Source organism: Acidovorax sp. FJL06 (genome assembly GCF_003852545.1).
In the GTDB taxonomy this organism is placed as follows: Bacteria; Pseudomonadota; Gammaproteobacteria; order Burkholderiales; family Burkholderiaceae_C; genus Acidovorax.
Map to the genome: position 1 here is coordinate 33,675 of NZ_QAJR01000044.1, position 50,359 is coordinate 84,033.

Sequence of the window (50,359 nt, forward strand, 5' to 3'; positions counted from 1 at the left end):
CTCGCGCTGCGCTTCGACAGGCTCAGCGTGAACGGACTTATATTTTTAAACGCATACCGGTATGGGCCTGATGGCAAAAAGCCCCTGACGGGGCTTGCTGCAATAGATGCTGGTGGGGCGGGGCGAGGCCTGTGATGTGCCATGGCCCCGTGCCGTCTCAGTGCAGCATCAAGGCGCCTGCCGTCTTGCTCTTGCCCGCACGCGCCGGCGGGTTGCACAGGCCGCAGGTGAAGTGGCGGTTCTCGTACAGCTCGGTCACGAACTGGCCGCTGCATTGTGAGCACTTGGTGCGGGTCAGCATGCCGGCGTCCACAAACTTCACCAGGCGCCAGGCGCGGGTGAAGGACAGCAGGGGCTCGATCTCGGCCGTGGTGACCTGCTCGGTGTACAGGCGGTAGGCCTTGGTCAGCAGTTCCACCGAATCCAGGTCCACGCCCTTGGACAGGTACTCGTAGATGTTCAGGAACAGCGAGCTGTGGATGTTCTCCTGCCAGGTCAGGAACCAGTCGGTCGAGAAGGGCAGCTGTCCCTTGGACGGCGACTTGCCCGCGATCTCCTTGTACAGGCGGATCAGGCGCTCGTACGACAGCGTGGTTTCCGACTCCAGCACCTGCATGCGGGCGCCCATCTGGATCAGCATCGCCGCGCGCTCGATCTGCTTGGATTCATTGAGAACGCTCTTGACGGGGGCTTTGGCGGGTGCGGTGGTCGAGGACATGGCGGGCTTTCGGCGTAGAGGGGCTGCGGGCGGTGGCGTGGGTCAGAGCACTTCCGACACGCGGCTGGCCATCAGGATGTTGGCGTGCAGCGTGTTGGTGGCTTCGTTGCCCACCTTCTTGGCCGTGTGGTTGGTCAAGAGACTCCACACCAGGTTGTCGTCCACACGGAAGCTGCAAAGAAGCGTGTTGCGGGAGGCCAGTTTCATCACTTGCGCTGCGGACAGCGAAGCGAGAATATCGGCAGACTCTTCGTTCATGCCCAAGCGGAACACGGCTTCGGCCTTGTCCTGGCGAATCAGGGTCTGGGCCAGCATCAGGTAAGTGAGGTTGGCTTCGCGGATTTCGGCGAGGAGTTGTTCGTTGGTCATGGCGGCTTCCTTTGTTCCAGTTCCCGGACCCTGCGTGGCCTGCTGGTTGCAGGTTTTGCGTGATCCGTTGAAATGGATTGTGAAACCGCCCCAATCAGAAATTAAGTCGGGGTTTGGCTGTGCAGCGTGTCTGGTTCTGCGGTGGGCGGTGTAGGAATTTGCCCTACACGCCGATCAGGCACTGGCGGGCTTTTCACGGGGCCGCGCGTGCTGCGCCGGTCGGCGCGGACCTTCGACTTCTGCTCATGGTTTTGATAGCGCCTGCAAAACCCTCTTTTTTGCGCTTTTGCAACCCGCGCGCTCCAGTTGCGGCGTTTTTCAGCGCTGGAGTGACGGTGCTCAGCCCTTTTCGACGGGGCGGGTGGGGTCGGAGCACCATTCGCTCCAGCTGCCGGCAAACAGCGCCGTGGGGCCGAGGCCCGCGACTTCCATGGCCAGCAGGTTGGGTACGGCGCTCACGCCGCTGCCGCACTGGTGCACCACGGTGGTGGGGTCGCGGCCCGCAAGCAGGGCGCCGAACTCGGCGTGCAGCGTGGCGGCAGGCTTGAAGCGGCCGTCGCTGCCGATGTTCTCGGTGAAGGGGCGGTTGAGCGCGCCGGGGATGTGGCCTGCCACAGGGTCGAGCGGCTCCACCTCGCCGCGGTAGCGCGCGCCTGCGCGGGCGTCGATCACGTTCTGTGCCGGGCTGCCCAGGGCCGCCAGCACGTCGCGGGCCGTGGCGAGCCGGCGCAGCGGCGGCTTGAGCGCGAAGTTGGACTGGAAGTGTGCGGGCTCCTCGCCGCTGGCCACCGCGCCGCCGGCCGCCTGCCAGGCCTGCAGGCCACCGTCGAGCACGGCCACCGCATCGTGGCCCGCCCACTTGAGCATCCACCACAGGCGTCCGCAGTAGTTGGCGCCCTGGCGGTCGTACACCACGGCCTGCATGTGGTTGGCAAAGCCCACGCTGGACAGCCACATCGCAAAGCGCTCGCGGCTGGGCAGCGGGTGGCGGCCGCCGGAGGCGGGCTTGTCGGCCTCCTGCGCGGTGACCGTGCCGCCCGCGCCGGGTGCGCCATGCTTGGCGCTCAGGTGGTTGTTGAGATCGGCGTACACGGCGCCGGGGATATGGGCTTCGCCATACTGCTGGGCGCCGGCCGAGGCCTGCGTCAAATCAAAGCTGCAATCGAACACCATCAGCGGCGCGCCGCTGCCGATCTGGGCCTGCAATTCAGTGGCAGAGATGAGGGTGGTGTAGGTCATGGTGTGTGCGGTGCGGTGCGGAGGGGAGATGGGCTCCATTGTGTCCAGTTGGGTGCTGCCGCGTGTGCAGGCAGCCACGCCGTATCAATGTTCTTCTGCGGGGGCTCCCGGTGCCGCGCGGGCGCGCAGGATGGTGGCCACAATGCCGCTGCCCACGATGAGGGCCATGCCGGTCCAGCCGATGGGGGGGATCTTGTCGCCAAACAGCAGCACGCTGTAGAGGCCGGCAAACACGATGCCCGAATACTGCAGGTTGGCCACCACCAGCGTGCCGCGCTGGGTCTTGGCGCTGGCATAGGCCTTGGTCATGCACAGCTGGCCGCCGGCGGCCAGAACGCCGATGGGCAGCAGCCACAGCGCCTGCCAGCCCGGCCAGGGCGAAGTGCCCGTGAACAGCAGGGCAGCACCGCCCGCCACCGCCGAGCCCACCGCGAAATAGAACACGGTGCGTGACTCCGGCTCGCCGATGCGCGACAGCGCCACCACCTGCATGTAGGCAAACGCGGCTGTCAGGCCGGACATCAGCCCGATCAGACCGGCAAAGGCCTGGTTCTGGTCCAGGCTGGGGCGCAGCATCAGCACCACGCCCACAAAGCCGACCAGCACGGTCAGTACCAGCGGGCCCTGCAGGGCCGGGCGGGGGGTGGCTGGCGAAGGGCGCCAGGCCAGCAGCGTGCCACCGATGAGGAAGGCAGCGATCCACACGCTGCTCATGTAGTTGAGCGTCATGGCCGTGGCCAGGGGCAGGTGGGCAATGGCAAAGAACCAGGCCCCAAGCGAGGTCACGCCCACCAGGCTGCGCCAGGCGTGCATGCCGGGGTATTGCGTAGCCAGCGTCACCTTTTGCGAGCGCGCCAGCAGCCACAGGATGGCCATGCCGATGAGGCCCCGGTAACACACCAGCTCGGCCGAGTTGAAGAAGTCCGATGCGATCTTCACGCACACGCCCATGCTGGCAAACAGGAACGCGGCCAACACCATCCAGAGGGCTTGCATCGGGTTGTGGTCTCTTGAAGTGCACCGGGGGGCGCAGAAATGAAAATAGCTGCCGGCGCTTATTTTTTAAGCACTGGCAGCTATTGTAATGAGAGCAGGCCACAGCGGGCCTGCAGATAGGCGGTGTTTTCCGGCCGTATTCAGCGTTTTGGCGCGTTCAGGTCGATGGTGTCCGACCCCATGGCTTCGCGGTACCACTCGTGGAAATGCTGCATGCCATCCTCCATGGGGCTCTGGTAGGGGCCGACCTCGTTGTCGCCACGCGCCAGCAGGGCCTTGCGGCCGGCGTCCATGCGCTCGCCGATCTCGTCGTCCTCGATGCAGGTCTCCATGTAGGCGGCCTTCTGCGCCTCGACGAATTCGCGCTCGAAGGCGGCGATCTCCTCGGGGTAGTAGAACTCCACCATGTTCAGCGTCTTGGTGGGGCTGATGGGGTGCAGTGTGGACACGGTGAGCACATGCGGGTACCACTCCACCATGATGTGCGGGTACAGCGTGAGCCAGATGGCGCCGTGTTTGGGCGGCTTGCCTTCCCGGTAGGAGAGCAGGGCCTCGTGCCAGCGCTCGTACACGGGGCTGCCGGCCTTGCCCAGGCGGTTGGCCACGCCCACGGTCTGCACCGAGTAGTTCTTGCCGAACTCCCAGCGCAGGTCGTCGCAGGTCACGAAGCTGCCCAGGCCGGGGTGGAAGGGGCCGACGTGGTAGTCCTCGAGGTAGACCTCGATGAAGGTCTTCCAGTTGTAGTTGCACTCGTGCAATTCCACATGGTCGAGCACGTAGCCGCCAAAGTCCAGGTCGGCGCGCGGGCCCATTTGGGCGAGGTCGGCGGCCACGTCGTAGCCGTTGTCTTCAAACAGGAGGCCGTTCCACTCGCGCAGTGGGTAGTTGTTGAGTTGAAGGCAGGGGTCGTGCGCGAAATGCGGTGCGCCCAGCAACTCGCCCTGGGGGCTGTAGGTCCAGCGGTGCAGGGGGCACACGATGTTGCCGCCCGCATGGCCCTTGCCCTGGCCCGACAGCGAGCCCTTGCCCTTGAGCATGACGGCCTGGCGGTGGCGGCAGATGTTGGAGACCAGCTCGATGCCGCCCTCGGCGTTGCGCACGAGCGCGCGGCCCTCGCCCTCCTGGGGCAGTGCATGGTAGTCGCCGGGGTTCGGCACGCTCAATTGATGCCCCACATAACGGGGCCCGCGCTGGAAGATGGTGTCCAGCTCGCGCTGGAACAGCGCGGGGTCAAAGTAGCTTGAAACTGGTAGTTGGCTTGCGGCCTGCTGCAGTTGAAGACTTAAATCAGACATGGGTGACCTGACCTAAAGACTCCCCACAGGGAGAAAGTGCGGGAGGAGCGCCACGGCGCATCCAGAAAAAAGAAACCGGCTAGGGTGGGTAGCCGGCTCGACGGGAATGGGATTATAGGCGGTGGGGTTATTCCCGCATCCCCCCTACGTGTATTGAAACACCCGTTCTAGATGCAGGTCAAAACAGGTGCTGGGCGGGCTGGTGCCGGTGGCGGCTGCCGGGCGGGTTCTGGGGCGTCGCATCCATTCAGCGGCCTGCGGTCTTTGTGCCGTGATGGTGCGCCTAAAATGGCCGGTTTTCCCACCTGCGCTCTGCCGCTTCCTCCATGCCCAAGGCTCCTGCCCCCCCTGCGCCGCCCGCCGAACCCGCCAGCTATGAGGCGGCGCTGGAAGAGCTGGAGCAGCTTGTGGCCTGCATCGAGTCGGGCCAGCTGCCGCTGGACCAGATGCTGGCCGGTTACCAGCGTGGCGCTGCGCTGCTCGCGTTTTGCCGCCAGCGACTGGAAGCCGTGCAGGACCAGATCAAGGTGCTGGACGATGGCCAGCTCCAACCATGGACCCAGGAATGAGTGCAGTGCCCGCGCCATCAGCCGCAGTGATGAACAGCCTTTCCCCGTTTGACGTGGCCCCCTGGAGCCAGAACCACCTGGCCCGCACAGAGCAGGCCCTGTCTGCGTGGGTGGGCCATGGCGCCCCCGCCGGGCTGGGCGATGCCATGCGGTATGCCGTGCTCGATGGCGGCAAGCGCCTGCGGCCACTGCTGGTGCTGGCTGCCTACGAGGCCGTGTGCAGCGGCACGCCTGCGGCGGCAGCATCGGATGAGGCGGCATTGCGGGCCGCCTGTGCCGTGGAACTGATCCACGCGTATTCGCTGGTGCACGACGACATGCCCTGCATGGACAACGACGTGCTGCGCCGGGGCAAGCCCACGGTGCATGTGCAGTTCGGCGAAGCCCAGGCCCTGTTGGCCGGTGATGCCCTGCAGGCCTTTGCCTTCGAGCTGCTCACCCCCGACGACAGTGCCCTGCCTGCCACCATGCAGGCCACGCTGTGCCGCTTGCTGGCGCGCGCGGCCGGCTCGGCCGGCATGGCGGGCGGCCAGGCCATTGACCTGGCGAGCGTGGGCGTGGCGCTGACGGAAGACCAACTGCGCCAGATGCACCGGCTCAAGACCGGCGCGCTGCTGCAGGGCAGCGTGCTCATGGGGGCTGTGTGCGGCCATGCGGCGCCGGCGGCCTACCAGGCACTGTCGGACTACGGTGCGGCCATGGGCCTGGCGTTCCAGGTGGTGGATGACATCCTGGACGTGGTGGCCGATTCGGCCACGCTGGGCAAGACCGCTGGCAAGGATGCCGCGGCCGACAAACCCACCTATGTGTCCCTGCTGGGGCTCGCGCGGGCCCAGGCGCATGCCCAGGAGCTGCTGCACGAGGCGCACGCCGCCTTGGCCGCGAGCGGCCTGCCGGACACCCGTGCCTTGGCGGCGCTGGCCGACATGGTGGTGCGCCGCTCTTACTAGAATTTGAACAAAATTGGCCTCTGGCGCCCGTCCATAAAGCGCTAGCAGCTATTAAAAAAATAGCAAATGTCCACGACCTCTTTTCCCCTGCTGCAGACCATCAACGACCCGGCAGACCTGCGCCAGCTCGCACGGGCAGACCTCAAGGCGCTGGCTGCCGAGCTGCGCGAGTTCGTGCTGCAAAGCGTCTCGCAGACCGGCGGCCACCTCAGCTCCAACCTGGGCACGGTGGAGCTGACCGTGGCGCTGCACCATGTCTTCCACACCCCCGAAGACCGCCTGGTGTGGGACGTGGGCCACCAGACCTACCCGCACAAGATCCTGACCGGCCGGCGCGAGCGCATGCACACGCTGCGGCAGATGGGTGGCATCTCGGGCTTTCCGCAGCGGGCCGAAAGCATCTACGACACCTTCGGCACGGCGCACTCCAGCACCAGCATCTCGGCCGCTTTGGGCATGGCCCTGGCTGCCAAGCGCAAGGGCGAGAGCCGCCACGCGGTCGCCATCATCGGCGACGGTGCCATGACGGCTGGCATGGCCTTCGAGGCGCTGAACAACGCGGGCGTGGCCGACTGCAACCTGCTGGTGGTGCTCAACGACAACGACATGTCGATCAGCCCGCCCGTGGGTGCGCTCAACCGCTACCTGGCGCAGCTCATGAGCGGCCAGTTCTACGCCGCCGCCAAGAACGTGGGCAAGACCGTGCTCAAGCCCGTGCCGCCCCTGCTGGAGCTGGCCAAGCGCTTCGAGCAGCAGGCCAAGGGCATGGTGGTGCCCGCCACGCTGTTCGAAAAATTCGGCTTCAACTACATCGGCCCCATCGATGGGCACGACCTGGATTCGCTGATCCCCACGCTCGAAAACATCAAGAGCCTCAAGGGCCCGCAGTTTTTGCATGTGGTCACCAAGAAGGGCCAGGGCTACAAGCTGGCCGAGGCCGACCCCATCGCCTACCACGGCCCCGGCAAATTCGACCCCAGCGTGGGCCTGACCAAACCCGCCACGCCACCCAAGCAGACTTTCACCCAGGTGTTCGGCCAGTGGCTGTGCGACATGGCCGCGCAGGACATGCGCCTGGTGGGCATCACGCCCGCCATGCGCGAGGGCTCGGGCATGGTCGAGTTTGAAAAGCGCTTCCCCGACCGTTACTACGATGTGGGCATCGCCGAGCAGCACGCCGTGACCTTTGCCGCTGGCATGGCCTGCGAGGGCGTGAAGCCCGTGGTGGCGATCTATTCCACCTTCCTGCAGCGCGGCTACGACCAGCTGATCCACGACGTGGCCCTGCAGAACCTGCCCGTGGTGTTTGCTCTGGACCGCGCTGGCCTGGTGGGCGCCGATGGCGCCACGCACGCGGGCGCCTACGACATCCCGTTCGTGCGCTGCATTCCCAACATGGGCATGGCCTGCCCGGCGGACGAGCGCGAGTGCCGGCAACTGCTCACCACGGCCTTCGAGCAGAACCACCCCGTGGCCGTGCGCTACCCGCGCGGCAGCGGCGCAGGCGTGGCGCCGCTGGCGGGTCTGGAAGGCCTGCCGTTCGGCAAGGGCGAGATCCGCCGCGAGCGCCAGGGCACCGATGCCAAGGCGCCGCGCATCGCCATCCTGTCGTTTGGCACCCTGCTGTACCCCGCGCTGGAGGCGGCCGAGTCGCTCGACGCCACCGTGGTCAACATGCGCTGGGCCAAGCCGATTGACGAGGCCCTGCTGCGCGACGTGGCCGAGCGCCACGATGCGCTGGTCACGCTCGAAGAAGGCGCGATCCAGGGCGGCGCGGGCAGCGCCGTGACCGAGGCGCTCAACGCCATGGGCATCGTGCGCCCCGTGTTGCAGCTGGGCCTGCCCGATGTGTTCATCGAACACGGCGACCCGGCCAAGCTGCTGTCGCTGCAGGGGCTGGATGCAGCGGGCATTCGCGCCTCGATTGCCGCCCGTTTTCTGGCCCACGGTATCGCCTGACGGCGGCTGCTGAACGGGGCCGGCCTGGCGGCCAGAGCGGGGCCACATGGTGGCCACCGGGCTGCCAAGCTGCGTGCCGCAGCGCGTGCGTTTCCGTGCGGCCTGCGGATGCTTGCAGAAGCCTGAAGGTGCATGGCTGGAAGGGACTTTCGCGGGAAAACCCGCAAAAGTCCCCCAGGGCATGTTTCTACAATGAGCCTCGGCTGAAACAAGTCCTTGGCTTGCCGTGCACAACGCGTGCAGCCCAAGTTTTGCAATCAATGAATATCGGAGAGAACCTCATGGATCGTCGTTCAATCATCAAGCACGCTGGCATTGCCGGTGTGCTGGCTGCGGGCGCTGCGCCTGCTGTCCACGCCCAGGCCGCCATTCGCTGGCGTCTGGCGTCCAGCTTCCCCAAGTCGCTGGACACCATCTATGGTGGCGCTGATGTGTTCTCCAAGGCCGTCAAGGCCATGTCCGGCGGCAAGTTTGAAATCTCCGTGCATGCGGGTGGTGAGCTGATGCCTCCCTTTGGCGTGCTCGATGGCGTGCAACAAGGCACCGTGGAGATGTGCCACACCGTGCCTTACTACTTCTACGGCAAGAACCCCGCGTTCGCCCTGGGTTCGGCTGTGCCCTTCGGCTTCAATGCCCGCCAGATGAACGCCTGGATGCTGCACGGCAATGGCCGCAAGCTGATGAACGAGTTCTACTCGAACTACAACGCCATCAGCTTCGCCGGCGGCAACACCGGCACGCAGATGGGCGGCTGGTTCCGCAAGGAGATCAAGTCTCCCGCCGACTTCAAGGGCATGAAGATGCGCCTGGGCGGCGGCCTGGTGGGCGAAGTGATGCAGAAGCTGGGCGCTGTGCCCCAGAGCATCCCTGGCGGCGAAATCTACCAAGCCCTCGAAAAGGGTACGCTGGACGCCGCCGAGTGGGTGGGGCCGTACGACGACCAGAAGCTGGGCTTCAACAAGGTGGCTCCGTTCTACTACTACCCCGGCTGGTGGGAAGGTGGTCCGGAAGTGGACTTCTTCATCAACCAGAAGGCGTTCGACGGCCTGTCCTCCGAGAACAAGGCCATCATCGAAGCGGCAACCAATGTGGCCCACATCGACATGCTGGCCAAGTACGACGCGCTGAACCCCACGGCCCTCAAGCAACTGGTGGCCGCCAAGACCAAGGTGCTGCCGTTCTCGCAAGCCGTGATGGACGCTTCGTTCAAGGCCTCGATGGAAGTCTTCGCAGAGAATGACGCCAAGAGCCCCGAGTGGAAGAAGATCTACGCCGACATGCGCTCCTTCCAGCGCGACCAGATCCTGTGGTTCCGCTTCGCCGAAGCGCGCTACGACACCTTCATGTCTGCGCAAAAGGTCTAAGGTTCGGGCCGGGCAAGGCGGCGCAGGCTGCCTTGTTCTTGGACCCACCCTATGCCAACCCGCCTGGTTCGCCAGGCGGGTTTTTTTGCGTCCGTGGTTTCCGTGGGGCGGGTGTTGCCGGGCCCGGGGCGCGGCCATGTGGTGCGCCGTGCGCGGCAGGGGGTTGTGGGCCGTGGCGCGCCGCCATGGGTGGCACCCGGCGGGGTGGGTGGCATAGCCTGGTGCCGGAGCGTGCAGGAACATCCCTGGCGAGTGCGGGCCTACCGTGTGCATCTGCCGGCCTGCGCACACACCTCAGCGCACAGCCTTGTGCTATGTGCCCATGAAAAAGGCCCCTGCAGATCCTGTCTGCAGGGGCCTTTGGGCGCGGATTCCGGGGGCCGGTGGTCAGCCCCGGTCAGCCCCGGGAAGAGGCGTGGCGCACGCCACGCACTTGTTACTTCTTTTCGTTGGCCATCGAGTCCTGCAGGGCCTTCAGCGGGTCGTCGGCCGCAGCGGGTGCGGAGGATGCCTCGCCGGCGGGCGCGGATGCCGCGCCTTCCATGCCGGCCGTGGGGTCGATGGCTTCTGGGGCACCTGCCGCATCGGGCATGGTGGCTTCCATTTCCATGCGGACCTTGTCCAGGTCGTAGACCTCTTCCTTGTCGAGGCCGCTGGAGACGATGCCTGGGAACGCAATGATCAGGCCCACCATCAGCAGCTGAATGACCAGGAAGGGGATGGCTCCCCAGTAGATCTGGGGCGTGGTCACCGGGGCAATCATCTTCTTGGTGACCTTGTCCATGTACTCCTTCACAGGGGCCACGCTGCGCAGGTAGAACAGCGCGAAGCCGAACGGTGGGTGCATGAACGAGGTCTGCATGTTCACGGCCAGCAGCACGCCGAACCAGATCAGGTCAATGCCCAGCTTGTGGGCCACGGGGGCCAGCAGGGGCACCACGATGAAGGACAGCTCGAAGAAGTCCAGGAAGAACGCCAGGAAGAACACCATGATGTTCACGACGATCAGGAAGCCCAGTTGGCCACCGGGCAGGCCGGTCAGCAGGTGCTCCACCCACAGCGGGCCGTCCACACCCTGGAAGGTCAGGCCGAACATGGTGGCGCCCACCAGGATGAACACCACGAAACACGACAGCTTGGTGGTGGTGGTCACGGCCTGCTTGAGCAGCGACAGCGACAGCCGGCCGCGGATGATGGCCATGATGCCGGCACCCAGAGCGCCCATGGCACCGCCTTCGGTGGGGGTTGCCACGCCCAGGAAGATGGTGCCCAGCACCAGGAAGATCAGCAGCAGCGGCGGGATCAGCACAAAGGTCACGCGCTCGGCCACGCGGGAGAGCAGGCCCAGGCGGGTGATCTTGTTGATGCTGGCGGCCACGAAGGCCAGGGCCACGCCGAAGCACATGGACACCACGATGGTTTCGTCGAGGGCGACCTTCTCCACCACCTCGCCCGACCACCAGCTGTGCAGGGTGGGCATGTTCTTGGCCACGTAGACCGAGGCGGCCACGCAGATGCCGGTCAGGACCAGCAGCGAGGGCACACCGCTCTTGCCGTTGTCTCCCCGGAGCGTGCGGGCTTCGGGCGGGAGGGCGGGCACCCACTGGGGCTTGAAGATCGCCAGCAGGATGATGTACAGCGCATAGAAGCCGGTGAGCATCAGGCCGGGCAGGAAGGCGCCCTTGTACATGTCGCCCACGCTGCGGCCCATCTGGTCGGCAATGATGATGAGCACCAGCGAAGGGGGGATGATCTGCGCCAGCGTGCCGGAGGCGGCAATCACCCCCGCTGCCAGCCGCCGGTCATAGCCGTAGCGCAGCATGATGGGCAGCGAGATCAGGCCCATCGAGATCACGGAAGCGGCCACCACGCCCGTGGTGGCTGCCAGCAGCGCGCCCACGAAGATCACGGCCAGCGCCAGACCGCCACGGATGGGGCCGAAGAGCTGACCGATGGTGTCCAGCAGGTCTTCCGCCATCCCGCTTCGCTCCAATATGAGCCCCATCAGCGTGAAGAACGGAATGGCCAGCAGGGTGTCGTTCTGCATGATGCCGAAAATGCGCAGCGGCACGGCTTGCAGCAGGGCTTCGGGCAGCACGCCCAGCTCAATGCCCACGAAGGCGAAGAACAGTCCGCAGGCGCCCAGGCTGAAGGCGACCGGAAAGCCCACCAGCAAGAAGCAGATGAGCCCCACAAACATGATGGGGGCGAGGTTGTGTGTCAGAAATTCCATGGTGTGTGCTCCGCTCAGACGGCCTCGGTCTTGTTCTTGCCGTTGCCCTTGGCGGCTTCAGCCAGGTTGCGGATGGATTCGGCCAGTTCTTCCTCGGCCGTCTTCTCCACTTTCTTGACCGTGGGGTCTTCGATCAGGCCTTGCAGGAAGCCCAGGCGCTTGATCAGCTCGGAGATACCCTGCAGCCACAAGAGCGCAAAGCCCAGCGGCATCATCATGTACACGGGCCAGCGGATCAGGCCGCCAGCGTTGTTCGACATTTCTCCCGACGCCAGGGCGCGCGTGAAGAAGGGAACGCCGTACCAGAGCACGGCCAGGCACATGGGCGTGAGGAAGGCGATGAGGCCGAACACGTCGATCCAGATCTGGGTGCGCTTGGAAAAGCGGCTGGAGACCACGTCCACCTTCACGTGCTCGCCCTGCAGCAGCGTGTAGCCCGCAGCCAGCAGGAACGAAGCGGCAAACAGGTACCACTGCACTTCCAGAAAGGCGTTGGAGCTGATGTTGAACGCTTTGCGTACCACGGCGTTCACGCCGCTGATGACCGTGGAGGCCAGGATCAGCCAGACCACGTACTTGCCGACCTGGGTGTTAAGCCAGTCGATCCCCCTCGATAACTTCAATAGAGCCTGCATGGTGTCTCCAATAAAAAGGCTGTGCGCGCGATATGCCGGTCCGCCCACGGGTGGGCGCAGCGGATCGACAAACTTTTACAACGGCGCGATTCTACGGAGCACTGTAGGTCCAGGCTGACAGCTGCGTGACGGTGTTATCCCTCAGCGCATCCTCATTCTTTAGCTATCAAAAATAGAGCAATTAGGGTTTCTGCCTAGATGTCGAAGCGCGCTTTTTCCGTGCAAATTGCCACCAGGGCAGCACGGTGCTCATGGCCAGCACCTCGCCGCAGTGCAGGGGGGCGTAGCCGGGCAGGGCCTGCATGTGGGCCTGCCACTCGGGGGTTTGCAGCAGGGCGCGCAGGGCCTGCGTGGCGGGCTGGTCCAGGCTGGCCTTGAGGCAGGCCAGGTGGTAGCGCTCATGCACCAGCGGCACAAAATCCAGCCCGCGCGCACGCGCTGCCACCTCGATGCCCATGCCCACGTCCGCCGTGCCCGCTGCCACGGCTTGCGCGATGGCGGTGTGCGAAGGCTCGTTGAGCTGGTAGCCCTGGATGGCCTGGGCATCCAGGCCCGCCTGTGCCAGCAGGTCGTCGAGCAGCACGCGCGTGCCCGTGCCTAGCGGCCGGTTGATGAAACGGGCGCCGGTGCGGGCCACGTCCTCCAGGCTGTGCAGCCCCAACGGGTTGCCCGGCGCCACGATGAGGCCCTGCGTGCGCTGGGCAAAGCCGATAACCTTGTGCAGCCCGGGCTGCAGCAGGGGCTGGTAGGTGCGCGCGGTGAGCGACGCCGCGGCCGCGCCCTCCACCGTGTGAAAGCCCGCCAGCGTGCAGCGCCCTTCGTTGAGCGCGCGGATCGCGTCCACGCTGCCGGTGAAGCGGATGTCCAGGTGCAGCGCGCCCGCGTCGGCCTGCGTGGCCGCATGGGCACGCAGCGCCACCAGTGCGTCGTCGTGGCTGGCGTACAGGGTGAGCACATGGGCATGGGGGTCGAAGGCCACGGCAAATGCGCGCTCCAGGTCGGCGTGCAGCGCCGCGATCTGTGGCGCCAGCCGCGCCTGGGCCTGGCGCTCGGCCCACAGCAGCTTGGTCCCGAACTCGCTGAGCTGTGCCGACTGGCCCTTGCCCCAGATGATCAGTTCGCCACCCAACTGGTCTTCCCAGCGCTTGAGGGCGCCCCAGACATGGCGGTACGACAGGTCCAGCGCGCGTGCCGCGCCCGAGATGGAGCCGCGTTCGGCCACGGCCTGCAGCAGCTCGGGCAGCGGATTGCGGATGAGCGCGGTGCCAGCATCCCGGCTCAATGTGTAGTGAAGTTGGACCCTATGCACGGACGTTCATATCGCTGGATATTGGATGGGTGCCTACGATAGCCCAAACTGATCACCGGCCATGTCCACCCTTTCCGAAAGCGCGGGCACAGCGCTGCAACTCACCCTCTCGTCCGACCCCGTCCTCTGGACCATCGTGGGCCGCTCCCTGTCCGTCAGTGCCACGGCCTGCCTGCTGGCCTGCGGCATCGGCCTGGTGCTGGGGGCCTGGCTGGGCGTGGCCCGCTTCGTGGGGCGCGGGGCGGCGCTGGCGGTGCTCAACACCTTGCTGGCCGTGCCCTCGGTGGTGGTGGGGCTGGTGGTGTACCTGGTGCTTTCGCGCAGCGGGCCGCTGGGGTCGCTGGGCTGGCTGTTCAGCTTCAAGGCCATGGTGCTGGCGCAGGCCATCCTGGTGCTGCCGGTGGTCACCGCGCTCACGCGCCAGGTGGTGGAAGACGCCGAGCGCGCACATGGCGAGCAGTTGCGCTCCATGGGCGCGGGCCCGCTGCTGCGCAGCCTGCTGCTGGCCTGGGATGAGCGCTATGCGCTGCTCACGGTGCTGCTGGCCTCGTTTGGCCGCGCCATCTCCGAGGTGGGCGCGGTGATGATCGTGGGCGGCAACATCGACGGCTTCACGCGCGTGATGACCACGGCCATCGCGCTGGAGACCAGCAAGGGCGACCTGCCCCTGGCGCTGGCGCTGGGCATCATCCTGCTGGCCGTGGTGCTGGCGCTCAATGTGCTGATCGCCCTGGTGCGCCGCTGGCGCGAGCGCGTGGATGGCTCGGCCTCCAGCACGCCCGTGGGGGTGGCGGCATGAGCATCGAAGTGCCTTCGGAAACCCCCTGGGTCGATCTGCGCCAGGTAACGGTGCGCTACGGCCGCGTGCAGGCGCTGGAGCAGGTCACGCTGCGCATCACCCCGGGCGAACGCGTGGCGCTGGTGGGGGCCAACGGCAGTGGCAAAAGCACGCTGCTGCGGGTGCTCAACGGCCTGGCCGGCGCCAGTGGCGGTGGCCTGCACTGCGACGCCACGCTGCGCCAGGCCATGCTGTTCCAGCGCCCGCACATGCTGCGCACCAGCGCACAGAACAACGTGGCGCTGGGCCTGTGGCTGCGTGGCACGCGCTGGCGCGATGCGCGGCTGCAGGCGCTGACGGCGTTGCAGCGCGTGGGCCTGCAGGACATTGCCGCGCAGAACGCGCGCACGCTGTCGGGCGGCCAGCAGCAGCGGGTGGCGCTGGCCCGTGCCTGGGCGCTGCGGCCTGATGTGCTGCTGCTCGACGAACCCACCGCCAGCCTGGACCCCCACGCCAAGCGCGAGGTCGAGGCCCTGATGGCCGACTTTGCCGCCAGCCATGGTGCAGCCGGCCCGGCCCACCCCGTGACCATGGTGTTCAGCAGCCACAACCTGGGCCAGGTCAAGCGCCTGGCCAGCCGCGTGGTCTACATGGAGCATGGCCGCCTGGTGGCCGACCTGCCCGTGCACGACTTCTTCAACGGCCCCCTGCCCGAGGCCGCCCGCTTGTTTGTCAAAGGAGAACTGGGATGATGGCGATGACAGAGAATTTCAATCTTTTTAAGCCCCTTGCGCGCGTCCAGTGTGCGCTGATAGCTACTATTTTTGTAGCGTCTGGTGCAGTGTCCGCTCAAAACATCACCATGGCGTCTACCACATCCACCGAGCAGTCGGGCCTGTTTGGCCACCTGATGCCCGAGTTCAAGAAGGCCAGTGGCCTGGATGTGAAGGTGGTGGCCCTGGGCACGGGCCAGGCGCTCGACATGGCGCGCCGGGGCGACGCCGACGTGCTGTTCGTGCACGACCAGGCGGCCGAAGAAAAGTTTGTGGCCGACGGCTGGGGCGTGAAGCGCTACCCGGTGATGTACAACGACTTCATCCTGATCGGTCCCAAGGACGACCCCGCCGGTGTGCGCGGCACCGGCGGCAAGGACATCGTGCAGGCGCTGCAGAAGCTCGCGTCCGGCAACGGCAGCTTTGTCTCGCGTGGCGACAAGAGCGGCACCCACGCGGCCGAGCTGCGCTACTGGGCGCTGGCGGGTGCCGATGCCGCAAAACCCTCAAAAGGCAGCGGCTACAAGGAATGCGGCTGCGGCATGGGCCCTGCTCTCAACATCGCTGCGTCGAGCAACGCCTATGTGCTGGCCGACCGGGGCACCTGGCTCAACTTCAAGAACCGCGCCGACCTGGCCGTGCTGGTGGAGGGTGACACCAGGCTCTTCAACCAGTACGGCGTGATGGTGGTCAACCCCGCCAAGCACCCGCACGCGAAGGCGCAGGACGCGCAGAAGTTTGTGGACTGGGTGGTTTCGCTCGCCGGCCAGCAAGCCATTGCGGGGTACAAGATCGGCGGCGAGCAGCTGTTCTTCCCTAACGCACTGCGATGACCTGTTTGGGGGCGGGACGCTCACCAGGCCAGGTTAATCGTCATCTCGGTGGTGAGAGCTGCGCCAGATCGCCCGCACCAGCCACAGGCCGCACACCACCGCGCCGAAGAACCCCAGGAAGCCAAACGCGGGCAGGCCGAACAGCGTAGGCCCGCCTTTCACGGTCATCACGATGGACGAGCCGATGATGAGCGCCGCAATCACCAGCGCCATCGCCAGCCGGTTGGCCGAGCGGTCGATCTGGTCGCCCACGCGCTTGAGGTGGGCCAGCTCGATGCCCACCTGCAGGCGCCCGCGCCGCGCATTGCGCAGCAGCCGCGAGAGGTCGTCCGGCAGCTGTTCCAGCGTGCTCAGCGCCCGCCGCACGGTGGACCACGCGCGCCCGGCCAATGCCTCGGGGCGGTAGCGGTGGCGCACCACCTGCTGGAGCACGGGCAGGGTTTCGGTGGCCATGTGAAAGCCCGGGTCCAGGTTGCGGCCCATGCCTTCGAGCGAGATGAAAGCCTTGATCAGCAGCGCCAGGTCGGGCGGCAAGCCCAGGCGGTGCTCGCGCAGGATGGCGCTCACATCGGCCAGCATCTGGCCCAGGCTCAGCTGCGCCAGCGGCACACCGTGGTACTGGTCCACAAAGGCCTCGACCTCGGTTTCGAGCTGGCCCAGGTTCAGGCCCGGTCCGTCACCCGTCCAGTCCAGCAGCACATCGGCCACCGCCTGGGGCTGGTGCTCCACCAGGCCCAGCAGCTGCAGCAGTTCGTCGCGCCGGCGCTGCGACAGCCGCCCCACCATGCCGAAGTCGATGAAGGCAATGCGGTTGCCAGGCAGGTAGAACACGTTGCCTGGGTGCGGGTCGGCGTGGAACACGCCGTCTTCCACAATCATCTTGAGCACCGCCTGCGCGCCCCGCCGCGCCAGCACCCGGCGGTCAAAGCCCGCCTCGGGTGTCAGCGCCGCCAGCGCGCCGCCGGGCGTGCCGTCGATGAAGTCCTGCACGTTGATGCGTTCGCGGGTGTGGGCCCAGTGCACGCGCGGGATCACGATGTGGGGCAAGGCGGCCATGTTGGCGGCAATGCGCTCGGCCTGGCGGCATTCGCCCGCCAGGTCCAGTTCGCGGCGCAGCGAGCGCGCGAATTCGTGCACCAGCTGCTGGGGCCGGTAGGGCTTGAGCGCGGGCAGTTCGGCCTCGGCCAGTGCCGCCAGGCGCTGCAGCAGGCGCAGGTCGGCGTGGATGGTGTCGGCAATGCCGGGGCGGCGGATCTTGACGATCACCTCGGTGCCGCCATGCAGGCGGGCGCGGTGCACCTGGGCGATGGAGGCGGCCGCCAGCGGGGTGGTGTCGAACCACGCAAACACCTCTTCGGGCTCGGCGCCCAGGTCTTCGCGCAGTTGGGGGCGCAGGGCGTCCAGCGGCACGGCGGGCACCTGGCTGTGCAGCTTCTCGAACTCGGCAATCCACTCGGGGCCGAACAGGTCGGCCCGGCCCGCAAGGATCTGCCCGAACTTCACAAACGCCGGGCCCAGTTCTTCGAGCGCCAGCCGCACCTGCACGGGGGGCTCCACGCGGGCCAGGTCGGCGGCGTGTGTCCAGTTCAGCGCCTGGCCTGCGCGCTCCAGCCGGTCGGCCAAGCCCAGGCGGCGCACCGTGTCGCCAAAGCCGTGGCGCACCATCACGCCCAGGATTTCCTTCAGGCGCCCCAGGTCGCGGGCGGTGTCCAGCGTTTCGATGAGCATGGGGCAATGATAGGTTCAGAAGCCCAGGGCAGGCTTGTTCACCATCAGGTAGAACACCACGGCCATGGCCACAAAGGCCGGGTAGCCCAGGGCCTCCCACCAGCGCGCATAGCGCCAGTACTGCAGGGGCAGCGCGCCGTGGCCGTGAGTTGCTGCCTGCGCGGCCATGTCGCGCATGCGCAGCTGCAACCAGACCACGGGCAGCCAGCAGGCGCCAGCCACTGCGTACAGCGCCAGGGACGCGGCAAGCCACGGCGTGCTCCAGGGCAGGCCGGCCATCGCCGCCATGGCCAGCCCCGTGGCGGGCTGGATGAACACTGTGGGGGTGGTGAACCACCAGTCCGCCCGCACCACCAGGCGCGTGACCACGGCCTGCGCCTGCAGGTTGCCGCTGCGGTTGGTGAAGAACATGTAGAACGCCGAGCCCAGCCCGGTGCCCACCAGCAGCACGCTGGAGACGATGTGCAGCCATTTGAGGGTGAGGTACAGGCTCATGGCGACTTTGCGCGTTCGTCTTGCAGCAGCACCAGCAGGATGGCGGCAATGGGCAGGTTCTTGGTCAGCGGGCCCAGCGGGTGCAGCCACCAGGACGGGTCGATGGCGCTGGCCAGCAGGGTCATGATCCCCATCAGCACCAGGGCTGCCAGGTAGGCCGCCCGACCGGGCCGCCAAGCCATCCAGACGCCCAGGGCCGCATCGGCGGCGGCACCGGCGAGGATGAGGAAGGGAGCCAGCCCTGCAATGCGGCTCCACGCAGGGGGCAGACTGACCAGCAGCGCGCGGCTTTGCCCGTTCAGTTCCACCACGCTCACCAGGGCCGTGGCCAGCCACACGAAGACGAGGCTCCAGCGCAGCAACGCATGGGCGGCGGGCGTCATGCCTCCTCCACGATGTCCGTCACCATGCCCCACTTTGCAAACTCCGGCGCAAAGGCTTCCAGCGGCAGCAGCCCGGTGCTGGTGTGGGCGCCCAGGGGCAGGGCCTGCCCGGCGGCCAGTTGCCGGGCCAGCAGGATGGCGGCCATGCAGGGGATTTCAGGGCCGTGGTCGTGGTCGGCCGCAATGTGCCACGCACGCCGGCGGGGCAGGCCCTGGGCGTTGGTGCCGGCCACCCGCACCACCATGCCGCCGAGCGGGGTGCCCAGGGCGTCGAGCACGCTGCCAGTGCGGTGCAGCAGCCCGGCCAGCTTCTCGGGGTGGGGCAGCAGGCCCCAGTGGCGCAGGGCCGCCAGGGCGGCAAAGCTGCGCTGGGCCAGGCCCACCTCCAGCGCGGCGCGGAACAGAACGCTGCCCTGCACCCGGTAGTGGGCCGGGAAAATCTCCAGGTCCGGGATGTCGCACACCGCCCCCAGGCGCGGCCGCAGGCGGTGGAACTGCACCGGCGTGGGCGCGGCCCAGCCTCGCCGGGACTGCCAGCGGCCGCCTTCCCATACAGGGATTGGCAGCCCGCAATAGCTCAGCACGGCCGCCAGCGTGGCCTCGCCGCGCGGCGCGCGCTGTGCGGGGGCGATGCAGATGTCGATGCTGTCGATGTGTTGCCAGCCCGCGCACAGGTGGTCGATGACGGCCGACGACAGTGCGGGCACGGTGCTGGCCCCGGTGACGGCAGTGTGCCCGGCCGCTGCAAAGGGGGCCTGCAGGGCCGCAGGAAAGTCGCACACAAACCGGCGCCCATCCGCCAGGTCGATGTAGTGCGCGCCCGCCTTGGCCGCCGCCTGGGCCACGCCATGGGCCTGGGCCTGGAAGGGGCCTGCCGTGTGGATCACCAGGCCCACGCCCAGCGCACGCAGCCGGTCGGCCAGGCCGGGCGCCTGGTGGTCCAGCGCCACGCCTTGCGCGCCGTGGCCCAGCGTGTGTGCCAGGGCCTGGGCGCGGGTGGCATCGCGGCCCGCGACCAGCAGCGCGATGCCGTGGTGGGTGGCCGGGTCGCCCGCCAGTGCGCGGCAGATGCGTGCGCCGAAGTTGCCATAGCCGCCCAGGACCAGGGTTTTGAGGGCAGCCATCGCTCAGGCCCCGCGCTGCTTGGTGTGCAAGCCTTCAAGGCGTCGCGCGTGCGTACCGGCCCGTGATCGTCTGCATTGTTTTGTCCACGCCATGGCCACCCTGTCCTCCCCTGTTGCGCTGTGTATCTGCGGGCCATCATACGGTCGATGCGCCCCGGCCTCGGGCGGGGTCAGTTCACGATGGCAACGCCCTTGACCTGGGCAAACACCGCCCGGCCTGGTGCTAGCGCCAGCGCCTGGGCCGACCGCTGGGTGACCCGCGCGAGCAGCCGCGTGGGGCCCGCATCCAGCGCCACCATCCACTGGCCTGGGCTGTCTTCCGCCAGGGCTGCCACAGTGGCGGGCAGGACGTTGAGGATGCTGCTGCCTTCGGGCGCGGCCAGGGCCAGGCTCACGTCGCGGGCCTGCACCCGCAGGCGCAGCGCCTCGCCCGGGGTGCGGGCCGTGGGGCTGACCAGCAGCAACTGCCCGCCCAGGAAGGCCACGGTGGTGATGTGATCGTGCGCATCGTGCTGCAGCACGGTGCCGTCAATCACCGTGGCGGCGGCATCGCCTTGGGCCAGGGGCAGGTCCAGGCGGGTGATCAGCTCATCGGTGCGGCCCTGGGCCAGCACCGTGCCTTCGCGCATCAGCACCATGTGCCCCGCCAGCCGCGCGACCTCGTCGATGGCGTGGCTCACGTACAGCACGGGGATGTCGAGCGTGCGGTGCAGCGTCTCCAGGTAGGGCAAAACTTCGGCTTTGCGCTGGGCATCCAGCGCGGCCAGGGGTTCGTCCATGAGCAGCAGGCGCGGACTGGTGGCCAGCGCCCGCGCGATGGCCACGCGCTGGCGTTCGCCCCCCGACAGGGCCTGGGGCTTGCGCGCCATCAGGGGGCCGATGCCCAGCAGTTCCACGGCCTGCTCCAGAGCCACCTGGCGGCGCGCGGGCGGCGTGCGCTTCAGGCCGTAGGTGATGTTGCCGCACACGTCCAGGTGGTCGAACAGGCTGGCTTCCTGGAACACGTAGCCCAGGGCGCGCTCGTGGGTGGCGCGCCAGAGGTTCTGGGCGTCGTCCTGCCAGACCTCGCCATTCACCACCACGCGGCCGGGCTGGGCGCGGGCCAGGCCGGGGTTCGGACGATTGCGGGTCAAGCCCGCATCTGGGTAGTTGCGGGTCAAGCCCGCAATGGCGCGCAGGCAGGTGGTCTTGCCGCAGCCCGAGGGGCCGAACAGCGCTGTCACGCCATGCCCGGGCAGGTGCAGGTCCACGTCCAGCGTGAAGCCCGGGCGCACCAGGTGCAGGCGGGCGTCGATGTGTGAAGGGGCGTGCATCGTTTCCATCCGACCCTCACGACACCAGGGACCCACGGCGCCGCGTGAGGTTCAGGCCCAGCAGCACCAGGAACGAGAACACCACCATGCCCCCGGCCAGCCAGTGTGCCTGGGCGTATTCCAGTGCTTCCACATGGTCGTAGATCTGCACCGACACCACGCGCGTCACGCCGGGGATGTTGCCGCCCAGCATGAGCACCACGCCGAACTCACCCACGGTGTGCGCAAAGCTCAGGATGGCGGCGGTGATGAAGCCTGGCCGGGCCAGCGGCAGCGCCACCGTGAAGAAGCGGTCCAGCGGCCCCGCGCCCAGCGTGGCGGCGGCCTCCAGCGGGCGTGTGCCGATGTTTTCAAACGCGTGCTGCAGCGGCTGCACCGCAAACGGCAGCGAGTAAATGAGCGAGCCCAGCACCAGCCCCCAGAAGGTGAAGGGCAGGGTGCCCAGCCCCAGGCTTTGTGTGAATTGCCCGATGGGGCCATGGGGCCCCAGGGTCACGAGCAGGTAAAAACCGATCACCGTGGGCGGCAGCACCAGGGGCAGTGCCACCACGGCCGACACCGGCCCGCGCCAGCGCGACGGCGTGTGTGCCAGCCACCAGGCCAGCGGCGTGCACAAGACCAGCAGCAGCACCATGGTGGTGCCCGCCAGCCGCAGCGTGAGGCCGATGGCTGCCAAATCGGCGCTGGAAAAAGGCATGGATGATTGAATGGCTCTTGTATGCAATCGAAGGCGCGGAAGGCGCGTCCAGGCGGCTGATAAAACTCAGCGCAGCGATCCTGGCTAGGCGCTCCGTCGCAGACAGTACTGAAAGTACGGCAAGACGGGGCAACAACGCCAGGAGAGTTTTAGCAGTCGCCCATCAGAAACTATAGCCGTAGGACTTGATGATGCCCTTGGCCTTGTCGCCCTTGAGGTACTGCATCAGCGCCGTGGCCGCCGCATTGCCCTTGCCCGACTCCAGCAGGGCGGCATCCTGGCGGATGGGTTCGTGCAGGTCGGCGGGCACCTGCCAGGCCGAGCCGCCCGTGAGCTTGCCGTCGGCCATCACCTGCGACAGCGCCACAAAGCCCAGTTGCGCGTTGCCGGTGGCCACGAACTGGTGGGTTTGGGCAATGTTTTCGCCCTGCACAAAGCGCGGCTGCAGCCGCGCGGTCACGCCCAGCTTGTCCATGGTTTGCATGGCGGCCTGGCCATAGGGCGCGAGCTTGGGGTTGGCCAGGGCCAGGTGCTTGAAGTCGCCGGTCTTGAGCACGGCGCCCTGGGCGTCCACGTAGCCGGGCTGGGCGCTCCACAGCACCAGCGTGCCGATGGCGTAGGTGAAGCGCGCATTGGCCACGGCCTTGCCTTCCTTCTCCAGCTTGGCGGGCGTGGTGTCGTCGGCCGACAGCAGGATCTGGAATGGCGCGCCGTGGGTGATCTGCGCGTAGAACTTGCCCGTGGCGCCGAACGAGAGTTCGGCCTTGTGACCCGTGTCCGCCTCGAAGGCCGCAGCGATCTTCTGCATGGGGGCCGTGAAGTTGGCGGCCACGGCCACGGAAACGGTGTCGGCATGCGCCGTGTGCAGGCTGGCCAGGGCCAGGCCGGTCAAGACAACGAGAGAACGGAGCGCGGGGACAGAGTGGCGGAGCATGGCGGTGGACGCGATGGAGTCGCTATTCATTGTTGGAATAGCGAGTATAGGCAGCCCTGGGGCCGGACGGAGATCACGCAGGGTTTTTGGGGTTTCGCCAGCCGGGCTTCAAGTCGGCCCCGCTCCGGCGTGCCGCTGCCGGGTCAGCCAGGCCACGGCCCGGCGGGCCAGCGGGGCCACCAGCATCACGGCCGGGAATGCCAGCAGCCACCCGCTGAGCCAGGCACTCATCCACGGGCCCGCAAAGCCCTGGTGGGGCGGCAGCGTGCGGTAGGTGGCAATGCCCGATACCAGCAGCGACATCGCGCCCGACAGGATCAGGCTGAACAACACGGGGCCATAGCGGGCGGGGATCATGCGGCGGCCTCCTCATGGGGTGGGTGTGCGGCCGCAGCACCCAGGCGCAGCAAGGTCTGCGCAAAATGCCGGCCAAACATCCGGGCCGTCTTTACATCCCCCGGGACAAACGCATCGGCAGGCGCGCCGTGGCCCGCTTGCGCCATCAGGCCCGACCAGGAGCCCAGCCGGTTGGCGGCCTCGTCATACGGCACCCCGGCATGCTGCTCGGGCAGGATGGGGTTGCCCACCCACACCATGCCGTGTTGCATCGCAAACACAAACATCGACAGCAGCGTGGACTGCTTGTCGCCCGCAGGCAGTGATGACACGGTGAAGCCCGCTGCGAGCCGGTTCTTGAGCTGCTGCGTTTTCCACAGGCGGCCGGTGGCGTCCATGAAGGCCTTGAACGGCCCGGACACCCCGCCCAGGTAGGTGGGCGAGCCGAGGATGGCGCCGTCGTAGCGCAGCAGGGCGTCGGGCGTGCCGGCCAGGTCTTCGGCCCGGACCAGCGCGGCCTGGATGCCGGGCACGCCCTGGGTGCCCTGGCAGACCTGCAGCGCGATGTGGGCAGTGTGGCCGTGGGCGCTGTGATAAACGATGGCGATGTGTTGCATGGTGTGGTTTCCGTTGGGGTGATTTCTGGGGAAAGGCGTGGGAGAGGTCATCGTGAAATCAGTGCGATGGCCAGCGCGGACAGGTACAGGCCGAAGCCAAAAACGGTGTGGTTGGCCAGGCTGCGCAGGCAGTTCTTGATCGGTGTGGCTGTGCGCGATGCGGCAAAGCCCGCGCCCATGGCCGGTTGCATCACCAAAAGCGGCGCGGCCACAGTGCCAACGCCCAGGGCCAATGCAGGCAGCAGCGTGGGGCTGCGCACCCAGTCCGCGCCCTCGATGCCCAGCAGCACCGTGGCAAAACCCACGCCCACGGCGTAGTGCGTGAGCCAGCCCCAGGCCCGCTCACCCGGGATGGGGCGGGCCTGGGCGATGGCCGCGTGGGCGAACTGGCCGCGCAGGAGATGGCCCACCCAGCGACCGATGAACGCGAAGTTGAGCGTGGGCACGCCCAGGCGCTGGAGCAGCACCAGCCAGGCGTCCATGACGGCGGTGGCGCCCACGCCGATCAGCAGGGCGAGGGAGAGGTCTTGCCATTGAAAAGCCATAAAAAAACTCCTTGGATGGTTGACGTGAAAACGGGTTGAATTCACGGTTAAATTGACTATAGAAGTTCAAGTAAACTTGAAGTCAAGGGTTTGCGAAAGGAGTTTGGGATGGACATTGCAGAAGTTGCCAAACGCTCGGGCCTGCGGGCATCGACGCTGCGCTACTACGAAGAAAAGGGGCTGGTGCACTCGGTGGCTCCTCCGGGCGAGCGCCGCCGGTTTGCGCCTGGCGTGCTGGACCAGCTGGCGCTGATTGCGCTGGGGCAGTCGGCGGGGTTCTCGCTGGACGAGATTCGCTCCATGTTCCTGCCTGGCGGCGAGCCCAGCATCGACCGGCAACTGCTCTCGGCCAAGGCCGACGAGCTGGATGCCATGGTCAAGCGCCTCAAGGCCATGAGCAGCGGCCTGCGCCATGCGGCGGCCTGCCCGGCCGAAAGCCATGCGCAATGCCCGTCCTTCCAGCGGCTGCTGAAGGCGGCGGCGGACGGCGCGCTGGCGCGCCAGCAGAAGCGGGCGAAGCCGGTCACAGGGCTGCACCGCAAGGCGGGCTGAAGGCCCTGCGTGGCGGTGCCACCCTGTGAGGCATCATCAGCCCATGCCTGCTTCTCTCTCCCTCACGGACGCGCTGGGCCATGCCCTGACCGACAAACGCATCGACATCCTGCGCCAGATTGGCGCCTGCGGCTCCATCTCGCAGGCCGCCCGCGCCGTGGGCGTGAGCTACAAGGCCGCATGGCAGGCGGTGGACACGCTCACCAACCTGGCGGGCACGCCGCTGGTGGCCCGCGCGGTGGGCGGGGCCGGGGGCGGTGGCGCGCAGCTGACCGAGGCGGGGCGCCAGTTGCTGGCGGCGGCCGATGCGATGGCGCAGGCGCGGGGGGCTGTGCTGTCGCGCTGGCAGGCCACGCCGCATGCGGGCCCGGCGCTGGCGCGGCTGGCGGTGCGCACCAGCATGCGCAACCAGTTGCCCTGCGTGGTCGATCGGCTCACGGTGCAGGGGCAGATCGTGGGGGTGCACCTGCGGCTGGAGGGCGATGGTGCGGTGGCACTGGCCTCGCGCATCACCCGCGAGAGCGCCGAGCTGCTGGGCCTGCAGCCGGGGCTGGCCGTGCAGGCGCTGTGCAAGGCCACGGCGGTGCGGGTGGAGCGTGGCGGGCGCGCCGCATCTGCGGCCCCCGTGGCAACGTCTGCAGGCACCCATCGGCTGCCCGCCCGGGCCACCCGCGTGGTGCGCGGCGCATCGGGCGATGAGGTGTCGGCCGAGCTGGCGGCCGGCCTGCACATGGTGGGTTTTGCTGCACCCCAGAGCGGGCTGCGCGCGGGCAGTGCCGTGGTGCTGGTGCTGGAAGAAAACGCGGTGGTGTTGGCGTTGGCGGAACTTTGATTCCCGCAGTGCACAGCTGCTTCTTTATTGATAGCTGGTAGCGCTTTATGGCAGGGCGCTAGAGGCCTTTTTGGCTCAAATTCTCGCAGCCCTGCGCTCCTGTTCACAATCCCTTGGGCGTGCCCAGCTTGCGGTACACCGTGGCGCGGCTGATGCCCAGCGCGCGTGCAGCCTCGGCCACATTGCCCCGGGCGTCTTGCACGGCCTGGCGGATCAGGGCGGTCTCGGCCTCGCGCAGCGGTGCGGGCACCGGCGGTGGTGCGGGAACCAGGGGCGCGGCCTCGGTGGGGCTGGAGCCGCTGGGGTTGAGGGGGCTGAAGGAGCTGTGGACGCTGTTGCTGCTGCGGCGGGTGTGCGCGGGCCACTGGGCCAGGGCCTGCAGGCGCAGGCCCGACCACAGGGGCAGGTCCAGCGGCTGCGCGGGGGGGCGCCGGGCCGCGTCGAACAGCATGGTCCAGGGCATGGCCAGCAGGTCGCTGCAGTGGGTGGACGCACCGGGCGCCCGCAGGGGCTGGGGCACCAGTTGGCGGGCCATGCTGTTGGCGCCCACCACGCAGCCGTCGGCATCGAGCGCGAGCAGGCCGTCGCCTTCGCCGCCCAGCGTGCTGCCGGGCCAGTTCATGCGCAGCAGCAGGGCGTGGGGGCGCTGCAGCAGCAGGGCGTCTTCCATGGCGCGGGCCGAGCGCGCCACCAGGTGGCGCAGCTCGGGCCGCTCGGGCACGTCGATGCCGGTCAAGTCCAGCATGCCCACGCACTGGCCCTGGGGGTCGAACAGCGGTGCGCCCGCGCAGCTGTAGCTGCCGTTGTCGTCCAGAAAATGCTCGCCCCGGTGCAGCCACACGGGCTGCAGCTCGGCCAGCGCCGCGCCGATGGCCGTGGTGCCCACGGCGGCTTCCGAGAGGTCGATGCCCACGCGGCCGATGCTGCTGGCACGCGGGTCGCTGGGGTCGCAATGGCCTTGCACATCGACCACGGTGCCCCGGGCGTCCGTCAGGATGGCGAAGTAGCGCATGCCCGCAATCGCGCGCGTGAGCTGCTCCAGCACCGGGCGGGCCGCGCGCAGCAGGGCGTGGTTCTGCTCCAGGCTGTGGCGCAGCGCCGGGGCGCTGACGGCCTCGAACACCACACGCTGCGTGGGGTCCATGCCCTGGGCCAGGCAGCGCTGCCACGACCGTGCAATCCAGGGCTCCACTTCCGCACGCAGGGGCGCCGCGCCATCCGCCAGCAAGGTCTGGCGGGCCTGCGCAATCAGCGCGTGGCGGTGGGCAGGGGAGGTGGGGGCGGAGGACAGCATGGTGATCCGAATCCTTGAGCTGCGCATGATGCGCCGGTGTGCGCTGCAACATGTTTCATTTTGAGAATATCCAGCGAGGGGCCCCCTCAATCTAGGGTTGTCCCTAGGGAATGTGGCGGGGGCGGGGCACAAGATGCGCTGGCTTATCCAGCCAAAAACCCTTCCAGGAGACAGCCAGATGCAAGTCCAGTTCACGGTCAACGGGCGCGCTGCCAGTGTTGACGTCCCCCCCAACACCCTGCTCGTCCATGCGCTGCGAGAGCACCTGGCGCTCACCGGCACCCATGTGGGTTGCGACACCAGCCAGTGCGGCGCCTGCACCGTGCACGTCAACGGCCGCGCCGTCAAATCCTGCGCCATGCTGGCCGTGCAGGCCCAGGGGGCCGAGGTGACCACCATCGAAGGCATGGCCGCCGCCGACGGCACCATGCACCCCATGCAGGCAGCGTTCAAGGAATGCCACGGCCTGCAGTGCGGCTTCTGCACGCCCGGCATGGTGATGAGCGCGGTGGACCTGTGCAAGAACCACCCCGGCGCGAGCGAAGGCGAGATCCGCGAGCTGCTCGAAGGCAATATCTGCCGCTGCACCGGCTACCAGAACATCGTGCGCGCGGTGCAGGTCGGCCAAAAGGCCATGGCTTCCGCTTAAACACAAAGGAGAAGAACCATGGGTGCATCCGACTTTTCCAAGCTGCCGCACATCGGCGAATCGCTCAAGCGCAAGGAGGACTACCGCTTCCTCACCGGGGCGGGCCAGTACACCGATGACGTGGTGCTGGCCGCGCAAAGCCATGCGGTGTTTGTGCGTTCGCCGCACGCGCATGCCGCCATCAACAGTATCAACACCAGCGCTGCCAAGGCCGCGCCCGGTGTGCTGGGTGTGTTTGTGGGCGCCGACGTGGCCGCCGACAACATCAACGGCTTGCCCTGTGGTTGGCTCATCACCAGCACCAATGGCGAGCCCATGAAGGAGCCGCCGCACCCCATCCTGGCGCAGGGCAAGGTGCGCTACGTGGGTGACCATGTGGCCATGGTCGTGGCCCAGACGCTGCAGCAGGCGCGCGACGCGGCCGAGCTGGTGGAGGTGGACTACGACGTGCTGCCCGCCGTGGTCAATGTGGCCGATGCCGCTGCGGGCGCGGTGGCGGGGGCGGCGCTGCACGACATCGCACCCGACAACCACTGCTTCAAATGGGCCATTGGCGACAAGGGCGCGGTGGACGCCGCGTTTGCGGGCGCCGCCCATGTCACCCAGCTGGACCTGATCAACAACCGGCTCATCCCCAACGCCATGGAGCCACGCGCCGCCATCGGCAGCTACAGCCGTGCCAATGACGAGTACACGCTGTACGTGAGCAACCAGAACCCCCACGTCGAGCGCCTGCTGATGACGGCCTTTGTGATGGGTCTGCCCGAGCACAAGGTGCGCGTGATTGCGCCCGATGTGGGCGGCGGCTTCGGCTCCAAGATCTATCTGTACGCCGAGGACGTGTGCCTGACCTGGGCCGCCAAGAAGCTCAACCGCAACATCAAGTGGGTGGCCGACCGCAGCGAGTCCTTCCTGTCGGACGCGCATGGCCGCGACCACATCAGCCATGCCGAGATGGCCCTGGACAAGGACGGCAAGTTCTTGGCCATGCGTGTGCACACGCACGCCAACCTGGGCGCGTACCTGAGCACCTTTGCGAGTGCCGTGCCCACCATCCTGTATGCCACGCTGCTGGCGGGCCAGTACACCACGCCGCAGGTCTATGTGGAGGTGGATTCGTGGTTCACCAACACCGCGCCGGTGGATGCCTACCGGGGCGCGGGCCGGCCCGAGGCCACCTACCTGCTGGAGCGTCTGGTCACCCGCTGCGCGTGGGAGCTGGGCCTGGGTCAGGACGAGATCCGCAAGCGCAACTTCATCACCACTTTCCCCTACCAGACGCCGGTGGCGCTGCAGTACGACATTGGCGACTACCACGCGTGCATGACGCAGGCGCAGCAGCTGGCCGACGTGGCCGGGTTTGCGGCGCGCAAGGCGGCCAGCGAGGCCAAGGGCTTCAAGCGCGGCCTGGGCTATTCGTCGTACATCGAGGCCTGCGGCATTGCGCCGTCCAACATCGCGGGCGCCCTGGGCGCACGCGCCGGGTTGTTTGAATGCGGCGAGGTGCGTGTGCACCCCACCGGCAGCGTGACGGTGTTCACCGGCTCGCACAGCCACGGCCAAGGGCATGAGACGACCTTTGCACAGGTGGTGGCCGCGCGCCTGGGCATCCCCGTGGAGAACGTGGACATCGTGCACGGCGACACGGGCCGCGTGCCGTTTGGCATGGGCACCTATGGCTCGCGCTCCATCAGCGTGGGCGGTGCGGCCATCATGAAGGCGCTGGACAAGATCGAGGCCAAGGCCAAGAAGATCGCGGCGCACTTGATGGAGGCCAGTGACGCCGACATCGACTTCAGCGGCGGCGAGTTCACCGTGCGCGGCACGGACAAGAAGATCCCCTTCGGCCAGGTGGCGCTCACGGCCTATGTGCCGCACAACTACCCGCTGGACAAGCTGGAGCCGGGGCTCAACGAAACGGCCTTCTACGACCCGACCAACTTTACCTTCCCTGCTGGCACCTACATCTGCGAAGTGGAAATCGACCCCGCAACCGGCAGCACACGCGTGGACAAGTTCACGGCCGTGGACGACTTCGGCACCATCATCAACCCCATGATCGTGGAAGGCCAGGTGCATGGTGGCCTGGTGCAGGGCATCGGCCAGGCGCTGATGGAAAACTGCGTGTACGACCGCGAGACGGGCCAGCTGCTCACCGGCAGCTTCATGGACTACGCCATGCCGCGCGCTGACGACTTCCCCGAGTTCAAGCTCGGCCATGTCTGCACCCCCTGCACGCACAACCCCCTGGGCACCAAGGGCTGCGGCGAGGCCGGGGCCATCGGCTCGCCACCGGCCGTCATCAACGCCGTGCTCGACGCCCTGCGCCCGCTGGGCGTGAAGGACTTCGACATGCCCGCATCGCCGCACCGCGTGTGGGAAGCCATCCAAAGCGCCAAGGCATAAGGAGATCGACCATGTACGCATTCACCTTTGAAGCGCCTTCTTCCACCGCTGCTGCGGCGCAGCTCATCGCCCAGGGCGGAAAACTGCTGGCCGGTGGGCAAAGCCTGCTGCCGTCCATGCGCCTGCGCCTGGCCAACCCCGAGAAGATCGTGGACCTGAACGGCGTGGCCGAACTGGCGGGCATCCGCCGCGAGGGCAACGCCCTCGTCATTGGCGCCATGACACGCCACGCCGATGTGGCGGCGAGCAGCGATGTCAAAGCTGCCATCCCCGCGCTGGCCGACCTCGCCGCCCACATCGGCGACCGCCAGGTGCGCGCACGCGGCACGCTGGGGGGCTCGGTGGCCAACAACGACCCGGCGGCCTGCTACCCCAGTGCCGTGCTCGGGCTCTCCGCCACGGTCATCACCAACCAGCGCGAGATCAAGGCCGACGACTTCTTTGTGGGCATGTACACCACGGCGCTGGAGGAGGGCGAGATCATCACCGCCATCCGCTTCCCGATCCCGAAGCGCGCGGCGTACCTGAAGTTCAAGCAGCCCGCGTCGCGCTTCTCGCTGGTGGGCGTGTTTGTGGCGCAGACGGACAGCGGCGTGCGCGTGGCCATCACCGGCGCGGCCACCAGCGTGTTCCGCCACGCGGGGCTGGAGGCGGCGCTCAACCAGAGCTTCACGCCGGCATCGGCTGCGGCCGTGAAGATCGACGCGAGCGATCTGAACAGCGACATCCATGCGAGTGCGGCGTACCGCGCCAACCTCATCAGCGTGCAAGCCCAACGGGCCGTGGAGCGCATGCTGGGTTAAGCAAAAAATGGCTGCTGGCGATTTGTAGATAAGCGCTAGCAGCTATCAAAAAAGAAGCAATGAGTTTGCCAACCACCGTCGATGCCCTGGTGCAGGCGCTGCAAAGCGTGGGCTACTTTGCCGACCGGCGCCTGGCCACCGCCGTGTTCCTGGCGCTCAAGCTGCAGCGCCCGTTGCTGCTCGAGGGCGAGCCCGGCGTGGGCAAGACCGCGCTGGCCAAAGCCCTCTCGGAAGTGCTTGCGCGCAGCCTGATCCGTCTGCAGTGCTACGACGGCCTGGAGCAGCGCGAGGCGCTGTACGAGTGGAACTACGCGGCCCAGCTGCTGCATATGCGTGCCGCCGAAGGCAAAGGCAGTGCCGACATGGCGCAGGTGGAGCGCGAGGTCTACCAGGACCGCTACCTCATCCGCCGCCCCTTGCTGCAAGCGCTGCAGGCGCCCGCGCCCGGCGCCGTGCTGTTGATCGACGAGGTGGACCGGGCGGATGAGCCCTTCGAAGCCTTCCTGCTCGAATACCTGGGCGAGTACCAGGTCAGCATCCCCGAGATCGGCACCGTGCGCGCCACGGCAACGCCGGTCACCCTGCTCACCAGCAACCGCACGCGGGATCTGCACGACGCCGTCAAGCGCCGTTGCCTGTACCACTGGCTGGACTACCCCGATCGAGAACGCGAGTTGGCCATCGTGCGCGCCCAGGTGCCGGGCGCCAGCGCGGCGCTGGCCCAGCAGGTGGCCGAGTTTGTGGGCCGGCTGCGCAGCCAGCCGTTTGCCAACGCCTTTCAGCGCGCGCCCGGCATCGCCGAAAGCGTGGAATGGGCCAAGGCGCTGGTGGCGCTCGACACCCTCGTGGTGGACCCGGAGGTGGTGTCCGACACGGCCGGCATTTTGTTCAAGCAGCGCGAGGATGTGGCGGCGCTCACACGCGACATGGCGGCGCAGCTGCTGCAGCCCGCAGAAGCCTGAGACGGTGTGAAGGCGCAGCCATGGCCCAAGGCGCAACCATCTCCCAGCTCGGCGATGCCCGCACGGGCAAGCTCGCCGACAACCTGAGCGGCTTTGGCCGCACCTTGCGCCGCGCCGGTGTGCGCGTGGACGCTGCCCGCATGGCGCTGGCCCAGCAGGCCGTGATGCTGGTGGGGCTGCAGCGCGAGGACTTTTGCGCCGCGCTGGAGGCCGTGCTCGTCAGCCGCGAGCAGGACCGGCTGGTGTTCCGCGAGCTGTTCGACGCCTACTTTCGCAACCCCAACGTGGCCCAGAAGCTGCTGGCACAGATGCTGCCCAGCGCCGAGTCCAAGGCCGAGCCCGCCAAGCGCCGCCCGCGCGTGAGCGAGGCGCTGGCCCCGGTGCGCGCCGCGCGCAACGCGCCGCCGCCGCGCGAAGAAGACAAGGTGGACTTCGATGCCGCCATGACGGCCAGTGACCTGCAGCGCCTGCGGCAGGCCGACTTCAACCAGCTCTCCGCCAGCGAAACCCTGCTGGTCGAACGCCTGGCCCGCGAGATTCCCTTGCCCCTGCCGCACTACGCGGCCCGCCGCACCCGGCCGGGTGCAAGGGGCAACCGCCCGCACTGGCCGGGCGCCATGCACCTGGCTGCGCGCAGCGGCGGCGAGGTGCTGCGCGTGCCCCTGCTGCAGCGGCGCGAGCAACCCCTGCCGCTGCTGGTGCTGGTGGACGTGTCGGGCTCCATGGAGCGCTATGCGCGCCTGCTGCTGGCCTTCTTGCACGCAGCCACGGCGCCGCGCCACACCGGTGTCGCCGTGCGCCGCGACGTGTTTGTGTTTGGCACGGGCCTGACCGACCTCACGCCCGCCTTCCGCCTGGCCGACACCGACGCCATGCTGCAGGCGGCCACCCAGGCCATCACCGACTTTGCAGGGGGCACGCGCATGGGCGACAGCCTGGCCCAGCTGCGCCTGCACCATGCCCGGCGCCTGGTGGGGCGGCGCACGCTGGTGCTGCTGATCAGCGACGGGCTGGACACGGGCGCGCCCGAGGTGCTGGCGCAGGAGCTGGCCTGGCTGCGCCGCCACTGTGGCCGCCTGCTGTGGCTCAACCCCCTGCTGCGCTTTGGGGGCTACGCCCCCACGGCGCGGGGTGCCGCCGAGCTGCACCGCCAAGCCCACGGCATGCTGGCCGTGCACAACCTGAGCCACCTGAAAGACCTGGCCGCCAGCCTGGCGAGCCTGCTGCGGCAATGACGGAGCGGCCCTGCGGGCGTGCCCAGCGCCGCACAGCGCAGCGGACCGATTGAACTCCCACGACATCCACACCATCTGATCTGAATACCGAGAGGACCCACCATGGAAATGCAAGCCAGCCGCACCCTTGCCGTTAGCCAGCAGCAAGCCTGGGAGGCGCTGAACGACCCCGAAGTCCTCAAGCTGTGCATCCCCGGCTGCGACAAGGTCGAGGCCACGGGTGACAACCAGTACGCCGTGGCCATGGCGCTCAAGATCGGGCCCGTGTCGGCCAAGTTCGCGGGCAAGATCACGCTGTCGGACATCGTGCCGCCCGAGAGCTACAACATCGCCTTTGATGGTTCGGGCGGCGTGGCGGGCTTTGGCAAGGGCAATGCCCAGGTCAAATTGGTGCCTGTGCCCATCGACGGGGCGGGACAGGCCAGCTGCGAGCTGCATTACACCGTGCACGCGTCGGTCGGCGGCAAGATTGCCCAGCTGGGCCAGCGCCTGGTTGATGGTGCAGCCAAGACCATGGCCGAGGACTTTTTCAAGCGTTTTGACAACGAGATGCAGCGCTGCTACCCGCGCCCCGAGGTGCCGCAGGCCAACGCTGCCGCCGGCGCTTCCACCGGTGGGGCCGTTGTCGAAGAGCCGGGTGGCGGCGGCGCCTCGGCTTCGGGCGGGGGCGTGCCTGTCTGGGTGTGGGCGGCCAGTGTGGTGGCGCTGATGCTGGTGGCCTGGTGGTTCAATCGGGCGTGAGAACAGTGGGTACGGCGATTGCAATCGGTGCAATCGGTGCAATCGGTGCAATCGGTCAATAGAGGATGTCGGCCATGGAAAATCTGGATGTTGTGGTGCTGCGCACCCTGCAGGGCTGGCGGGCCGCCGGGCGCCGAGCGCTGCTGGCCACGGTGGTGCGCACCTGGGGCTCGTCGCCCCGGCCCGTGGGCTCCATCATGGCGCTGTGTGAGGACGGCGCGGTGGTTGGATCTGTGTCTGGGGGGTGTATCGAGGATGACTTGATCGACCGCCACACCCGCGCCTATGCGCAGGCCGGTGCTGCCACCGGCGGTGCGGAACACCGCATCCCCAGCGGGCCGCCCGCTTTTGTCAAATACGGCATCAGCGCCGACGAGGCCCACCGCTTTGGCCTGCCCTGTGGCGGCACGCTGGAGTTGCTGCTCGAATACGACCCCGACCCAGTGCTGCTGGCCGAGTTGATCACCCTGTTGGCGGCGGGCCGCCTGGTGCAGCGCAGCGTGCGCCTGGCCGATGGCGCGGTGACGCTGGCCCCCACCCAGGCCCCCCAGGACCTGGCGGTGGATGCACTGCAGCTCACCAACACCTTCGGGCCCGAGTACCGCATGCTGCTCATCGGCGCGGGGCAGCTCACCGAATACCTCGCCACCATGGCCTTGTTCAACGGTTTTGCGGTGACGGTGTGCGATCCGCGCGAAGAATACCGGGGCAGCTGGAGCGTGGCAGGCGCCACCGTGGTGAGCGACATGCCCGACGACGTGGTGCTGGCCTTCAAGCCCGACCGCCGCAGCTGCGTGGTGGCGCTCACGCACGACCCCAAGCTCGACGACCTGGCCTTGTTGGAGGCGCTCAATACCGAGGCGTTCTATGTGGGCGGTATCGGCTCGCGCCGCAACAACGAGGCCCGCCGCGCACGCATGATCGAGCACTTCGACCAGACCCCGGAGAGCCTGGCGCGCCTGCGCGGGCCCATTGGCATCTACATCGGCAGCAAGACGCCACCCGAGATCGCGGTGAGCGTGATGGCCGAGATCCTGGCCGTGAAGAACGGCGTGACCCTGCCGCGCGATGTGGAGGTGGCCCAGGCCAAGAACGAGCGGGAGCTGGCGCACAACGACCCGGGCGCGAGGGTGTGCGGCGTGGGCTGACGCGGCGTGGCGCGAGTCATGCCGCACAGGTGGCGGCGGGGGCGTCCTGCAGAACCACCCGGTTGCGGCCGGCCTTCTTGGCCTCGTACAGCGCCTTGTCGGCGGTTTCTATCATGCGCTGCGCTGTCATGGGCTCGCCTTGGTGGATGGCTGCAATGCCGGCACTGATGCTCACATGCGGGCCGGTGGAGCACTGGCTGTGCGGGATGGACAACCGCGCCACCGCGCCTTGCGTGGCCGTGGCGATGTGCAGGGCGCCCTGGCTGTCCGTCTCCGGCAGCACCAGCGCGAATTCCTCGCCGCCATAGCGGGCTGCGAGGTCGGAGGGGCGCTTGCCGCTGGCCCGCAGCACCTTGGCGATGGTCTTCAGGCATTCGTCGCCCAGTTGGTGCCCGTATTCGTCGTTGTAGGCCTTGAAATGGTCCACGTCCATCAGCACCAGGGCCAGCGGGCGGTGGTGCCGCGTGGCCAGGGCCAGTTGCTCTGCCAGGTGCAGGTCGAAGGCGCGGCGGTTGGCCAGCTCGGTCAGGCCGTCCTGCATCGAAAAGCGCCACAGGGTGGCGTTGGCCGCTTCCAGCGCAGCGGTCACCTGCCGCAGCCGCGCGTGGTGCCGGGCGCTTTCGCTGAGCAGCACGATGAGCAGGAAGCCCGCCGCCAGCAGGCCGTAGATGCGCCCCATGTACCACCCCAGGTCATAGCGCCCCGTGTTGAGCAAGGCGGCCAGGGCGATGTCCAGCAGCCAGGCGCACAGCACCACCTGCAGCCAGACATCGAGCAGGGCATGGGGCTTGCGGCGCCACAGCAGTGCCAGGGCGGCCAGGCTGAGAAGCCAGATGCCGGCCAGCACCAGCTTTCCGGTGGCCGTGGTGCGGTTGCCATCCAGGAACACCGGCAGGTGCGCGTGCCCCGCCGTGGCGAACCCGGTCCACAGGCCCACCACCAGCAGCACCACCAGCACCGTGGCCACGATGCCCCGGTGGGCGTGGCCGCGTTCCACCCATTGCAGGCCGGGCGGCGCGTGGTGCTTGAGGTGGGCGTAGGCCATCACGGCCAGCGGAAAGCCTGCATGCCACAGCATGTACAGCGCCGAAGAGGTTTGGGGCCCTGACCCCAGCAGCCCGGTGGGGGCGAACAGGCCCGGAAAAATCAGCGCATAGGCCGCCGTGGCCGTGGCAGTGAACAGGTAGGCGCCGCCCAGCACCAGCAGCCCCCGGGAGCCCAGCGCGCGGTACTGCCCGAACAGCAGCACCGCCGTGATCAGGTCAAAGATCACCAGGGCGGTCACGTAGATGGGAATGAAGGCCGGGAAGGGCGCCAGCGCCACGGCTGCAAAGGGCACGGCAGCGATGAACAGCACCACCGACACCAGGATGGTGGCTCCGGCGGCAACACGTTCCCGGTGCCCTGCCGGTTCATTGGCAAGGGTGGCCTGGGCCGGCCGGTGGAGCGGATTGCTGTGCATGGTGCATCCCCCCGTGGGTCGGGATGGATGCCGAAATTTTATGCTTTTGTTACGTCGATATTTATTTGCTTACAAATTGCGTGCCCCCGCAGCGGGCGGTGGTGCGGCCCCCTGAATGGGGCTCAGGCACCGATCACGACCGGCCCGCCCTTGGCAATGCCGCGCTGGTAGGCCGGGCGGGTCTCCATGCGCTGCTTGTAGGCCTGCAGGTGCGGGCTGCCACGGGTGTCGTTGGCGCGGGACAGCAGGGCCTCCACGGCAAAACTCATCTGGAAATCGGCCATGGTGAGGTGCTCGCCCGCAAACCAGCGGTGGGTGGCCAGGTGCGCTTCGATGAAGGCCAGCGCGCTGTCCACGTTGGGGTCGATGAGCTTCTTCTGCACCGTGCCACACAGCTGGCGCGCAATGGGCTTCACGAAGAAGGGCATGGGCTGGGTGGGGATGGTCATGAACACCAGTTTCATCACCAGCCAGTTCATGAGCGAGCCTTCGGCATAGTGCATCCAGAAGCGGCACTGGCGGTGCTCGGGTGTGCGCAGCGCGGGCTGCAGGTGGGCCAGGTCGCCGCTGGCCTGGGCACCATAGGTTTCCACCAGGTATTCGATGATCGCGCCGGACTCGGCAATCACTTCGCTGCCATCGGTAATCACGGGCGATTTGCCCAAGGGGTGGATCTTTTTCAGCGCAGGCGGTGCCAGTTTGGTGGCTTTGTCGCGCTGGTAGATTTTGAGTTCGTAGGGCACCCCCAGTTCTTCCAGGAGCCAGAGGATGCGCTGCGAGCGCGAGGTTTCGAGGTGGTGGACGGTGAGCATGGGGGGATGTTAGGGCCTGTACGCCCTGCCGTCCGCAGGGAGTGGGTGGTACCTGAAAAGCAAAAAGCCCTCTCGCGAGGGCTTTTGTGCAAGGTGCCGGCTGCAGCAGCCGGCCCATGGCGATCTGGCGATCAGCCGCCCTTCTTGGAGCGCTTGCCAGGGTTCTTCTTGCTGCGGGTTGCCACACCGCGCTCCAGGCTCACGCGCTGGCCGCGGCCGGGGGTGGCCAGGGTGTAGCCGGGCACGGGCGTAGGGCGGGGGGTGCGCTTGCGGTCTGCTTCGGTGACGATCTTGTTGCCCATGGTAGGTCTCTGAGTTGGTGGAAAAAAGGGGGATTTTAGGCTACTGCCGGGCCCCAGGGTTTTTTGCGGGCTGCTACGCGATCCCGAAGGCGTCCCGCAGGGCCGCGCAGAAGTCGGCGCTGCCGCTGATCGTCAGCGTGAGGGTGGTGCGGGGCGGTGCAGGGTGGCCGGGTGTGGCGCGAAGGTGCCCGCCAGCCGTGTCCAGCGCCAGCACCAGCGGTGTGCTGACTTCCTGCACGCCCTGCAGGTCGTACTGCCATTCGCCCCCGTCTTCCGAAGGGCCGCAGGCATCCGGCCAATGCTGGTGGGCCCAGGCCAGCACCTGGGTGATTTCGGCGTGCAGGGCGGCAAGCTGCGCGGGCAAGGCGCTTGCCATGGCATCAAAGGTGCCCGTGCCGTCAGCGTCTTCGCTGTAGTCAAAGTCCAGGTAGTTCAGGCGCATGGTCGGGTGGATGGATGAAGGCAAGGAAAGAAGAGAAAGACGCAAAAGAAGAAAGAAGGTTGCAGCCGTCATGCCCAGGTGCGGCCCAGCGCCTGGGCGGCTTCGCCCAAGCGGGGCACCAGCTGCAGCGCCTGGGCCAGGGGCATGCGGGCCGCCGGCGCCTGCAGGGCCACGGCGCTGCGCACCTGGCGCCGCCCGCCGGCCAGCACGGGCACGGCCACGCAGACCAGGCCATCCACAAACTCCTCGGCGTCGGTGGCGTAGCCCTGGCGCAGGATCTGCTCCAGCTCGGCCTCCAGCGCGGCGCGGTCGGTCAGGGTGGTGGCCGTGTGGCGGGTGAGGGGCAGGCCGTCCAGGATGGCCGCCCGGCGCGCGGCCGACAGGTGGGCCAGAAACAGCTTGCCGCTGGCCGAGCAGTGGATGGGCACCCGGGTGCCCGGCCGCAGCTCCATGCGCAGCGGAAACGCTGACTCCACGCGGTCCAAATAGATCACCTCGGCGCCACTGAGCGCGGTGAGGTTGCAGCTCTCGCCAAGGTCGGCCACCAACTGGCGCAGCACGGCGTGGCGCACGCCATGCTGGGTGCCTGCGCTGAGCGTGCTCTCGGCCAGGTGCAGCAGGCGGGGGGCGGGGGTATAGCGGCGCCCATCGGGCTCGCGCGCCAGCAATCCACCGCTTTCGAGCTGGCCCAGCATGCGGTGCACGCTGGGCTTGGGCCAGGCGGTGGCTTCGATGGCGTCGGCCAGGCTGAACGGCCGGCCATGGGCGCACATGGTTTCCAGCAGTTCAAACAGGCGCAGGCTGGGTGAGGTATTGGTCATGAATCTCGGAATTCGAGACGAATCCATAAAACATTTCGGGATTATTGAGCATTGTGGCTAAGCTGCAAACCAACATTTCACGGGGGGGCCATGGCGGCGACTTTTCAGAACGCGGTACTCACAGGCGCTTGCGGTGGCCTGGGCCAGGCCCTGGCGCGGGAGTTGATCGGCCAGGGGGCGAGCGTGGCGCTGGTGGGCCTGCACCGGCCCACGCTGGACGCGCTGGCCGCACTGGCACCCGGGCGGTGCGCGGTCTATACGCCCGACGTGGCCGACAGTGCCGCCATGCAGGCCATGGCGGCAGACTGGACCGCCCGCGCGGGCATGCCCGACCTCGTGATCGCGAACGCCGGTGTGGCCGGTGGCTATGACACGGCGCAGGCGAGCGACCTGGCCGTGCTGCGCCGCATGCTGGAGATCAACCTGCTGGGCGCGGCCACCACCTTCCAGCCGTTTGTGAAAGCGATGCGCGCACAGCGGCGCGGTGCCCTGGTGGGCGTGGCCAGCATTGCGGGCTGGCGCGGCATGCCGGGCAACGGTGCCTACTGCGCGAGCAAGGGCGGGTTGATCCGCTACCTGGAGAGCCTGCGCGCCGAGCTGCGTGGTGAACCCATGGTGGTCAGCACGGTCAGCCCCGGCTATCTGCGCACTGCGCTCACGGCGGGCAACCGTTTTGCCATGCCGGGCCTCATGGAACCCGAGGCGGCCGCCCGGGCCCTGCTGGCGGGGGTTGCGCGGGGGCGCACCCACATCGTGCTGCCGGCGCGCATTGGCTGGCTGGCCCGCTTGCTCAACCTGTTGCCCGACGCCCTGCACGACCGCCTGCTGCTGGGCCAGCCGCGCAAGCCGCGCGTGGGCGAGGCGGGGGCCACGGCCATCCCGGGCCTGCCGCTGCCCGCAGAGACACCGATCAAAAAGTGAAGTGAAAGCAAGAACACATGACAACGGAGACACCGCCCACCGTGGCCGACACCCGCACCCAGATCGCCCTGATTGGCGCAGGCCCGAGCGGCCTGGCCGCTGCCCGCAACCTGCAGAAGCTGGGGCTGCCTTTCCAGGGCTTTGAAGCCCACACCGACGTGGGGGGGCTGTGGAACATCGACAACCCGCGCAGCACGGTCTACGAGTCGGCGCATCTGATCTCCAGCAAGCACACCACGGAGTTCACCGAATTCCCCATGCGCCCCGAGGTGGCCGATTACCCCAGCCACCGTGAAATGCGGCAGTATTTTTGCGATTTTTCCGAGCACTTCGGCCTGCGCAAGCACTTCTGGTTTGGCACCCGTGTGCTGAAGGTTGAGCCGGTGGGCGAGGGCGCCGCGCCACTGTGGCGCATCACCTGGAGCCAGCACGGTGGCCCCGCGCAGACGGCGGAGTTCAAGGGCCTGGTGATCGCCAACGGCACGCTGGCCGAGCCCAACATGCCCCGCTTCGAGGGCCGGTTCGATGGCGAGCTGCTGCACACCAGCGCTTACAAAAGCGCCGACCTGTTCAAGAACAAACGGGTGCTGGTGGTGGGCGCGGGCAATTCGGGCTGCGACATTGCGGTGGACGCGGTGCACTATGCGCGCAGCGTGGATCTGTCGGTGCGGCGCGGCTACTACTTCGTGCCCAAGTACGTGTTCGGCAAGCCGGCCGACACGCTGGGCGGCAAGCGCCCGCTGCCGCCCTGGCTCAAGCAGAAGATCGACAGCGTGGTGCTGCAGTGGTTCACGGGCGACCCGGCGCGGTTTGGCCTTCCCAAGCCCGATTACAAGATGTACGAGTCGCACCCGGTGGTGAACTCGCTGGTGCTGCACCACCTGGGCCATGGCGACATCCATGTGAAGCCCGACATCGCGCGCTTTGACGGCCACACGGTGCACTTCAAGGACGGCCGTGCGCAGGACTATGACCTGGTGCTCTGCGCCACGGGCTACAAGCTGCACTACCCCTTCATCGACCACAGCCTGCTCAACTGGCAGGGCATGGCGCCGCAGCTGTACCTCAACATCCTCTCGCCGCGTTTCGACAACCTGGCCGTGATGGGCATGATCGAGGCCAGCGGCATCGGCTGGCAGGGCCGCTACGAGCAGGCCGAGCTGGTGGCCCGCTTCTTCAAGGCCCTGGCCGAGGGCTCGCCGCGTGCCGAGGCCCTGCGCCAGGCCAAGGCGGGCCCGCAGCCCGACCTGTCGGGCGGCTTCAAGTACCTCAAGCTCGAACGCATGGCGTATTACGTCCACAAAGACACCTACCGCAACGCGGTGCGGGCAGCGGCCGCTGCCCTCGCCTGAAAGGATCGCCATGCTGCCCGTGGACGAAATACGGCTCAACTTCAACCCTGCATCCCTGGTGGTGCTCAACGTGGTGCTGGGCTTTCTGATGTTCGGCATTGCGCTCGACACGCGCGTGGCCGACTTCAAACGCGTGTTGCGCATGCCGGGCGCCATGGCGGTGGGCGTTGCGGCGCAGTTCATCGTGCTGCCTGCGGTGACCTTTGTGCTCACGCTGCTGCTCCGCCCGGGCCCCAGCATTGCGCTGGGCATGATCCTGGTGGCGTGCTGCCCGCCGGGCAATGTGAGCAACATCCTCACGCACCGGGCCGGGGGCAATGTGGCGCTGTCGGTGTCGATGACGGCGATCTCCAACGCGCTGGCCATCGTGCTCATGCCGCTCAACTTTGCGTTCTGGGGCGGAATGCACCCCACGGCGGCACCGCTCTTGCGCAGCATTGCGCTCGACCCGCTGGAGATGGCGGGGCACATCGTGGCCATCATCGGCATCCCCTTCGTGCTGGGCATCCTGTGCGCCGAAAAGCTGCCCCGTTTCACCCGGCGGGTGAACAAGCCCGTGCGCATCCTCAGCTTTGTCTGCCTCATTGGTTTCATCGTGGGGGCGGTGGCGGGCAACTGGCGCTACTTCCTCGATTACGTGGGCCTGGTGCTGCTGGCCGTGGCGCTGCACGATGCACTGGCCTTCGGCACGGGCTACGCCTGTGCGCGCCTGAGTGGCCTGCCCGACTACGACCGGCGCGCCGTGAGCATCGAGGTGGGCATCCGCAACGCGGGGCTCGGGCTGGTGCTGATCTTCAGCTTCTTCGGCGGCCTGGGCGGCATGGCCGTGGTGGCGGGCGTGTGGGGCTTCTGGGACATCATCGCGGGCCTGGCGCTGGCGGGCTGGTGGGGGCGGCGCCCGCCCGTGGTGCCGCACGCTGCGGCGGCCGCAGCGCAGGAGGGCGGCGCATGACGGCACGCATTCTGGTGACCGGGGCCGATGGATTTTTGGGCCGCAGCGTGGTGGCGGCCCTGGCGCGCGAAGGCGCAGGCCAAGGTGTACAGGCCATCGTCGCCGCCGATGTGCGCGAGGTGCCGCCCGAGCGCCGCCTGCCCGGCGTGGCCTATGTGGTGCAGGACGTGCGCGACCCGGCGCTGGCCCAGACCCTGTCCGCACATGCCATCGACAGCGTGGTGCACCTGGCCTCCATCGTCACGCCCGGCAAGGGCTCCAGCCGCGAGTTTGAATATTCCGTGGATGTGCTGGGCAGCCAGAACGTGCTTGATGCCTGCGTGGCCACGGGTGTGCAGCACCTGGTGGTCAGCTCCAGCGGCGCGGCCTATGGCTACCACGCCGACAACCCCGCGTGGCTGCGCGAAACGGATGCGTTGCGTGGCAACGAAGTGTTCGCCTATGCCCACCACAAGCGGCTGGTCGAGGAAATGCTGGCGCGCTACCGCACAGAGCACCCGGCGCTTGCGCAGACCGTGCTGCGCATCGGCACCATCCTGGGCGAGCGGGTGGACAACCAGATCACCGCACTGTTCGAGAAGCCGCGCCTGCTGGCCATCCGCGGCAGCGCCAGCCCCTTTGTGTTCATTTGGGACGAGGACGTGACCGGCGCCATCCTGCACGCGCTGCGCACCCGCAGGGCGGGCTGCTTCAACCTCGCGGGTGACGGCGCGCTGCCCCTGCGTGAGATCGCCCAGCGGCTGGGCAAGCCAGTGCTGGAGCTGCCGGCCGGGCTGCTGCGCGCGGCATTGGCCGTGGGCTCCACGCTGGGGGTGAGCCGCTATGGCCCCGAGCAGCTCGACTTTCTGCGCTACCGCCCGGTGCTGCTCAACACCGCGCTCAAGGAGGGGCTGGGCTATGTGCCTGGCAAGACCAGCGCCCAGGCCTTCGAGGCCTTCGTGGCCGCCCGCGCCCGGCAGGGGCGGCCCGTGGCTGCGGCGGCGCCGGCGGTGGCTGCATGAGCGCGCATGTGGCGCTGAGCCGGGGCGATCTGTTGCGCGCCTTGGCCGTGGTGGTCATCTGGGGGCTGAATTTTGTGGTGATGAAGCTCGGGTTGCAGGGCCTGAGTCCCATGCTGCTGGGCGCGCTGCGTTTCACGGCGGCGTCGCTGCCTTTTGTGCTGTTTGTGCCGCGCCCTGCCATGCCCTGGCGGTTTGTGCTGGGCTACGGGCTGGCGCAGGGGCTGGGGCAGTTTGGGTTTCTGTTCCTCGGGCTGCAGCTGGGCATGACGGCGGGCATGGCGTCGGTGGTCATGCAGACGCAGGCGTTTTTCACGCTGCTGCTGGCGGCCCCTTTGCTGGGCGAGCGTGCCAAGCCCTGGCAATGGTGGGGGCTCACGCTGGCGTTCGGGGGGCTCATGACCATTGGCCTGGCGCATGGCGAGGGGCCAGGGCAGATGACGCTGGCCGGGTTTGTGCTCACGCTCGGGGCGGCCTTCATGTGGGCGGTGTCCAACCTGGTGGCGCGCCGCGCAGCACAGGCCGGGGCCTACGCGCCGTTCCCCTTCATCGTGTGGAGCAGCCTGGTGCCCATCGTGCCGTTCTTTGCCCTGGCGGTGTGGAGCGAAGGGCTGGACGGCGTGGGGGCGCAGCTGCAGGCCGTCAACGGCACGGCGCTGCTGGCTGTGGGCTACCTGGCCTTTCTGGCCACCTTGCTGGCCTACACGCTGTGGACGCAGCTGCTGCAGCGCCATGCGGCCGGGCGGGTCACGCCGTTTTCGCTGCTGGTGCCGGTGGTGGGGCTGTGGGCGGCCTATGCCTTTTTGGGCGAGACCCCCTTGCCGCTGCAGTGGGCGGGGGCAGCGGCTGTGTTGTGCGGGCTGGTGGTGAACCAGGCCGGGGGCTGGTGGTGGGCGCGGCGTGCCGCAGGTTCCTAGAATCCCTGCTTTCGCTATCGAGGAGGCCAGGTGGCTGAGCGCATTTTTTTGCAGGTGGATGGACTGCGGTTTTCTTACCCCGAGTGTGCGGTGCTGGACGGGCTGTCGCTGGCCTGGCCCGCAGGCCTGGCGCTGGTGCGCGGCGACGAAAGCAGTGGCAAGACCACGCTGCTGCGCCTGCTGGCGGGGGAACTCGCGGCGCAGGCCGGGCGCATCACGCTGCAGGGCGTGGGCCCGAGCGATGCCTCCAAGGCGTATGCGCACCACGTCTTCTGGGCCGCCCCCCGCGCGGGCGACCTGGACAAACTCACCGCCCGGGGCTGGCTGGACAGCCTGCCCGCCCGCTACCCGCTGTGGGATGCCGCTGCGCTGGCCGCGCACACCGACGGGTTCACGCTGCACGAGCACCTGGACAAACCGTTCTATGCGCTGTCCACCGGCAGCAAGCGCAAGGTGCTCATGGCCGGGGCCCTGGCCTCGGGTGCGCCCCTGACCCTGATCGACGAGCCCGTGGGCGGGCTGGACAAGCCCTCCGCCCGCTACCTGGCACAGGCCCTGGCATTCCAGGCCGCCCGGCCTGACCGCCTCGTCGTGGTGGCGCATTACGAAGCCCTGGCGGATGTGCCCTGGGGCACGGTGGTGGATCTGGTGCGGTTGTAGGCCCTTCAGGGGCTTCTGTGGTCCGGGCTGCAGTTCGCAGAGGCCTGCCGTAGACTGTCCCGCATCTCTTCTTCCTTTCTCCGCAAGGACCGCTCCATGGACGCGCTGTTATTCGTGCCGGTGGCCATCGCCATCTCGCTCACCCCGGGGCCCAACAATTTCTGTGGCCTCAACAACGGCATCCGCGCTGGCGTGGGGGCGGCCCTGATCGCCACCGTGGGCCGTGCGGCGGCGTTCGCCATCTTTCTCACGGTGTCGGCCGTGGGGCTGGGGGCCATGCTGCTTGCGTCCGAGGCCGCCTTCACGGCGGTGAAGTGGGTGGGCGCGGCCTACCTGTTCTGGCTGGGCTGGCGGGCCTGGCGCAGCCGCGAATTCAGCGGCCTGGCGCTGGACGATGCACCTGGCAACGGCGCGCAGCCGGCCCCGGTGAACCTGCGGGCCCTCATCGCCCAGGAGTTTTTGCTGGGCATCACCAATCCCAAGGCCATCATCTTGTTTGCGGCGATCTTTCCGCAGTTCATCGATCCCGCGCAACCGGCGGCGCGCCAGTTCCTGGTGCTGGGCTCCATCTACCTGGGCAGCGAGTTTGTTTCCACTGCCGTGTACGCCAGCTTTGGCCGCCAGATCCGCCGCTTCATCCGCACCTCGCGCGGCGTGGCGCGGCTGAACAAGGCCACGGGCGGTTTCTTCATGGGGGCCGGTGGCCTGCTGCTGGCCACCAACCGCTGATCGCCCCCCCGGGCGAGGGGTGTCCGCTGCGCCGGTAAACCCCGCCCAAAGCACGCGTAAATCCTCGGTAAAGGGCCCCCGCCAAGCGGCGAACACCGGGGGCGCGCTGGCTACCATACCCCCCTCGCCCATTCACCGTTGCGCCTGACCATGCCCTTGATCCGTTCGTTTGCCCGTTCGCAGCGGCCCGCTGTTTCTCAATGGGGCAAGCTGCGGCTGCTTCCCTCCGTGTTGTTGGCTGCCCTGCTGGTGGGGGCCGTGGGGGGCGGTGCCTGGTGGTGGAAGCAGCGCCAGGAGGCGGCCACTGCACAGGCCGCCGGTGACGGCGCTGCAGGCCCTGCCGGGCGCAAGCCGGCGGGCGGCCCGGGCCGTTTTGGCGGCGGTGGCGTCCAGCCCGTGTCGGTGGGCACAGTGCAGCGGGGCGATGTGCGGGTGGTGGTGAACGCCATTGGCACCATGAGCGCCCGCGCCACGGCCGTGGTGCGCGCCAAGGTCAGCGGCGAGCTGGTGGCGGTGCGCTTCAAGGAGGGCGACGAGGTGCGCGCGGGCCAGGTGCTGGCCGAGATCGACCCACGCAGCTACCAGGCCGCGCTGTCGCAGGCGCAGGGCACGCTGCAGCGCGACCAGGCCCTGCTCAAGAACGCGCAGCTCGACCTCAAGCGCTACCAGGACCTGCTGGCGCGCGACTCCATCGCCAGCCAGCAGGTGGACACCCAGGCCGCGCTGGTGCGGCAGCTGGAGGGCACCGTGGCCTCTGACCAGGCCCAGGTGGACGCCGCGCGGCTGCAGCTGAGTTACACCCAGGTCACCGCGCCGTTCGCCGGCCGGCTGGGCCTGCGCCAGGCCGACAAGGGCAACGTGGTGGGGCCGAGCGATGCCAACGGCCTCGTCACCATCAACCAGGTGCGCCCCATGGATGCCGCGTTCTCCGTGCCCGAGGCGCACCTGCCCCAAATGCGCCGCCGCCTGGCAGCCGGTGAGGCGCTGCCCGTGGAACTGTGGGACCGCGATGCCCGCCGGCAGCTGGCCAAGGGGCGCGTGGTGGCGCTGGACAACGCCATCGACACCGCCACAGGCACCATCAAGGTCAAGGCGGCCTTTGCCAATGATGACGGCGCGCTGTACCCCAACCAGTTCGTCAACGTGCGCCTGCAGGTCAACCTGCTTGAAGCCGTGCTCACCGTGCCCACCACGGCCGTGCAGAACAACTATGTCTACCTGGTGCAGGAAGACAGCACTGTGACCCAGCGCCGCATCCGCGTGGGGGTGGCCGATGGCGACCGCGTGGGCATTGAAGGCGAGCTGCGCGAAGGCGAGCAGGTGGTCACCGATGGCATCGACCGCCTGCGCGAAGGCGCCAAGGTCGCCGTGATCGACGCCGGGGCCGTGAGCCGCGCCGACCAGGCGGCCCAGGACCAGGCCGCGCAGCGCCGCGCCTTCATCGCATCGCTGCCGCCCGAGGTGCGCGAAAAGCTGCAGAAGATGAGCCCCGAAGAACGCCGCGCCTTCTTGCGCGAGCGGCGTGCGCAGATGGGGGCGGGCGGCGCGGCCGCGCCAGCGTCGGCTGCGTCGGGCTCGTCGGCAGCGGCGGGCACTGCGCCGCCTGCGATCCCGGCACCAGCCCTGGCTGCCTCGTCCGCGCCAGCGCCGCGCGGCGACATGCCGGCCCGTCCCGTGCCGCGCGCAGAGGCGGCACCTCAAGGGGCTCCCGGGGCGGCGCTGCCCGCTGCCCCTGCCGCGATGGCGGACGGCGCCTCTGCGCCAGCGCGCGGCATCCCGCCCCAGGTGAAGGCGCTGCTGGACCAGATGCCCGCTGACGAGAGGGCCCGCGTGATGGCTTTGCCGCAGGATGAGCGCCGCGCCTACATTCGCGAGCGACTCCAGCAGCAGGCGCCGGCGCGCTGAGCGCGACAGTCCCCTGTGTCCCCCGTGTCTGTTTTGCCAGCGCATCCGTCGCCATGAACCTGTCGCGCCTTTTTATCCTGCGTCCCATCGCCACCGCCTTGCTCATGGTGGCGATCCTGATCGCGGGGCTGATGGCCTACCGGCTGCTGCCCACCTCGGCCCTGCCCGAGGTGGACTACCCCACCATCCAGGTCACCACGCTGTACCCGGGCGCGAGCCCGGACGTGATGACCTCCAACGTCACAGCGCCGCTGGAGCGCCAGTTTGGCCAGATGCCGGGCCTGTCGCAGATGTCGTCCACCAGCTCGGGCGGGGCCTCGGTGATCACGCTGCGTTTTGCGCTCGACATGGCGCTGGACGTGGCCGAGCAGCAGGTGCAGGCGGCCATCAATGCGGGCAGCAACCTGCTGCCCAGCGACCTGCCCATGCCGCCGCTGTACAGCAAGGTCAACCCGGCGGACGCGCCCATCCTCACGCTCGCCATCACCTCGCCCTCGCTGCCCGTCATCCGTGTGAACGACCTGGTGGAGAACCGCCTGGCGCCCAAGCTCTCGCAGGTCAAGGGCGTGGGGCTGGTGGCGATTGCGGGCGGGCGCCGGCCGGCCGTGCGCATCCAGGCCAACCCCACGGCGCTGGCCCAGCTGGGCCTGACGCTGGAGGATGTGCGCACCTCGATTGCTGCGGCCAACGTCAAGCAGGCCAAGGGCGGCTTTGACGGTGCCGCGCGCGCGTCCACCATCGACGCCAACGACCAGCTGCAGTCGGCGGCCGAGTACCGCGACCTCATCATCGCCTTCAAGAACGGTGCGCCGGTGCGCCTGAAAGACCTGGCCGAGACGGTGGACGACGCCGAGAACACCCGCCTGGCCGCCTGGGCAGGCACTGCAGACACCGGGACCAAGCCCGGCGTGATCCTCAACATCCGCCGCCAGCCCGGTGCCAACGTGATCGACACCGTGGACCGCATGAAGGCCCTGTTGCCGCAGCTGCAAAGCACGCTGCCCGCGTCGCTGGACGTGCAGGTGCTCACGGACCGCACGGTGACGGTGCGCGCCTCGGTGCGTGACATGCAGGTGGAGCTGGGCCTGGCCGTGCTGTTGGTGGTGGCCGTGATCTTTGTCTTCTTGCGCAGCCCCTCGGCCACGCTCATCCCCAGCGTGGCGGTGCCGCTGTCGCTCATCGGCACCTGCGGCGTGATGTACCTGGCGGGGTTTTCGGTCAACAACCTCACGCTGATGGCGCTCACCATCTCCACCGGCTTCGTGGTGGACGATGCCATCGTGATGATCGAGAACATCGCGCGCTACGTGGAGGAGGGCGAGGCGCCGCTGGCGGCGGCGCTCAAGGGCTCGCAGCAGATCGGCTTCACCATCATCTCGCTGACCATTTCGCTCATCGCGGTGCTGATCCCGCTCTTGTTCATGGGCGATGTGGTGGGGCGCCTGTTCCACGAGTTCGCGATCACGCTGGCCGTGTCCATCCTGATCTCGGCCGTGGTGTCGCTCACGCTCACGCCCATGCTGTGCGCGCGCCTGCTGCGCCACACGCCCGAGGACAGCCACGGGCGCCTGTACCAGGCCACGGGCCATTTCTTCGAGCGCACGATTGCCGGCTATGGCCGCATGCTGGCCTGGGTGCTGGACCGCCGGGGCTGGACCTGGCTGGTATTCATGGCCACGCTGGCGCTCACCGTGGTGCTCTACCTGTTCATCCCCAAGGGCTTCTTCCCGGTGCAGGACACAGGCACGCTGCAGGCCACCACGGAGGCCGACCAGTCGATCTCATTCGCGGGCATGGCCGAACGCCAGCAGGCCGTGGCCGAACGCCTGCTGCAAGACCCGGCCGTGCGCAGCATCTCGTCGTTTATCGGGGTGGATGGCGCCAACACCACGCTCAACACGGGCCGCCTGCTCATCGACCTGCAGCCGCACGCGCAACGCGACAAGGCCGACGTGGTGCAGCAGCGCCTGGCCGAGCGCGTGCAGAACCTGCCCGGCATCCGCCTGTTCATCCAGCCGGTGCAGGACCTGACGATCGAAGACCGTGTGGCACGCACGCAATACCAGTGGCTGCTGTCGTCGCCCGACATGAAGCAGCTCACCACCAGCACCACCGAGCTGCTGCGCCGCCTGCGCGCCTTGCCCGAGCTGACCGATGTGGCCAGCGACCTGCAGGACCAGGGCCGCCAGGCCTATGTGCAGATCGACCGCGCCCAGGCCAGCCGCCTGGGGGTGACGGTGGCAGGCATTGACGCGGCGCTCTACAACGCCTTTGGCCAGCGGCTGATCTCGACCATCTTCACCCAGTCCAACCAGTACCGCGTGGTGCTGGAGGTGGCGCCGCAGTTCAAGGTGGGGCCCGAGGCGCTGCAGAGCATCTATGTGCCCTCCAGCACCGGAGCGCCGGTGCCGCTGTCGTCGGTAGCGCGCATCGAGGAGCGCAACATGCCGCTGGTGGTCAACCACGTGGGCCAGTTGCCTGCCGCCACGATTTCATTCAACACCGCGCCCGGCGTGTCGCTGGGCAATGCTGTGGCCGCCATCGAGCGCGAGAAGGCGGCTGTGCAGGCCGAGGGGCAGTTGCCGCTGTCGGTGGAGACAAGCTTCCAGGGCGCGGCGCTGGCGTTTCAGGCGTCGTTGTCGAACACGCTGCTGCTGATCCTGGCGGCGGTGGTCACCATGTACATCGTGCTGGGCGTGCTGTACGAGAGCACGGTGCACCCGGTCACGATTTTGTCCACGCTGCCCTCGGCCGGGGTGGGGGCCCTGCTGGCGCTCATGGCGGCGCGGCTGGACCTGGACATCATTGCGATCATCGGCATCGTGCTGTTGATCGGCATCGTGAAGAAGAACGCGATCATGATGATCGACTTTGCGCTGGAGGCCCAGCGGGACGAGGGGCTGAGTGCGCGCGATGCGATTTACCAGGCGTGCCTGTTGCGGTTCAGGCCGATCCTGATGACGACCTTGGCGGCTTTGCTGGGGGCGTTGCCGATGATGCTGGGCACGGGGGTGGGCAGTGAGCTGCGGCATCCGCTGGGGGTGACGATGGTGGGGGGGCTGATCCTGAGCCAGTTGCTCACGCTGTTCACGACGCCGGTGATTTACCTCACGTTTGAGGGGTGGGCGCAGCGGTGGCGTGGGCGGCGGGGTGAGGGGGCGTGATGGCGTTCGTGGATTGCGCTTTGTCATCTACCGTTCGGGCTGAGCCTGTCGACGCCTGGGCGTGCTGGTTTGAAAAGCATGCTGGTGTTGAGGGCGGAGGCCGGGTTG

49 protein-coding genes are annotated in these 50,359 nt (G+C 68.0%); 25 read left to right on the plus strand and 24 right to left on the minus strand.

The window, feature by feature from the left end; genetic code table 11:
• Positions 1–157: 157 nt before the first annotated feature.
• From flhC to DBV10_RS20665, 5 genes are all read right to left on the minus strand, one after another.
• Complete coding sequence (gene flhC, locus DBV10_RS20645) at positions 158–718, minus strand: flagellar transcriptional regulator FlhC (RefSeq protein ID WP_124515438.1); 561 nt, start codon at positions 716–718, stop codon at positions 158–160.
• 42 nt (positions 719–760) lie between these two features.
• Positions 761–1,087, minus strand: a complete 327-nt coding sequence (gene flhD, locus DBV10_RS20650) for a flagellar transcriptional regulator FlhD (RefSeq protein ID WP_108617621.1) — start codon at positions 1,085–1,087, stop codon at positions 761–763.
• A gap of 339 nt (positions 1,088–1,426) precedes the next feature.
• Positions 1,427–2,326 (minus strand): sulfurtransferase, encoded by a 900-nt coding sequence (locus tag DBV10_RS20655; RefSeq protein WP_124515439.1) that lies wholly within the window; start codon positions 2,324–2,326, stop codon positions 1,427–1,429.
• Between the two features lie 84 nt (positions 2,327–2,410).
• Entirely contained in the window at positions 2,411–3,322 is a 912-nt protein-coding gene (locus tag DBV10_RS20660) for a DMT family transporter (protein WP_124515440.1), read from the minus strand.
• A 140-nt stretch (positions 3,323–3,462) separates the two neighbouring features.
• Complete coding sequence (locus tag DBV10_RS20665; RefSeq protein WP_124515441.1) at positions 3,463–4,617, minus strand: aromatic ring-hydroxylating dioxygenase subunit alpha; 1,155 nt, start codon at positions 4,615–4,617, stop codon at positions 3,463–3,465.
• 326 nt (positions 4,618–4,943) lie between these two features.
• Between DBV10_RS20665 and xseB the strand changes: the two genes are divergently transcribed.
• The 4 genes from xseB (at position 4,944) to DBV10_RS20685 (ending at position 9,459) form a co-directional block, all read left to right on the plus strand.
• A complete protein-coding gene (gene xseB, locus DBV10_RS20670; RefSeq protein WP_124515442.1) occupies positions 4,944–5,186 on the plus strand; it encodes an exodeoxyribonuclease VII small subunit in 243 nt (80 codons plus the stop codon).
• Positions 5,183–6,136: a polyprenyl synthetase family protein gene (locus tag DBV10_RS20675; RefSeq protein WP_124515443.1), complete on the plus strand. Its 954-nt coding sequence runs from the start codon at positions 5,183–5,185 to the stop codon at positions 6,134–6,136. Before xseB ends, DBV10_RS20675 begins: the two co-directional genes overlap by 4 nt.
• 66 nt (positions 6,137–6,202) lie before the next feature.
• On the plus strand, positions 6,203–8,095 hold the full coding sequence (gene dxs, locus DBV10_RS20680; protein WP_124515444.1) for a 1-deoxy-D-xylulose-5-phosphate synthase: 1,893 nt from the start codon (positions 6,203–6,205) through the stop codon (positions 8,093–8,095).
• 281 nt (positions 8,096–8,376) lie between these two features.
• On the plus strand, positions 8,377–9,459 hold the full coding sequence (locus tag DBV10_RS20685) for a TRAP transporter substrate-binding protein (protein WP_124515445.1): 1,083 nt from the start codon (positions 8,377–8,379) through the stop codon (positions 9,457–9,459).
• A 436-nt stretch (positions 9,460–9,895) separates the two neighbouring features.
• On the opposite strand, the gene DBV10_RS20690 is transcribed toward DBV10_RS20685, so the two are convergent.
• The 3 genes from DBV10_RS20690 to DBV10_RS20700 form a co-directional block, all read right to left on the minus strand.
• Positions 9,896–11,692: a TRAP transporter large permease subunit gene (locus DBV10_RS20690; protein ID WP_124515446.1), complete on the minus strand. Its 1,797-nt coding sequence runs from the start codon at positions 11,690–11,692 to the stop codon at positions 9,896–9,898.
• A gap of 14 nt (positions 11,693–11,706) precedes the next feature.
• On the minus strand, positions 11,707–12,327 hold the full coding sequence (locus tag DBV10_RS20695) for a TRAP transporter small permease subunit (protein WP_124515447.1): 621 nt from the start codon (positions 12,325–12,327) through the stop codon (positions 11,707–11,709).
• A 181-nt stretch (positions 12,328–12,508) separates the two neighbouring features.
• On the minus strand, positions 12,509–13,636 hold the full coding sequence (locus DBV10_RS20700) for a substrate-binding domain-containing protein (RefSeq protein ID WP_124515448.1): 1,128 nt from the start codon (positions 13,634–13,636) through the stop codon (positions 12,509–12,511).
• A gap of 61 nt (positions 13,637–13,697) precedes the next feature.
• On the opposite strand from DBV10_RS20700, the gene DBV10_RS20705 reads away from it, so the two are divergent.
• Genes DBV10_RS20705 through DBV10_RS20715 form a run of 3 tightly spaced genes read left to right on the plus strand, consistent with a single transcriptional unit; the run spans position 13,698 to position 16,020 of the window.
• The gene (locus DBV10_RS20705; RefSeq protein ID WP_124515449.1) at positions 13,698–14,435 is read left to right on the plus strand and encodes an ABC transporter permease; all 738 of its coding nucleotides are present in this window, start codon (positions 13,698–13,700) and stop codon (positions 14,433–14,435) included.
• Complete coding sequence (locus DBV10_RS20710; protein ID WP_124515450.1) at positions 14,432–15,166, plus strand: phosphate ABC transporter ATP-binding protein; 735 nt, start codon at positions 14,432–14,434, stop codon at positions 15,164–15,166. Before DBV10_RS20705 ends, DBV10_RS20710 begins: the two co-directional genes overlap by 4 nt.
• A 5-nt stretch (positions 15,167–15,171) precedes the next feature.
• Positions 15,172–16,020, plus strand: a complete 849-nt coding sequence (locus DBV10_RS20715; RefSeq protein ID WP_124515485.1) for a substrate-binding domain-containing protein — start codon at positions 15,172–15,174, stop codon at positions 16,018–16,020.
• A gap of 33 nt (positions 16,021–16,053) precedes the next feature.
• Here DBV10_RS20715 and DBV10_RS20720 read toward each other — a convergent pair whose 3' ends face one another.
• The 10 genes from DBV10_RS20720 to DBV10_RS20765 form a co-directional block, all read right to left on the minus strand.
• Complete coding sequence (locus tag DBV10_RS20720) at positions 16,054–17,748, minus strand: AarF/ABC1/UbiB kinase family protein (RefSeq protein WP_124515451.1); 1,695 nt, start codon at positions 17,746–17,748, stop codon at positions 16,054–16,056.
• Positions 17,749–17,763: 15 nt separating this feature from the next.
• Positions 17,764–18,243 carry a DUF2269 domain-containing protein gene (locus tag DBV10_RS20725; RefSeq protein WP_124515452.1) on the minus strand — a complete coding sequence of 160 codons (480 nt, stop codon included), beginning with the start codon at positions 18,241–18,243 and terminating at the stop codon, positions 17,764–17,766.
• Entirely contained in the window at positions 18,240–18,626 is a 387-nt protein-coding gene (locus DBV10_RS20730; protein ID WP_124515453.1) for a DoxX-like family protein, read from the minus strand. The genes DBV10_RS20725 and DBV10_RS20730 overlap by 4 nt, the downstream gene beginning before the upstream one ends.
• Positions 18,623–19,750, minus strand: a complete 1,128-nt coding sequence (locus DBV10_RS20735) for a saccharopine dehydrogenase NADP-binding domain-containing protein (protein WP_124515454.1) — start codon at positions 19,748–19,750, stop codon at positions 18,623–18,625. Before DBV10_RS20735 ends, DBV10_RS20730 begins: the two co-directional genes overlap by 4 nt.
• A gap of 170 nt (positions 19,751–19,920) precedes the next feature.
• The gene (gene modC, locus DBV10_RS20740; RefSeq protein ID WP_124515455.1) at positions 19,921–21,063 is read right to left on the minus strand and encodes a molybdenum ABC transporter ATP-binding protein; all 1,143 of its coding nucleotides are present in this window, start codon (positions 21,061–21,063) and stop codon (positions 19,921–19,923) included.
• Positions 21,064–21,079: 16 nt separating this feature from the next.
• Positions 21,080–21,760 carry a molybdate ABC transporter permease subunit gene (modB, locus tag DBV10_RS20745; protein ID WP_124515456.1) on the minus strand — a complete coding sequence of 227 codons (681 nt, stop codon included), beginning with the start codon at positions 21,758–21,760 and terminating at the stop codon, positions 21,080–21,082.
• A gap of 163 nt (positions 21,761–21,923) precedes the next feature.
• A complete protein-coding gene (modA, locus tag DBV10_RS20750; protein ID WP_124515457.1) occupies positions 21,924–22,694 on the minus strand; it encodes a molybdate ABC transporter substrate-binding protein in 771 nt (256 codons plus the stop codon).
• Positions 22,695–22,802: 108 nt separating this feature from the next.
• The gene (locus DBV10_RS20755) at positions 22,803–23,051 is read right to left on the minus strand and encodes a DUF2798 domain-containing protein (RefSeq protein ID WP_124515458.1); all 249 of its coding nucleotides are present in this window, start codon (positions 23,049–23,051) and stop codon (positions 22,803–22,805) included.
• Positions 23,048–23,647 (minus strand): flavodoxin family protein, encoded by a 600-nt coding sequence (locus DBV10_RS20760; protein WP_124515459.1) that lies wholly within the window; start codon positions 23,645–23,647, stop codon positions 23,048–23,050. The genes DBV10_RS20755 and DBV10_RS20760 overlap by 4 nt, the downstream gene beginning before the upstream one ends.
• A gap of 47 nt (positions 23,648–23,694) precedes the next feature.
• Positions 23,695–24,192 (minus strand): DUF2938 domain-containing protein, encoded by a 498-nt coding sequence (locus tag DBV10_RS20765; protein WP_199740210.1) that lies wholly within the window; start codon positions 24,190–24,192, stop codon positions 23,695–23,697.
• Positions 24,193–24,300: 108 nt separating this feature from the next.
• On the opposite strand from DBV10_RS20765, the gene DBV10_RS20770 reads away from it, so the two are divergent.
• Positions 24,301–24,744: a helix-turn-helix domain-containing protein gene (locus DBV10_RS20770; RefSeq protein ID WP_124515460.1), complete on the plus strand. Its 444-nt coding sequence runs from the start codon at positions 24,301–24,303 to the stop codon at positions 24,742–24,744.
• Positions 24,745–24,787: 43 nt separating this feature from the next.
• On the plus strand, positions 24,788–25,576 hold the full coding sequence (locus DBV10_RS20775) for a TOBE domain-containing protein (protein ID WP_124515461.1): 789 nt from the start codon (positions 24,788–24,790) through the stop codon (positions 25,574–25,576).
• A gap of 103 nt (positions 25,577–25,679) precedes the next feature.
• Here DBV10_RS20775 and DBV10_RS20780 read toward each other — a convergent pair whose 3' ends face one another.
• A complete protein-coding gene (locus DBV10_RS20780; RefSeq protein WP_124515462.1) occupies positions 25,680–26,870 on the minus strand; it encodes a sigma-54-dependent Fis family transcriptional regulator in 1,191 nt (396 codons plus the stop codon).
• A gap of 178 nt (positions 26,871–27,048) precedes the next feature.
• Between DBV10_RS20780 and DBV10_RS20785 the strand changes: the two genes are divergently transcribed.
• The 7 genes from DBV10_RS20785 to DBV10_RS20815 all read left to right on the plus strand — a co-directional run bounded on the left by DBV10_RS20785 (position 27,049) and on the right by DBV10_RS20815 (position 34,814).
• Positions 27,049–27,519 carry a (2Fe-2S)-binding protein gene (locus DBV10_RS20785; RefSeq protein WP_124515463.1) on the plus strand — a complete coding sequence of 157 codons (471 nt, stop codon included), beginning with the start codon at positions 27,049–27,051 and terminating at the stop codon, positions 27,517–27,519.
• Between the two features lie 18 nt (positions 27,520–27,537).
• Complete coding sequence (locus DBV10_RS20790) at positions 27,538–29,925, plus strand: xanthine dehydrogenase family protein molybdopterin-binding subunit (RefSeq protein ID WP_124515464.1); 2,388 nt, start codon at positions 27,538–27,540, stop codon at positions 29,923–29,925.
• Between the two features lie 11 nt (positions 29,926–29,936).
• Positions 29,937–30,728: a xanthine dehydrogenase family protein subunit M gene (locus DBV10_RS20795; RefSeq protein ID WP_124515465.1), complete on the plus strand. Its 792-nt coding sequence runs from the start codon at positions 29,937–29,939 to the stop codon at positions 30,726–30,728.
• A gap of 59 nt (positions 30,729–30,787) precedes the next feature.
• Positions 30,788–31,690, plus strand: a complete 903-nt coding sequence (locus tag DBV10_RS20800; RefSeq protein ID WP_124515466.1) for a MoxR family ATPase — start codon at positions 30,788–30,790, stop codon at positions 31,688–31,690.
• A gap of 20 nt (positions 31,691–31,710) precedes the next feature.
• Positions 31,711–32,925, plus strand: a complete 1,215-nt coding sequence (locus DBV10_RS20805) for a VWA domain-containing protein (protein ID WP_124515467.1) — start codon at positions 31,711–31,713, stop codon at positions 32,923–32,925.
• Between the two features lie 102 nt (positions 32,926–33,027).
• Complete coding sequence (locus DBV10_RS20810) at positions 33,028–33,666, plus strand: CoxG family protein (protein ID WP_124515468.1); 639 nt, start codon at positions 33,028–33,030, stop codon at positions 33,664–33,666.
• Between the two features lie 74 nt (positions 33,667–33,740).
• Positions 33,741–34,814, plus strand: a complete 1,074-nt coding sequence (locus DBV10_RS20815; protein WP_124515469.1) for an XdhC family protein — start codon at positions 33,741–33,743, stop codon at positions 34,812–34,814.
• A gap of 16 nt (positions 34,815–34,830) precedes the next feature.
• Here DBV10_RS20815 and DBV10_RS20820 read toward each other — a convergent pair whose 3' ends face one another.
• From DBV10_RS20820 to DBV10_RS20835, 5 genes are all read right to left on the minus strand, one after another.
• Positions 34,831–36,276, minus strand: a complete 1,446-nt coding sequence (locus DBV10_RS20820; RefSeq protein ID WP_124515470.1) for a GGDEF domain-containing protein — start codon at positions 36,274–36,276, stop codon at positions 34,831–34,833.
• Positions 36,277–36,398: 122 nt separating this feature from the next.
• Positions 36,399–37,088: a glutathione S-transferase family protein gene (locus DBV10_RS20825; protein WP_124515471.1), complete on the minus strand. Its 690-nt coding sequence runs from the start codon at positions 37,086–37,088 to the stop codon at positions 36,399–36,401.
• Positions 37,089–37,219: 131 nt separating this feature from the next.
• The gene (locus DBV10_RS22945) at positions 37,220–37,390 is read right to left on the minus strand and encodes a hypothetical protein (protein ID WP_162995995.1); all 171 of its coding nucleotides are present in this window, start codon (positions 37,388–37,390) and stop codon (positions 37,220–37,222) included.
• A gap of 73 nt (positions 37,391–37,463) precedes the next feature.
• Complete coding sequence (locus DBV10_RS20830; protein ID WP_124515472.1) at positions 37,464–37,832, minus strand: hypothetical protein; 369 nt, start codon at positions 37,830–37,832, stop codon at positions 37,464–37,466.
• A 68-nt stretch (positions 37,833–37,900) separates the two neighbouring features.
• Positions 37,901–38,653, minus strand: coding sequence for an IclR family transcriptional regulator (locus DBV10_RS20835; protein WP_124515473.1), 753 nt, complete (start codon positions 38,651–38,653; stop codon positions 37,901–37,903).
• Positions 38,654–38,743: 90 nt separating this feature from the next.
• On the opposite strand from DBV10_RS20835, the gene DBV10_RS20840 reads away from it, so the two are divergent.
• The 9 genes from DBV10_RS20840 (at position 38,744) to DBV10_RS20880 (ending at position 50,251) form a co-directional block, all read left to right on the plus strand.
• Positions 38,744–39,574: an SDR family oxidoreductase gene (locus DBV10_RS20840; protein ID WP_124515474.1), complete on the plus strand. Its 831-nt coding sequence runs from the start codon at positions 38,744–38,746 to the stop codon at positions 39,572–39,574.
• Between the two features lie 17 nt (positions 39,575–39,591).
• Entirely contained in the window at positions 39,592–40,926 is a 1,335-nt protein-coding gene (locus DBV10_RS20845; protein ID WP_124515475.1) for an NAD(P)/FAD-dependent oxidoreductase, read from the plus strand.
• Positions 40,927–40,936: 10 nt separating this feature from the next.
• Positions 40,937–41,878 carry a bile acid:sodium symporter family protein gene (locus DBV10_RS20850; protein WP_124515476.1) on the plus strand — a complete coding sequence of 314 codons (942 nt, stop codon included), beginning with the start codon at positions 40,937–40,939 and terminating at the stop codon, positions 41,876–41,878.
• Positions 41,875–42,879: an SDR family oxidoreductase gene (locus DBV10_RS20855; RefSeq protein WP_124515477.1), complete on the plus strand. Its 1,005-nt coding sequence runs from the start codon at positions 41,875–41,877 to the stop codon at positions 42,877–42,879. Before DBV10_RS20850 ends, DBV10_RS20855 begins: the two co-directional genes overlap by 4 nt.
• Entirely contained in the window at positions 42,876–43,793 is a 918-nt protein-coding gene (locus DBV10_RS20860) for an EamA family transporter (RefSeq protein WP_124515478.1), read from the plus strand. The genes DBV10_RS20855 and DBV10_RS20860 overlap by 4 nt, the downstream gene beginning before the upstream one ends.
• 30 nt (positions 43,794–43,823) lie before the next feature.
• A complete protein-coding gene (locus DBV10_RS20865) occupies positions 43,824–44,453 on the plus strand; it encodes an ATP-binding cassette domain-containing protein (protein WP_124515479.1) in 630 nt (209 codons plus the stop codon).
• A gap of 96 nt (positions 44,454–44,549) precedes the next feature.
• Complete coding sequence (locus tag DBV10_RS20870) at positions 44,550–45,182, plus strand: LysE family translocator (RefSeq protein WP_124515480.1); 633 nt, start codon at positions 44,550–44,552, stop codon at positions 45,180–45,182.
• Between the two features lie 150 nt (positions 45,183–45,332).
• Positions 45,333–47,087 (plus strand): efflux RND transporter periplasmic adaptor subunit, encoded by a 1,755-nt coding sequence (locus DBV10_RS20875; RefSeq protein WP_124515481.1) that lies wholly within the window; start codon positions 45,333–45,335, stop codon positions 47,085–47,087.
• Positions 47,088–47,140: 53 nt separating this feature from the next.
• Positions 47,141–50,251: an MdtB/MuxB family multidrug efflux RND transporter permease subunit gene (locus DBV10_RS20880; protein ID WP_124515482.1), complete on the plus strand. Its 3,111-nt coding sequence runs from the start codon at positions 47,141–47,143 to the stop codon at positions 50,249–50,251.
• The last annotated feature ends 108 nt before the right edge of the window (positions 50,252–50,359 follow it).

What these genes read in the sequence shown, in the direction of transcription:
- flhC (WP_124515438.1), bottom strand. Translation starts at nt 718, where the DNA reads ATGTCCTCGACCACCGCACCCGCCAAAGCCCCCGTCAAGAGCGTTCTC.
- flhD (WP_108617621.1), bottom strand. Translation starts at nt 1,087, where the DNA reads ATGACCAACGAACAACTCCTCGCCGAAATCCGCGAAGCCAACCTCACT.
- DBV10_RS20655 (WP_124515439.1), bottom strand. Translation starts at nt 2,326, where the DNA reads ATGACCTACACCACCCTCATCTCTGCCACTGAATTGCAGGCCCAGATC.
- DBV10_RS20660 (WP_124515440.1), bottom strand. Translation starts at nt 3,322, where the DNA reads ATGCAAGCCCTCTGGATGGTGTTGGCCGCGTTCCTGTTTGCCAGCATG.
- DBV10_RS20665 (WP_124515441.1), bottom strand. Translation starts at nt 4,617, where the DNA reads ATGTCTGATTTAAGTCTTCAACTGCAGCAGGCCGCAAGCCAACTACCA.
- xseB (WP_124515442.1), top strand. Translation starts at nt 4,944, where the DNA reads ATGCCCAAGGCTCCTGCCCCCCCTGCGCCGCCCGCCGAACCCGCCAGC.
- DBV10_RS20675 (WP_124515443.1), top strand. Translation starts at nt 5,183, where the DNA reads ATGAGTGCAGTGCCCGCGCCATCAGCCGCAGTGATGAACAGCCTTTCC.
- dxs (WP_124515444.1), top strand. Translation starts at nt 6,203, where the DNA reads ATGTCCACGACCTCTTTTCCCCTGCTGCAGACCATCAACGACCCGGCA.
- DBV10_RS20685 (WP_124515445.1), top strand. Translation starts at nt 8,377, where the DNA reads ATGGATCGTCGTTCAATCATCAAGCACGCTGGCATTGCCGGTGTGCTG.
- DBV10_RS20690 (WP_124515446.1), bottom strand. Translation starts at nt 11,692, where the DNA reads ATGGAATTTCTGACACACAACCTCGCCCCCATCATGTTTGTGGGGCTC.
- DBV10_RS20695 (WP_124515447.1), bottom strand. Translation starts at nt 12,327, where the DNA reads ATGCAGGCTCTATTGAAGTTATCGAGGGGGATCGACTGGCTTAACACC.
- DBV10_RS20705 (WP_124515449.1), top strand. Translation starts at nt 13,698, where the DNA reads ATGTCCACCCTTTCCGAAAGCGCGGGCACAGCGCTGCAACTCACCCTC.
- DBV10_RS20710 (WP_124515450.1), top strand. Translation starts at nt 14,432, where the DNA reads ATGAGCATCGAAGTGCCTTCGGAAACCCCCTGGGTCGATCTGCGCCAG.
- DBV10_RS20715 (WP_124515485.1), top strand. Translation starts at nt 15,172, where the DNA reads ATGACAGAGAATTTCAATCTTTTTAAGCCCCTTGCGCGCGTCCAGTGT.
- DBV10_RS20720 (WP_124515451.1), bottom strand. Translation starts at nt 17,748, where the DNA reads ATGCTCATCGAAACGCTGGACACCGCCCGCGACCTGGGGCGCCTGAAG.
- DBV10_RS20725 (WP_124515452.1), bottom strand. Translation starts at nt 18,243, where the DNA reads ATGAGCCTGTACCTCACCCTCAAATGGCTGCACATCGTCTCCAGCGTG.
- DBV10_RS20730 (WP_124515453.1), bottom strand. Translation starts at nt 18,626, where the DNA reads ATGACGCCCGCCGCCCATGCGTTGCTGCGCTGGAGCCTCGTCTTCGTG.
- DBV10_RS20735 (WP_124515454.1), bottom strand. Translation starts at nt 19,750, where the DNA reads ATGGCTGCCCTCAAAACCCTGGTCCTGGGCGGCTATGGCAACTTCGGC.
- modC (WP_124515455.1), bottom strand. Translation starts at nt 21,063, where the DNA reads ATGCACGCCCCTTCACACATCGACGCCCGCCTGCACCTGGTGCGCCCG.
- modB (WP_124515456.1), bottom strand. Translation starts at nt 21,760, where the DNA reads ATGCCTTTTTCCAGCGCCGATTTGGCAGCCATCGGCCTCACGCTGCGG.
- modA (WP_124515457.1), bottom strand. Translation starts at nt 22,694, where the DNA reads ATGCTCCGCCACTCTGTCCCCGCGCTCCGTTCTCTCGTTGTCTTGACC.
- DBV10_RS20755 (WP_124515458.1), bottom strand. Translation starts at nt 23,051, where the DNA reads ATGATCCCCGCCCGCTATGGCCCCGTGTTGTTCAGCCTGATCCTGTCG.
- DBV10_RS20760 (WP_124515459.1), bottom strand. Translation starts at nt 23,647, where the DNA reads ATGCAACACATCGCCATCGTTTATCACAGCGCCCACGGCCACACTGCC.
- DBV10_RS20765 (WP_199740210.1), bottom strand. Translation starts at nt 24,192, where the DNA reads ATGGCTTTTCAATGGCAAGACCTCTCCCTCGCCCTGCTGATCGGCGTG.
- DBV10_RS20770 (WP_124515460.1), top strand. Translation starts at nt 24,301, where the DNA reads ATGGACATTGCAGAAGTTGCCAAACGCTCGGGCCTGCGGGCATCGACG.
- DBV10_RS20775 (WP_124515461.1), top strand. Translation starts at nt 24,788, where the DNA reads ATGCCTGCTTCTCTCTCCCTCACGGACGCGCTGGGCCATGCCCTGACC.
- DBV10_RS20780 (WP_124515462.1), bottom strand. Translation starts at nt 26,870, where the DNA reads ATGCTGTCCTCCGCCCCCACCTCCCCTGCCCACCGCCACGCGCTGATT.
- DBV10_RS20785 (WP_124515463.1), top strand. Translation starts at nt 27,049, where the DNA reads ATGCAAGTCCAGTTCACGGTCAACGGGCGCGCTGCCAGTGTTGACGTC.
- DBV10_RS20790 (WP_124515464.1), top strand. Translation starts at nt 27,538, where the DNA reads ATGGGTGCATCCGACTTTTCCAAGCTGCCGCACATCGGCGAATCGCTC.
- DBV10_RS20795 (WP_124515465.1), top strand. Translation starts at nt 29,937, where the DNA reads ATGTACGCATTCACCTTTGAAGCGCCTTCTTCCACCGCTGCTGCGGCG.
- DBV10_RS20800 (WP_124515466.1), top strand. Translation starts at nt 30,788, where the DNA reads ATGAGTTTGCCAACCACCGTCGATGCCCTGGTGCAGGCGCTGCAAAGC.
- DBV10_RS20805 (WP_124515467.1), top strand. Translation starts at nt 31,711, where the DNA reads ATGGCCCAAGGCGCAACCATCTCCCAGCTCGGCGATGCCCGCACGGGC.
- DBV10_RS20810 (WP_124515468.1), top strand. Translation starts at nt 33,028, where the DNA reads ATGGAAATGCAAGCCAGCCGCACCCTTGCCGTTAGCCAGCAGCAAGCC.
- DBV10_RS20815 (WP_124515469.1), top strand. Translation starts at nt 33,741, where the DNA reads ATGGAAAATCTGGATGTTGTGGTGCTGCGCACCCTGCAGGGCTGGCGG.
- DBV10_RS20820 (WP_124515470.1), bottom strand. Translation starts at nt 36,276, where the DNA reads ATGCACAGCAATCCGCTCCACCGGCCGGCCCAGGCCACCCTTGCCAAT.
- DBV10_RS20825 (WP_124515471.1), bottom strand. Translation starts at nt 37,088, where the DNA reads ATGCTCACCGTCCACCACCTCGAAACCTCGCGCTCGCAGCGCATCCTC.
- DBV10_RS22945 (WP_162995995.1), bottom strand. Translation starts at nt 37,390, where the DNA reads ATGGGCAACAAGATCGTCACCGAAGCAGACCGCAAGCGCACCCCCCGC.
- DBV10_RS20830 (WP_124515472.1), bottom strand. Translation starts at nt 37,832, where the DNA reads ATGCGCCTGAACTACCTGGACTTTGACTACAGCGAAGACGCTGACGGC.
- DBV10_RS20835 (WP_124515473.1), bottom strand. Translation starts at nt 38,653, where the DNA reads ATGACCAATACCTCACCCAGCCTGCGCCTGTTTGAACTGCTGGAAACC.
- DBV10_RS20840 (WP_124515474.1), top strand. Translation starts at nt 38,744, where the DNA reads ATGGCGGCGACTTTTCAGAACGCGGTACTCACAGGCGCTTGCGGTGGC.
- DBV10_RS20845 (WP_124515475.1), top strand. Translation starts at nt 39,592, where the DNA reads ATGACAACGGAGACACCGCCCACCGTGGCCGACACCCGCACCCAGATC.
- DBV10_RS20850 (WP_124515476.1), top strand. Translation starts at nt 40,937, where the DNA reads ATGCTGCCCGTGGACGAAATACGGCTCAACTTCAACCCTGCATCCCTG.
- DBV10_RS20855 (WP_124515477.1), top strand. Translation starts at nt 41,875, where the DNA reads ATGACGGCACGCATTCTGGTGACCGGGGCCGATGGATTTTTGGGCCGC.
- DBV10_RS20860 (WP_124515478.1), top strand. Translation starts at nt 42,876, where the DNA reads ATGAGCGCGCATGTGGCGCTGAGCCGGGGCGATCTGTTGCGCGCCTTG.
- DBV10_RS20870 (WP_124515480.1), top strand. Translation starts at nt 44,550, where the DNA reads ATGGACGCGCTGTTATTCGTGCCGGTGGCCATCGCCATCTCGCTCACC.
- DBV10_RS20875 (WP_124515481.1), top strand. Translation starts at nt 45,333, where the DNA reads ATGCCCTTGATCCGTTCGTTTGCCCGTTCGCAGCGGCCCGCTGTTTCT.
- DBV10_RS20880 (WP_124515482.1), top strand. Translation starts at nt 47,141, where the DNA reads ATGAACCTGTCGCGCCTTTTTATCCTGCGTCCCATCGCCACCGCCTTG.